We start from the raw sequence: 50,591 nt of genomic DNA, 5'->3' as shown, positions 1-50,591 counted from the left end.
GGGAATGGGAACGAGGCGGCCCCACCTGCGCCGGCAACCTCTCCGCCCTCTGCCGGGCCCACCACCAACTCCGACACCACTCCCCGTGGCGCATCCAACAACCCGAACCCGGCGTCATCGTCTGGACCAGCCCCCTCGGGTTCGAATACGCCACGAAGCCACCCCCGCAGACCGCGCATACGGCAGCGCACGCCCCGGACCCACCGAACCCGTACATACCCGAGTGGGAATACTCGCCCGTCACACAAGCAGACCTCGACGACAACTGGCTATGGGAGTACGAGAACGGCCTCACCGACCAACCCCCACCGGGATGGCACCCCGACCCCGGACCCACCGCTGACGCCGAGCCTGCCTCGGCTTCACGCGGACGCGAGTGAGCTCGCAGCCCTGCCGGCGGGTCGGACCCTCCCGCGCGAGCGACTGACTCGAAGAGGCCGGAGACGACCGCTCCGGGTCAGTCGCGCTCCGGGTCAGTCGCGCTCCGGCTCAGTCGGCGAGGTCGAAGCGATCTCGTGCCGCCTCGATCTCGGAGAGATGCGCGTCGGCCCACGCGACGAGCACGTCCACCGGATGACGAAGCGTCTTCCCGAGGGGCGTGATCCGGTACTCGGCGGTGAGCGGCCTGGTGCGGATGATCACCCGCTCGACGATGCCGTTGCGTTCCAGCCGGCGCAGCGTCGCCGTGAGCGACTTCTGTGTGACGGGAGGGATCGCGCGGCGGAGCGCATTGAACCGTGCCGGCCCCTCGCAGAGCTCGTTGAGGACGGCGAGCGACCACTTGTCGAGCACCTGGTCGAGCAGCTCCCGATGCGGCGCGGCGATCTGCACATCGACCGCGTGCACGGCGGGTGCGGAAGCGGTATCGGGCATGGAACCTGGTCTCGTTGAAGTGTCCGGAAACTCCTAGGTATACAGAGGATACCTACCCGCCGACACGAGGAGATCCTCATGACCGTCACCTGCCTCACCCCCGAGGACATGACCCAGAACGTCCCCTATGCGCATGTCGCCGTCGGCACGGGGACCCGGCACGTCCACGTCGCCGGGCAGGTGGCGCGCACACGCGACGGGGCGCCCGTGGCTCCGGGCGATCTGGCCGGCCAGGTCGCCCACGCGCTGCGCAACACGCATCGGGGGCTCCGCAGTGCCGGGGCCGAGTTCCGCGACGTCGTCCGCCTCACGTTCTACGTCACCGGCTGGGCCCCGGAGAAGATGGGCGACGTCATGGCTGGCCTGGCGCAGGTCTCGGAGGAGATCGGCCTCACTCTGCCGCTGCCGCCGGCGTCGCTCATCGGCGTGGACTATCTCTTCGAGCCGGATGTCCTCGTCGAGGTGGAAGCAACGGCCGTGCTCGACTGACGTCCAGCTCCGCGAGCCGCTCCCCGGAACGACGAAACCCCCTCGCAAGGAGGGGGTTTCTCTGGCGGTGACGGTGGGATTTGAACCCACGGTAGGGGGTTACCCTACACAACTTTTCGAGAGTTGCACCTTCGGCCGCTCGGACACGTCACCGCCGACAAGCTTAGGACAACTCCGCCGCCAGCGCGAATCGGGCGGTCACCGGCGCGGCACCCGGGCGAGTCGCAGCGCGTGCGCCTCGTCGGCCGACGAGACCCCCGACTGCGCCATGGCCGCCCGCAGCTCCCCCGCGAGGCCGTCGAGCAGCGCGCCGACCCCCTCTGCACCGCCCGCGGCGAGCGCCCACCACACCGGCCTTCCGACGAACACGGCACGCGCGCCGAGCGCGAGCGCGGCGAGCGCGTGCCGTCCGTCGCGGATGCCCCCGTCGACGTACACCTCGGCATCGGCCCCGACCGCCTCGACCACCTCGCCGAGCGCGTCGGGAACGAGCACCGACCCCGCCATCCGCCTGTGCCCGTGCGTCGACACGAGAACACCCGCCGCCCCCGCATCCACCGCTCGGCGCGCATCGTCGCCCCGCAGCACGCCCTTCACGACGACGGGCAGGCCCGTCGCCTCGCGCAGCCGCCCGATCTCGTCCAGCCCCGGGGCCGTCGTCGGGCGGCCCTCGATGCGGGCACGCTCATCCGCCGTGAGGTTCGCGAGCCGCGCACGCGCCCTCCCCTCCGGCCAGTTCACCGGCTCGACGTGCGGCGGAACGCGCAGAGCCGTGAGCTCGACGGTCAGCAGGATGGCCGACGCGCCCGCCGAGGCCGCTCGTTCGGCGAGCACGTACGTCAGCTGCCGCTCGGCGAGCACATACGTCTGGAACCACCACGGCGCCCCCTGCTCCGCGATGCGCGCGAACGGGATGGCCGTGTTCGTCGAGACGCCGAGGAGCGACCCCGATGCCGCGACCGCGCGCCCGGTGGCCGCCTCGCCATCCGGATGCGCCGCCACCTGCTGTGCCATGGGCGCGACGAGCAGAGGATGGTCGACGGGAGCCCCGAGCACCGTCGTCGCGAGCGCCGGGCCCGTCGCGCCCCGCAGCGCCGTCGGCCGCAGCTCGACGGCGTCCCAGCGGTCGGCCTCGGCCTCCGCGACGCCGTCGGCCGTCGCGGCCACGTAGTCGGCCACGTGCGGGGGGAGCCGCCGCGCCGCACGGCGCCGCAGCATGTCGATCTCGGCGCGGCTCATGCGGCGAGCGTACGCGGGCGGCGCCTCACTGCGCCTCCACCTCGAGCACGAGCGCCGACGCCGGCGCGAGCAGCGGCGTGCGCACCCCGACGGTCTCGAGCAGAGCACCCGGCAGCGTCACCTCGCCGTCGGCGACCCACGGCACCGGCACGACGTCGAGGAACCGCGCGGCCGTCAGCTCCCGCACGACGCGCACGCGGTACGTCAGCGAGGGGTCGAGCCCCGGCAGCCGTAGCGCGGGCGGCACCGCCCACTCCCCCGTCCGCTCGCGCGTGAGACGGTAGAGCCCGTGCCGTCGGTCATCCGAGACGGCGCCCGTGAGCACCGTGCCCTCGTCGGCCGTCGCCCGATGCAGCAGCCGCCCGGAGTGCATGAGCGGCCGCAGCCGCTTGTACGCCGCGATCCACGCGGCCAGCTCGCACCGCTCGTCCGCGCCGAACCGCGTGATGTCGGTCTCGATCCCCGCAGAGGCGAACAGGGTCGCGGCCATCCGGAACCGCAGCTCCGTGACGCGATCTGTCGTGTGCGCCCGAGCAGGGCCGACATGGCTCCCGATCAGCTCGGGCGGAAGCAGCGCCTCCGTCCACCGCTGGATGCGCGTCCGCTCGAGCGGGTCGTTCGTGTCGGACGCCCACACGCGGTCGGTGCGCGCGAGGATCCCGAGGTCGACCCTCGCCCCGCCCGACGAGCACGACTCGATCTCGACGGCCGGATGGCGACGGCGCAGCTCGTCGAGGAGGGCGTAGACCGCGCGTGTCTGCGCGTCGACCCCCGCCCGCCCCGCATGCACCGCCTCGAGCAGATCGCGGTTGTGATCCCACTTGAGGTACTCGATCGGGTACTCCGTCAGCAGGGCGTCGAGCCGGTCGAGCACCCACGCCGACGCCTCCGGCCGCGCGAGGTCCAGCACGTGCTGCTGGCGCCAGGTGCGCGTCGCGCGATCGGATGGCGTGAGCAGCCAGTCGGGATGCGCACGCGCCAGCTCGGAGTCGGGGCTCGCCATCTCGGGCTCCACCCACAGGCCGAACCCCATCCCGCGCTCCTGCACGTGCGCGACGAGGGCGTGCAGGCCGTCGGGCCACACGTCGGGGTCGACGGCCCAGTCTCCGAGGCCCGCGTCGTCGCTGCGTCGTCCGAGGAACCATCCGTCGTCGAGCACGAACCGCTCGACGCCGACCTCCGCCGCGGCGTCGGCGAGGCGCACGAGCGGTTCCAGGGTGTGGTCGAAGTAGACCGCCTCCCACGTGTTGAGCACGACGGGCCGCGGCGAGCGCGGATGACCCTCGCGCGCCCGGAGCGAGCGATGGAACCGATCGGAGACGCCGTCGAGCCCGGCGTCGCTCCACGCGAACCACGCCGTCGGCGCCGTGAACGAGTCGCCGGGGCCGAGCACGACCTCCCCCGTGCGCAGCAGCTCACCCGCGCCCAGCACGCTGCGCCCCTCCGGCAGCCGGTCGACGCGGAACACGGCGTCGCCGCTCCACGCGAGGTGCACGGCCCACAGCTCGCCCGACGCGTCGCCGAAACCCGGCGTCCCGAGCACGGTCAGCAGCGGCGCATCGTGCCCCGTCCGGCCGCGCCGCGACTCGCGCGCCGTCGACCCCATCACGGCGGCACGGCGCTGCGGTGCACGCTCGCGCGTCCACCTCCCGCCGAAGTCGAGCAGCTCGTCTGCCCGTGCCGGCACGGGCAGCGTCGCGTCGAGCGCCGCGAGAACCACGTCGCCGTCTCCCGCGTTCTCCACGCAGTGGTCGACGTGCAGGATGCCCGCGGCGTCGAACCGCAAGGAGCTCTCGAGCCGCAGCCCGCCGTCCTCCGCCGAGAGCGTGAAGCCGCGCTCGTCGTGCGAGACGGCGACGACACGCCATCCCGGCAGCAGCGGAGCGCCGTCGAGCGAGCCGGCGATCCCGGGCCGCCCCTCCCAGCCGTCGCGCTCGGTCGGGAGGATCGTGAGCGGCCACGGCACGTCCAGCGCGCTCGCCGACACCTGCCGCGCCGACGCGGCGTCGAGCGCCGCAAGGGCCTCGGCATCGACGGCACCGGGATCGGCACCCCAGTGGAGCACCTCGGGCAGCTCGTCGCCGCGGAACGCCACGACGAGCGCCGCCCCGCCCGCGCGGAAGAGCTCCGTGGTGCGCGGCGGTGCCGCCACGGCGGTGGGGATCAGGGTCATGCGGTCCTCCGTCTCGACGACATCGTCGAAGACAGATTCCCTCGCGGCGCCCTAGTTTGTCAACTTCTGAAACAAAGATCAGGCGAGGAGGGTGCGGATGGCGAGCCCCGCCCCCGCGCGCGCCCACTCCGAGAAATCCCACGTGCGCACGTCGAGATCGACCTCGGCGGCGTCCTTGTCGAGCCGCTCGGCGAGCGAGCGCCGCACGGCGTCGTCGGCGAACTCGAAGACGGCGATGCCGTCGCCCGTCACGACGACCTTCTGCGGATCGACGAGGTTGACGACGGTCGCGATGAGCACGCCGAGCGCGCGGCCGGCGTCCTCGAACGCCGCGAGCGCGATGGCGTCGCCCGCCCGCGCGGCCGCCACGACGTCGTCGTAGCCCGCGCCCGGCTGCCGGTACGCGTTCACGATCGATGCGTTCACGAGCATGCTCGACGCGCACCCGCGGTGCCGCAGGCCGCAGTGCGGCCCGGCCTCGTCGACGATGAGATGGCTGATCTGCCCCGAGCGGGCGTGCGCCCCCTCGAGCGGGCGGCCGTTGGCGACGAGGCCGCAGCCGATCCCGACGCCGACCGTGATGAGCGCCATGTCGTCGATGCCCGCGCCCGCGCCGAACCAGTGCTCGGTGGCCGTGAGCGCCTGCACGTCGTTCTCCACGGCGCACGGCAGGCCGGTCGCCTCGCGCACGAGCGCACCGAGCGGCACGTCGGTCCAGTCGAGGAACGCCGAGCGCTGCACGAGCGCGCCGTCGCGCGTCTGCATGACCTGGCCGGCGATCGCGATGCCCACGGAGACGAGCGAGGGATGCTCCGCGGCGAACATGCGGGCGACATCCGCGATCTCGGCGACGACGTCGGCGACCTCGCGCGACGGCAGCGCCCGCTCGAACGAGGCGACGGGCTGCGCGCGCAGGTCGGTCACGACGGCGTAGAGCGTGTCGCCCGTGAGCTTGACGCCGAGGAAGTGCCGCGCGGACGCGCGCAGCTGCAGCATCTCGGACGGGCGGCCCGTCTGGGCCATGAGCCGCGTCTCGCCCTCCGCGAGGAGGCCCTCGTCGACGAGGGAGCGCGTGATGCGCGTGAGGCTCGCTCGCGACAGGTGCAGGCGGCGGGCGATCTCGGCGCGCGGCAGCTCCCCGTGGATGAGCACCTCGAGGAGGGCCGCGCGCATGGCGGGCGAGAGCTCGTCGATCGCGATGTTTGTCACTCTCCTGAACATAGTCTCTTGTGCCCGCTCGCGAGCGCTGAGAGGATCACCATATCTTTCCGCGATCAGCGAGGATCCCACCCCATGACGACCGTCAGCTGGCGCGCCCCGCGCGTCGCCCTCACCCTGTCCGCCCCGGCCGACGGCCCCGTCTCGGTGCTGTCGCTCCGCCCTGCCGACGCCGCCGAGCCGGAGCCGCTCGTGCCGGAGGCCCACGGCGAGCAGCCGCTCGTCGAGCTCACGGCATTCGGCCACGGCCGGTTCCCCGGCAGCTTCCGCCACGTCGACACGATCATCGGCCGCGCCCTGCGCTACGTGTCGCACGAGGAGCTGCCCGGCGAGCTGCGCGTCGTGCAGGAGGACGCGAGCAGGGGCCTGCGCGTGGTGAGCGTCTTCCAGGCCGCGGACGCCCCGGCCATCCGCACCTGGACGGAGGTGACGGCCGCGGACGAGCTCGTCCTCGACGCCGTCTCGACGTTCGCGACGGGGTCGTTCCTCGCCGACGCGGGCCTCGGCTCGGTCGACGGGCTCGTCGTCGCGCACGCCGACAACGACTGGATCGCGGAGAGCCGCTGGCGCGTGGAGCCGCTGCGCACCGCGGGCCTCGTCGACGTGCACCGCGCGGCCCACCACCACCAGCCGCCTCGCACGCGCCTCGTGCTCGGCAACCGGGGCTCGTGGTCGAGCGGCGAGAAGGCGCCCACGGCGGCCCTCGCGGCCGTGCACGGCCGCTACGCCCTCGCGTGGCAGGTCGAGCACAACGGGCCATGGCTCGCCGAGCTCGGCGAGAACGGGCGCGGCGCGTACTTGCTCCTGAGCGGGCCGACCGATCAGGAGCACCAGTGGAGCGTCCGCCTGCGCGGCGGGGAGACGTTCCGCACCGTGCCCGCGTCGCTCGCGGTCGCCACGGGCGGAGTCGAAGAGGCGCTGCAGGCGCTCACGGAGCAGCGCCGCGCCGTCCGGCTGCCGCGCGAAGCCGACGACGCGCTGCCGATCGTCTTCAACGACTACATGAACACGCTCATGGGCGACCCCACGACCGAGAAGCTCCGGCCGCTCGTCGACGCGGCGGCGGACGCCGGCGCCGACGCGTTCTGCATCGACGCCGGATGGTACGCCGACGGCCACTGGTGGGACGGCGTGGGCGCATGGGAGCCGTCGGAGCGGCGCTTCCCCGGCGGCCTCGCCGAGGCGACGGGGTACATCCGCTCACGCGGGATGACCCCGGGGCTCTGGCTCGAGCCGGAGGTCGTCGGCGTGCGGTCGCCGCTCGCGCGGACCCTCCCCGACGAGGCGTTCTTCTCGCGCGGCGGCGTGCGGATCGCCGAGCACGGGCGCCATCTGCTCGACCTCCGCCATCCCGCCGCCCGCGCCCATCTCGACGCCGTCGTCGACCGCCTCGTCTCCGAGTACGGCGTGGGCTTCTTCAAGATGGACGAGAACACGATGACGGGTCCGGGAAGCGACCGCGACGGCCTCGCGCCGGGGCAGGGCCTGCTCGAGCACGCCAGGGCCCTCCTCGACTGGATCGACGGCGTGCAGGAGCGCCATCCGCACCTCCTCGTCGAGAACTGCGCGTCCGGCGCCATGCGCATGGACTACGCCATGCTCTCGCGCCTGCACCTGCAGTCCACCTCCGATCAGCAGGATCCCGTCCGCTCCGCCACGATCGCGGCCGCCGCTCCCGCGTCGATCCTCCCCGAGCAGGCCGGAAACTGGGCGTACCCGCAGGCGGGCATGAGCGACGAGCTGCGCACGTTCTGCCTCGTGAACGGCGTGCTCGGCCGCCTCTACCTCTCCGGCTACCTCAATCGGATGGCCGCGCACGAGGTCGACGCCGTGCGCGCGGCGCTCGACGCGCACCGCACCGTGCTCCGCGACATCCGCGACCGCCTGCCGATCTGGCCGCTCGGCCTCCCCGCCTGGGAGGACGAGTGGACCTCCCTCGGCCTGCGGACGGGCGACCACGCCTACGTCTCCGTCTGGCGGCGCGGTGGCGCGGGCTGCGCGCGCCAGTCGCTCGCGTGGGCGCGCGGACGCGCGCTCGACATCCGCCCGTTCTTCCCCGCGACCGCCGGCGGATGGGCGTGGTCATGGGACGCGGACGCCGGCGAGCTCGAGATCACGGCGCCGGCGGACGAGCCGTCTGCGCGCGTACTGGAGCTGCGGGCGGGGTGACGCCGGGGCGCCCGGGCATCCGGGCGCCCCGCATCCTCAGGCCGCCGCGGCGGCCTTCGCGCCCTCCCACTCGCCCGTGAAGTGGTTGAAGCACACCGTGTTGTCGAGCGTGGCGCGGTCGGGCGGCGCCTCGCCGCTCACGACCTTGCCGATGCGCTCGGGATCGGGCGCCGCCATCGCGAGCAGCCGCGTGTAGTCGTGATGCGGATCGAGGATGACGGCGTCGGAGGGCCCCCGCTCGACGACGCGCCCCTTGTAGAGCACGAGGATCTCGTCGGAGAAGTGGCGCGCCGTGGCGAGGTCGTGCGTGATGTAGAGCACGGCGAGGTCGTCCTCGCGCTGCAGCCTGCCCAGCAGGTTCAGCACGCCGAGCCGGATGGAGACGTCGAGCATCGACACCGGCTCGTCGGCCAGCACGACCTGCGCGCCCGGCGCGAGCGCCCGCGCGATCGCGACGCGCTGCCGCTGCCCGCCCGACAGCTCGTGCGGGCGGCGCGACGCGAAGGACGCGTCGAGGTTCACGCGCTCGAGCATCTCGACGACGCGCTCGTGCGTCTCGTCGGCGCCGCGCGTGCGCTTGTGGATGCGCAGCGGACGGGCGATGTGGTGCTCGATGGAGTGGAACGGGTTGAGCGACGCGAACGGATCCTGGAAGACCATCTGCACGTGGCGGCGGTACTCCGCCGGCGGTACGGGGCGCCCGTTGTCGTGCGTCACCTCGATGACGCCCGACGTCGGCGTCTCGAGCTTCGAGAGGATGCGCGCGATCGTCGACTTGCCCGACCCCGACTCGCCGACGAGCGCGACGGTGCGGCCCGGCACGAGGTCGAACGACACCCCGCCCACGGCGCGGAAGCGGCTGCGGCGCAGGCCGTCGCGCACGCTGAACTCCTTGACGAGATCCTTCACGCGGACGCTGGTCATGCCCGCACCTCCTCGTGGTCGATGCCGGATCGGATGAACGCGCCGCGGGAGCCGCTGAGGCTCGGGAACGAGCCGAGCAGCTTGCGCGTGTACTCATGGTGCGGGTCGCGGTACATGTCGTCGGCCCCGCGCAGCTCGACGATCTCGCCGCGCAGCATGACGGCGATCCGATCGCTGATCTCGAGCAGCAGCGGCAGGTCGTGCGTGATGAAGATCACGGCGAAGCCGAGTTCGTCGCGCAAGCGCACGATCTCGCGCAGGATGTCGCGCTGCACGACGACGTCGAGCGCCGTCGTGGGCTCGTCCATGATCATGACCTGCGGCTCGAGGATCATCGCCATCGCGATCATGACGCGCTGGCGCATGCCGCCCGACAGCTCGTGCGGGTACGACGCGAGCCTCGACGGGTCGACGCCGACGCGGCGCAGCACGTCGGCGGCGCGCTCGCGCCGCTCGGCCTTCGCCATCTTCGGCCGGTGAGCCTGCAGCACGTCCTCGAGTTGCGCGCGCACGGTCAGCACGGGGTTCAGGGCGTTCATGGCGCCCTGGAACACCATCGAGAGCTTCGACCAGCGGAACGCGCGCAGGCGCTCGTCGCCGAGCGAGAGCAGGTCGACGTCGTCGCCGTCGCGATCGTGGAACACGATGCGTCCGCTCGCGATGCGCGCCGGCGGCTTGTGCAGGCGGTTCACGGCGTAGGCGAGGGTCGTCTTGCCGCACCCCGACTCGCCGGCGAGGCCGAGGATCTCGCCCGCGCCGAGCGTGAACGTCGCCCCCTTCACGGCCGTGACGGGCTGCTCGACCTCGTAGACGACCGAGAGGTCGTCGACGGTGAGCACGGGGCGTTTCGTCGCGCTCATGCGGCGCGCTCCTTCCTGCGCGCCTCGCGGCGCGCACGGCGCTCGCGGCGCGCGTGCAGGCGCACGTTCTTGAGCTTGGGGTTGATGATCTCGTCGATGGAGAAGTTCACGAGCGAGAGGCCCATCCCGAACAGCGCGATGATGAGCCCGGGCGGCACGAACCACCACCACGCGCCGAGCGACAGCGCGAAGCCGTTCTGCGCGTAGAAGAGCATCGTGCCGAGGGTCGACGAGTTCGACGCCCCGAGGCCGAGGAACGACAGCCCCGCCTCCCCGAGGATCGCGGCGATGACGGCGAAGACGAACTGCGAGGCGAGGACGGGCAGGAGGTTCGGGAGGATCTCGACGGCGATGACGCGCCAGGCGCGCTCGCCCGCGACCTTCGACGCCGAGACGTAGTCGCGGCTGCGGATGGACAGCGTCTGCGCGCGCAGCACGCGCGCCGAACCCGCCCAGCTCGTGATCGCGAGGACCACCGCGATGGTCCAGAGCCCGCGCGCCTCTGCGGGCACGAACCCCGAGATGACGATGACGAGCGGGAGGCCCGGGATGACGAGGAACACGTTCGAGAACAGCGAGAACGCCTCGTCCGCGAACCCGCCGATGTAGGCGCCGAGGATGCCGAAGAAGGCCGACAGCACGGTCGCGAGCACGCCGACGATGAGGCCGATCTCGAGCGACCCGCGCGTCGCGAAGGCGAGCTGGGCGAAGACGTCCTGGCCCGTCTGCGTCGTGCCGAGGAGGAACTCGGCGCTCGGCGGGGTGAGCCCGATGCTGCGGATGGCCGCGGGATCGCTCACGAAGAGCGGCCCGAGCAGGCCGAAGAGGGTGATGCCGCCGATGAGCGCGAGGCCGAGCGCGAGCCACGGCGTCATGGTCGGCAGCATCTGCCGGATCGCCGAGCGCGAGCGCTGCGCGCGGGCGGCGCGCTGCTCGCGCGCCGTGCGCGTCACGATGGTCTCGGTGGCGTCGGCGACCGACGGCTCCGTGGTGGGGGCGATGTTGGTCATGGCGATCAGCTCCGTGCCCGCGTGCGGGGGTCGATGAGGCCGTAGAACAGGTCGACGACGAGGTTGGCCCCCAGCACGGCGAGGGTGATGAAGAGGAACAGCCCCTGCATGAGCGCGTAGTCGTTGTTCGTCACGGCAGACAGCAGCTTCGATCCGATGCCGGGGTACGAGAACACCTGCTCGGTGACGACGGAGCCCGACACGACGAAGCCGAGCGAGATCGCGAAGCCCGCGATGGACGGCAGAACGGCGTTGCGCGCCGCGTAGCCGCGCAGGATGCGGCCGTTCGAGAGCCCCTTCGCGTGCGCCGTCAGGATGTAGTCCTCCGAGAGCGTCGACACCATCATGTTGCGCATGCCGAGCAGCCATCCGCCGAGCGAGGCGATGACGATCGTGAGCGCCGGCAGGAAGCCGTAGTAGAGCGCCGAGCCGATGAACTCGGCGTTCCAGCCCGGGTTCAGGACGACGTCGTACCCGCCCTGCGAGGGGAACAGCCCCAGGATGGTCGCGAACAGGTAGACGAGGATGAGCGCGAGCCAGAAGTACGGCACGGCGGCGAGCAGCGTCGTCGCCGGCACGAGCGAGTCGAGCCACGTGCCCGGCTTCCATCCGACGATCGCGCCGAGCCCGACGCCGATGATGAAGGACAGCACCGTGGCGATCCCGATGAGGGCGATCGTCCAGGGCAGCGACGTGCCGATCACCTCCGTCACCGGCGCCGGAAAGTAGGTGACCGACACGCCCAGGTCTCCGCGCAGCACGTTCAGCAGGTAGCTGCCGTACTGCACGATGAGCGGATCGGACGTGTTGCCGCCGAGGAGGAGCTCGTAGGCCGCCCGGGTCTCGGCGTTCACCGTGCCGCCGCGCTGCTGGAGCTTGGCGAGCAGGATGTCGACCGGGTTGCCCGGCAGCAGCCGGGGGATCAGGAAGTTGAGCGTCAGCGCCGCCCACAGGGCGACGAGGTAGAAGCCCAGCTTCCGCAGGTAGTAGTTCACGCTGTCGATCCCTTCACGCGCTCCTCCTCGGCCACGCTCACTCGCCCGTCGGCTCGAGCGCCTTGAACACCTGGGCGTTGTCGGGCGAGGCCCAGATCGCCGGGAAGGCGTACAGGTCGTCCTCCGTCGGCCAGCCGGTGAACTTCTCGGCGTTGAACTCGCTCGTCGTCCCTCCCGTGAGGATCGGGATGTACGGCATGTCCTCGACGATCGCCGCCTGGATGATGTCGAACTGCTCCTGACGGGTGGCGGTGTCCTCGGGGTTCGTCGCCTTCAGCACGGCGAGCGCCTCGTCGACGGCGGGATCGCTGAACCGCGACACGTTGACGGGGGCGGCCTCGCCCACGGGAGCGGTGTTCGCAGAGGAGAAGAAGTTGTTGTACAGGTAGTACGGGTCGGATGCCGCACCCTGGCCGAGCGAGTCGATCGCGAGCTGGTACGTGCCCTTGCTCTTCTTGTCGGTCCACTCGTTCCACGACGACTGCGACGCCGTCACGCCGATCCCGACGGCCTTCAACTGCTGCGACATGGTGTCGATCGCCGTGATGTAGTCGGTCCAGCCGGTGACGACCTCGATCGTGAGGTTCAGCGCGACGCCGTCCTTGGCGTAGATGCCGTCGGCGCCCTTCTCATAGCCGGCGCCCGTGAGGATCTCGTCGACCTTCGCCGCATCAGCCGTCTCCGGCACGACGGTCTCGTCGATGGCGTCCGAGATGAACTGCTCCTGCGCGGGCAGCAGCGCGAACGTCGGCGACATCTCGCTCGCCGTGTTCTGGAACGCGAGCGAGTTCACCTGCTCGCGGTCGAGCGCGTAGTAGATCGCCTGCCGAACGGCGGGGTCGGTCTGCGGCCCCTCGCACCCGAGATCGGCGTTCGAGCAGGTGAGGAGCGCCATCTGGTTCTGGCCGATCGTGATGGCGTCGTAGCCGGGGTAGTTCTCCGACACGTTCTGGATGTCGGGCACGGGGCCGGTCTGCCAGTCGATCGTCCCGGCGGCGAGCGCGTCGGCGCCCGCGGTGTTGCCGGAGAGCGAGAGGTAGCGCACGTTCTCGACGGCGGGGGCGCCGTCCCAGTAGTCCTCGTTGGCCGTGAGGGTGAACGCCTGCGGCTTGAAGTCGGCCAGCAGGTAGGGGCCGGTGCCGACGGGCTCCGCCATGACCTCGGCCGTGGGGTCGATGCCGTTCCAGATGTGCTCGGGCACGATGAAGGTCTTGCCGAGGAGCTCGGGGCCGGTCACGAACGCGGGCTCGTCGAACGTGAGCGTCACGTGCGTGGCGTCGACCTTCGTCGGCGTGCCGGCGAAGCCGCCCGTGTTGAGGGCCGGGTTGTCGAGGAGCATCTGGAAGGTGAAGACGACGTCGTCGGCGTCGAACGCCTCCCCGTCCGACCACGTGACGCCCTCGCGGAGGGTGATGTCGAGCTGCGTGCCGTCCTCGTTCCACGCGTACTCCGTGGCGAGCAGAGGCACGTACGGGTCGGTGTTGACGTTCGTCACGAAGAAGAGCGATTCGTAGATCGTGCCGAGCCCGCCGATCTTCGTAGGCGAGTAGGGGTTGAAGTTGATCTGGTAGTCGCCCGACTGGCCCGTGTAGGCGACGAGCGTGGTGGCGTCGCTCGCGCCCGACGAGGCGCTCGAGCCGCCGCCCGCGGGAGCGCAGGCGGTGAGGGCGAGGCCGAGAGCGGCAACGCCTGCGGAGATGGCGACGGAGGCGCGTCGTCCGCGTGCTGTGCGAAGAAACATCGTTGTCCTTTCCTCACGCCGGGGGAAGACCGTCGGCGTTGACGAACCCGGAGGGGGCTGCTGCCATTGTTACGCACTGAAACGAACTCGGTCAAGCAGTTTCCGCGTCCGCGGAACAAAGTCGTGGGAGCGCTGCCATGACGACGCGCGCAACGCCCCGGCCGGGGACGGCCGGGGCGCTGCGGCGGGAGCCCTTGCGGCTCAGCTCCGCAGGTCTCCTGCGTGCCGGAGCACGAGCGCATCCGCGAACACGTCGGGGGCGACCTCGTCGGGAACCCCCGAGACCGTGAAGACATGCTCCTCGCCCGGCAGCAGCGTCACGAGGCCCGAGTCGACGACGGCAGTGGGATGACCGCGGTCGGCGAGCAGGAAGACGTCGCGCGCATAGGAGCGCGCCCGCACGCGGACGCGCACCGCGCCTTCCGCCCGCTCGGCCTCGACCTCGAACGGCCGCGTGTCGAGCGGCTGATCGACGACCTCGGCGAAGTCGTGCACGGCGCGCGCGAAGCCGGGCGCCTCGACGACGAGCACCTCGTCGTCGCCGCCGGAGGCGACCTCCTCGGGCAGCGCGACGGTCGTCGCGCCGCGCGCTGCGACCTCCGCGGCGAGCCGCACCTGGGCGCGCACCTCGCCCGCCAGCGACAGCCGGCGCACGACGAGATCACCCGACCACGGCTCATCCACGTCGTCGAGGAGCACGGCCGCGAGGGCGCCGTCGCGCGGCTGGACCGTCACGAGCCGCGGCTCGTAGACCGCCCTGAGGGCGTACCAGAGGGGCTTCCTCCGCTCCGCGAAGTCGACGGCGGCCCAGGAGATGACGGGCCAGTCGTCGTTGAGCTGCCACACGATCGTGCCGGTGTTGTACGGCGCGAGCGAGCGGAAGTGGGCGATCCCGAAGCGCACGGCCGCCGCCTGGTTCAGCTGCGTCGCCCAGTGCCAGTCGTCGATCGTCGCGGGGGCCGGCAGGTGCGGGCCGTAGCCGCGCTCGAGCTTGGCGTTGCCCTCGTGCGCCTTCTGGTGCACGAGCATCTCGTGGCCGTACGGCTCGAGGGGCGCGTCGTGCACCGCCTCGGTGAGCGTCGTCCACGCGGGCGGCCCCTGGAATCCGAACTCCGCGACGAAGCGCGGCGTCCACTCCCGGTAGGCGGCGTAGTCCTTCGTATTCCAGACGTCCCAGATGTGGACGGTGCCGTACGTGTCGAGGTTGGGGCTGAGGAACCGCGAGAACGAGTACGGACTCCCCGGCGAGTAGAACCGCGTGCCGTCGAGCTCGGCCACGAGCCTCGGGAAGAGGCGGAAGTAGTACCCCTCGCCCCACGTGCGACCCTCGAGGCGGTGGCGCCATCCCCAGTCGGCGTAGCCGACGATGTTCTCGTTGTTGCCGTTCCAGATGACGAGCGACGGATGCGGCGAGAGCCGCGTGATGGCCTCCCGCGCCTCCGCCTCGATCTCGCGGGCGAGCCACTCCTCCTCGGCGTAGGCGGCGCAGGCCAGCAGGAAGTCCTGCCAGACGAGCACCCCCTGCTCGTCGCACAGGTCGTAGAAGTCGTCCGACTCGTAGATGCCGCCGCCCCACACCCGCAGCAGGTTCATGTTCGCCTCGGTGGCGTCTGCGATGCGCCGTGCGTAGCGGTCGCGGCCGACCTCCGTCGTGAAGGCGTGATCGGGGATCCAGTTCGCGCCGCGGATCTGGATGAGACGGCCGTTCACGTGGACGGCGAACGGACTGCCCTGCTCGTCGGGGGCGATGTCGACGTGCACCGTGCGGAAGCCGACGCGGCCGCGCCATTCGTCGAGGCCCGGCAGGCGGACGGCGACGTCGTAGAGCGGCTGCGCACCGTGACCGCGCGGCCACCAGAGCTCCGCGTCGGCGACGTCGACCCGCACGCGCGCGGCGGTCTCGCCGACGGCCACCTCGACGTCGGCCGTCGTCCCCGCGATCTCGACCTCGACGCGCAGCGCGGCGGTCTCCACGCCGTCCGCGCGCTCGATCTCGACGTGCGCGTCGAGCACGCCCGTGGTCCCGTCGACGTCGACCAGGGGCCGCACGGATGCGATGCGCGCGGTCGACCACGACTCGACGCGGATGGGCTTCCAGATGCCGGCGCCCGCGACGTCGATGCCCCAGTCCCAGCCGAAGCTCGACGCCATCTTGCGCAGCGCGTTGTACGGATGGTGGTTGACGTGCGGGCGCGCGCCGTGCTCCTCCGAGCGCGCGTGCGCCGCGGGGACGGGAGCGGCGACGTCGATGCGCAGCGCGTTCTCGCCGTCGACGAGGGCGGCGCCGATGTCGAAGCGGTACGAGCGGTGCTGGTTCTCGGTCCGGCCGATCTCGACGCCGTTGAGCACCACGGTCGCGAGCGTGTCGAGCCCCTCGGCCACGAGCTGCTGACGCTCGGAGCCGTCGGGCGTCCAGCGGAACGTCGTCTCGAAGCGCCAGTCGACGTCGCCGATCCACTGCTGCGCGTCTTCGTTCGCACCGTCGAAGGGTTCGTCGATGAGCCCGGCGCGCAGCAGGTCCAGGTGCACCGTTCCGGGGACGACCGCGGGGATGCCCTGTCCCCTCACCCCCTCGGGGGCGGGCCCGGCGATCGCCGTGACGGTCCAGTCGTCGGTGAGAGGGATGACGGTCATGCGGCTCCTTCGCCTCGATGTACTTAGTTACATCTTGGTACAAAGTGTCGCGGAGGGGAAGAGGGTGCTCACCGCTCCCAGCGGAACCGGCCGCCGAGGGCGGCGAACTCCTCCGAGACCGCGTCGCGAAGTCGCGCGTCGGCGAGGTAGTCGATCGCCGCCGACCCGAGCGCCGCCGCGGCGTCGGCCATCGCGGCGAACGCCGCCGGGCGCACGGTCGCGTCCGCGAACGCCGCGTTGTGGGGCTGCACGCCCGCGGGCGCTCCGAGGCCGATGGACGGGTGGATCGACGGGACGTAGCGCGAGACGTTGCCCATGTCGGTCGACGGTCCACCCTGGGCCGGCACGAGGGGCGGCGGCGGCACGGCGCGGCCGCGCGAGCGGATGCTCGCGGCCCACCGCTTCGTGAGCGACACGTTCGCCTCGAGCGGGAGGTACGGGGGAACGGGGTCGACCTCGATCTCGGCGGTCACCCCCGTCGAGACGGCTGCGCCCTCGAGCACCGCGACCACGCGGTCGGTGAGCGCGCGGAGCGTGTCGACCTCACCCGAGCGCACGTAGAACAGCGCCGACGCGCGCTCGGGGACGATGTTCGGCGCGGCACCGCCGTCGGTGATGATGCCGTGCACGCGGTCGATCGGCAGGATGTGCTGCCGCAGCTGCGCCACGCCCTGGTACGCCGTCACCACGGCGTCGAGGGCATTGAGACCCAGCCAGGGCGTCCCTGCCGCATGCGCGGCACGCCCGCGGTACGTCACCGCGACGCGGCGGACGCCCGTCGTGCGCTGCCCGACGATCGACGAGACCTCGTCACCGCCTGCCGGATGGACCATCCCCGCCGCGTCGACGTCGTCGAACCCGCCCGCGCGGATGATGTGCTCCTTGCCGCCGCCGTTCTCCTCCGCCGGCGTGCCGATGAGCGACAGACGTCCGCCCCGCCGGGCGACGACCGGTGCGGCCGCGAGGAACGCCCCTGCGCCGATGCCGGCGATGATGTTGTGGCCGCAGGCCTGGCCGATGCCGGGGAGGGCGTCGTACTCGGCGATGACGGCGAAATGGGGCCCATCGCCCTCCCCCACTGTGGCGCGCAGGGCGGTGTCGAGCCCGAACGCGCCGACCTCGGCCTCCACGCCGTGCGCGGCGAGCAGGTCAGCGATGCGGCGCACCGATCGGTGCTCGTCGAAGCCCGTCTCCGGATCGTCGTGGAGCGCGACGGCGAGCGCCTCCAGTTCGGGTCGCAGGTCGTCGACCGCCGCGCCGACGGCGGCACGGTCGGCGTCTCCTGCGCCCTCGAACGGCGACGACTCGTCGACGGTCGCAGGCGTCCGCCCCGCCGCTTCCTGCCACGCGAGGTACGCGTCGATGTGGTCGGCCATGGTTCTCCCTCCCGCCGCGCGGCGATCGCTACAGGACGACGACCTCGCCATCGGCCCGCCGCAGCGTGAGGCGGAAGCCGGCGGGTGCGCCCTCGACGACGTCGGCGCCGTGCCCCAGCGCTGTCAGCACCGCGCGCAGCGGCTCGGGGTCGGGCTCGACCCGCTCGAACGAGAGCAGTTCGATGGCGGGGATGTCGCTCAGGCCCGGCTGCTCGGTGGTGCCCCAGTCGATGAGGAACGGCACGTCGAGGCGACGGCCCTCTCCGCGCGTCAGCCGCCACTCCAGCAGAGTGCCGTCGGGCTTGCGGCGCGACAGGTCGTGCACGTCGCCCGGGTCGTAGCCGCGCGCACGGGCCGCCGCGACCGTCTCGTCGATGTCGGCGGGATGGACGGCGTATGCCTGGATGCTCGGCGCCGTGAGCCCGTCGATGCCGAAGGTCGTCGGCACCTCGGGCGCCGTGCGCGCGGGATCGGGCCCGATGAGCTCGACGTACTGGGGGCCGCGCTCGCCGTCGACCGTGAGGGCGACGAGGGCGTTGGCGGTGCCGGTGGGATGCGCGCCGCCGGGCGCCGCGACGACGCCCGTGAGCTCGGCGAACCAGCGCACGACGGCGTCGAGGTCGGGCCCGGCGATGACGATGTGGTCGAGGTGCGCGGGGATGCTCATGCGGATTCCTTCCGGCGGCGGGCGGGCACCTCGGGCTCCCCGAGGGAGAGCATGAGGCGGTTGGCCCAGTTGAAGAAGGCCGCGCCGTTGATGACGTCGACGATCTCCTCGTCTTCGAGGCCCGCATCGCGCAGGCGCTGCACGTCGGCCTCGCCGAAGGCGAGCGGCGTCTCGGCGAGGGCCACCGAGGACGCGGCGATCGCGTTCCATGCCGTATCGCCGAGGTCGGCGCCGACCCCTTCGTCGAGGAGGCGCTGCACATCCGCCTCGCGGCCCGACTCGCGCGTCGCCGCGGCGGCGTGCACATGGGCGCAGAAGACGCAGCCGTTGTACCGGGAGGTGGCGGCCGCCGCCAGCTCCCGCTCGGCGCGGCCGACGCCGTCCGTGACGTTGAAGAAGATGTCGAGGTCGGTGAGCGTGCGCGCGCGGAGCGCCTCGGGGTCGCGCGCGAGCAGCCGGAAGTAGGGCATCTTCGCGCGGGCGGGCTCGATGAGCGCCGAGCGCTGGGGCTCGGTGAGGTCGTCCTCCGCCACGGGGAGCAGCCACGGCACCCAGCCGAGGCCCTGCTGGGTGAACGCGTCCGGACGGTCGAGGTCGGGGTACGCGGTGACGAGCTCGCTCATGCGCGGCTCCCTTCGGTCGAGGAGGTCGGGGCGGCGGAGGCCAGCACGCGCAGCCCCCACGCGGTGCGCAGCTGGAACGACAGGAACGCGACGAGCTGCGACAGCGACACGATGTCGTCGGCGCTCCATCCGGCGTCGACGAGAGCCTGCAGCGCCTCCGGCCGCGACTCGCGCGGGCGGAACACGAGCAGGTGCGTGTGGGTGAAGGCGGCGGCGAGGCGCTCGCCGAGGGCCGCGGCGTCGGCCTTCCACACGAGCCCGGGGGTGCTCTCCGCCGCGAGGCCCGGCTCCCGGTAGGCGCCGTAGGGCCCCTGCGTCCTGCCCGAGAGCGCCGCTTCGTCGACGAGGGCGACGAGGCCCGGTGCCTCGTCGCCGAGCAGGTCGGCGTAGAAGTCCGTCGCGGCGCCGAAGCCGTGCAGGCGCGCGACGAAGGCCGCGACGGCATAGCGCTCGGCGAGCGGGAACGTCCCGGGGTCCGCGGGCTCGAGCAGCGCCTCGAAGCTGCGCTGCGCGTTCTCCCGCGCCTGCGCCCGGTTGCCGCGGATGGCCGCGAGGCGGCTGCCCGGGGCGATGCCCGCGAGCAGGTCGATGATGTCGGCGTTGTCGGAACTCATGAGACTCCTTCTGCGGGGGCTTCCGCGAGGACGGCGCGGGCGGAGGGGACGGATGGGCCGGTGTGGGCGGAGCGCAGCGACGCGGCGGCGGCGTGCCCCGTCTCGTATCCGAGGCGCGGTGCGACCTCGGCGGCGAGCAGCTCGAGCGACCGCAGCGTCAGGTCGTGCGTCGCGGCGATCGAGTGGACCTGGAACGAGACGTCGGTCGCGGCGGGGATGGCCGCATCCTCCGAGAGCGAGGCGACCACCTCGTCGACGGTGCCGACGTGCGTGTCGGTGAGGCGCGCGACGTCCTCGATCCCGAGCCCCGACACATCCCGCCCGAACATCGTCTGCGCGAGGCGGCGCAGCCCGTCCTCCGCGAGCTCCAGCGCACGGGTGCGGTGCTCCGGGTCGACGACGAGCGCCGTGCGGGAGGCGAGGATGCGCGGGGCGGCGCCGTCGGGAAGCGCGGCGCGGTACGCCTCGATGATGGGGAGCTGGATGGCGTGGAGCGGGGCGTCGGGGTCGGCCTCGGTGCGCGGCTGCGTGCGCGAGAGCAGCAGGCCGTCACCGCGGAGCCCGGCCCGGCGTCCGCCGTCGACGGAGAACGTCGCCTGCCAGATGCGGTCGGCGAGATCGCCCGCCGGCGGATAGATGCGCGACGGCGTGCCGCGCACGCCGCGGCCGGAGAGCGCATCGACGAACACGCCGAAGTGGTCGTCGAAGATCTCGCGCCGACGCGACGGATCCTGCCCGAACGCCGCGAACGACGAGGGCGTCCCGCCCGATGCGACGCCGAGCTGCACGCGCCCGCCGCTGAGCTGATCGAGCACGGCCGCGTCCTCGGCGGCGCGCACGGGGTCGTCGATCGGGAGCGTGAGCACGGCGGTGCCGAGGCCGATGCGCTCGGTCCGCTCGGCCGCGGCGGCCAGGAGCACGAACGGCGAGGGGAGGCCTCCCTCGTGCTCGCCGAAGTGATGCTGCGCGATCCACGCCGACGCGAAGCCCGAGGCCTCGGCCTGCGCGATCTGCTCGAGCGCGAACCGGTAGCGGTCGGCGGCGGGAGCCTCCTCGAGCAGGCGCGTGAAGAAGCCGAGCCGGGTCATGCGCCGCCTCGGAACGCCGCCCCGGGGATGGCCGCGAGCAGCTGTCGCGTGTACTCGTGCTGCGGGTCGTCGAACACCTGCGCCGCGGTGCCGAGCTCGACCTGGCGCCCGCGCTGGAGCACCGAGACCGTGTCGGCGATCTGCCGGACGACGGCGAGGTCGTGCGAGATGAACACGTAGGTCAGCCCGAGCTCCTCCTGCAGTCGCGCGAGCAGGCGGAGGATCTGCGCCTGCACGGTGACGTCGAGGGCCGAGACCGCCTCGTCGAGGACGACGAGCTCCGGCTCGAGGATGAGCGCACGCGCGATCGCGACGCGCTGGCGCTGGCCGCCCGACAGCTCCCGCGGGCGGCGGTTCGCGAGCTGCGGCGCGAGCGAGACGAGCTCGAGGTGGTGCGCGACGCGCTCGGCCCGCTCCGCCGACGTGCCGATGCCGAAGTTCGCGAGCGGCTCGGCGAGCACCTGCCCGATCGACTGCCGCGGATCGAGCGAGCCGTACGGGTTCTGGTAGACGAGCTGCGTCGTGCGCCGGAACGCGCGGGCGGACCGGAGCGCCGTCACGTCGACGTCGCCCACGCGGATGGCACCGGACGTCGGGCGGTTGAAGCCCGCGATGCTGCGTCCGGTGGTCGTCTTGCCGGATCCCGACTCTCCCACGAGCGCGTGCGTCGTGCCGCGCGGCACCGTGAACGAGACGTCGTCGACGGCGACGAGCGGGGCCCGCCCGCCGCCGCGCGCGAACTCCTGGCGCAGCGCCGTCACCTCGACGAGGGGGCGCTCGCCGCCTGCGACGACGGGCGCCACGCGTTCGACGACCTGCGCCAGCGACGGGGCGTCGGCGAGGAGCGTGCGCGTGTACTCCGCGTCGGGTGCGGCGAGCACGGTGGCCGAGGGGCCGGCCTCCTGCACCTCTCCCCCGCGCATGACGACGATCGAGTCCGAGCGGTCGGCGGCGACGGCGAGGTCGTGCGTGATGAAGAGGATGCCCGTCCCCGTCTCCGTGCGCAGGCGGTCGAGGAGGTCGAGCACGGTGCGCTGCACCGTGACGTCGAGGGCGCTCGTCGGCTCGTCGGCGATGATGAGCTCGGGTTCGAGGGCGAGCGCGGCGGCGATGAGCACGCGCTGTCGCATGCCGCCCGAGAGCTCGTGCGGATACTGCCGCGCGCGCGTCTCCGGGTCGTCGATGTCGACGCGCTCGAGCAGCTCGAGCACGCGGGAGCGGACCTTCCTCTGGTCGCGCCATCCGTGGATGCGCAGCGCCTCGCCGACGCTCGACCCGATCGTCGTGACGGGGTTGAGCGAGTTGCCGGGGTCCTGCGGGATGAGCGCGATGCAGCGACCGCGCAGCGACCGCCAGCGACGCTCGGAGAGTCCGACGAGCTCGGTGACGCCCTCGCGCCGCTCGTTCAGGCTGATGCTCCCGCCTGCGACGCGGCCGTTGGAGGCCAGCAGGCCGATGACCGACTGGGCGACGGTCGACTTGCCGGAGCCCGACTCGCCGACGAGCGCCGTCACCTCGCCCGCCGCGACGTCGAACGAGACGCCTCGCACGGCGTCGACGGGTCCGTGCGCCGTGCGGTACTGCACCGCGAGGTCGCGGATGGACAGCAGCGGTTCGCCGGTCATGCGGACTCCCCTCCCCGGATGGCCTGGCTGAGCCGGTTCGTCGCGAGCACGACGACCACGACGACGGCACCGGGCAGGACGGTCAGCCACCAGGCCGTGGCGACGTAGTTGCGCCCCTCCGCGATGAGGAGCCCCCACTCGGGCGTGGGCGGCGGGGCGCCGTACCCGAGGAAGCCGAGGGTCGAGATCTGCAGGATGGCCGAGCCCAGCTGCAGCGCCGCGAGCGCGATGACGGGCGTGAGCGAGTTCGGCAGGATGTGCCGCCACAGCACGCCGAAGAAGGTGCCGCCGGAGCCGTACGCGGCCTCGACGAACTCGCTCACGCGCACGCCGACGACCTGCGAGCGGGCGAGCCGCGCGAACGTCGCGATCGACGTCACGCCCACGGCGATGGCCGCGTTGGTCGTGCCGAACCCGAGCAGGATGACGACGCTGAGCGAGAGGAGGAGGGCGGGGATGGCCAGCAGCACGTCGACGACGCGCATGAGCACCTCGTCGAGCCAGCCGCCGACGGCGCCCGCCGCGACGCCGATGGCGGTTCCGACGACGAGACCCACGAGCACGGCCACGAGAGCGCCCGTGATCGACTGGGACGCCCCGAAGACGACGCGGGCGTACACGTCGCGCCCCGTGGCATCCGTGCCGAACCAGTGCGCGGCGCTCGGCGCCTGCAGCGACGGGGCGACCGTCTCGGTCGGGCTCGCGCCGGTGAAGAGGCCGGGCGCGATGGCCGCGAGCACGGCGACGACGAGGACGAGACCGGGGACGATGACGCCGGGTCGCACGAGGGGGCGCCACCATCCGATACGGGGGCGCGAGGCGGCGAGCACGCTCATCGGACGGCTCCCTTCCGGGCCGGGGCCTGCGTCCGGCGCAGGCGGGCGTCGAGCACCGGGTAGAGCAGGTCGACGACGAGGTTGATGACGACGAACGTGACCGTCGTGATGAGGACGACCGCGAGCAGCACGGGGGTGTCGCGGTTCGCGACGGCCTGGGCCGTGATCTGCCCGATGCCGTTGCGGGCGAACACGGCCTCCGTGACGACGGCGCCTCCGACCAGCTCGCCGAAGAGGAGGCCGGCCATCGTGAGCGTCGGCAGGAGGGCGTTGCGGGCGACGTTGCGCCACAGCAGCCACGAGGTGCTCGCCCCGCGCGCGCGCACGACGGTGACGAACGGCTGGTCGCGCACCTCGTCGATGCTGCGCATGAGCACCTGCGCGAGCGGCGCGGCGATGGGGATGGCGAGGGTCGCGACCGGGAGGATGAGCGACTGCAGCTCCGACGCGCCGATCGTGGGAACGAGACGGAGCTGGAAGGAGAAGATCTGGATGAGGATGATGCCGATCCAGAACACCGGCAGCGACACGAAGAACGGCGGGATGGTGCGGAACAGGCGGCGCAGCCACGTGCCCTTGCCGTAGGTCGCGGTGAACGCGATGACGACGGCGAGGAAGATCGCCACGGCGAGGCCCGAGACGGCGAGAACGAGCGTGTCGGGCAGGTTCGCGGCGATGAGGTCGGACACCGCCGCGCCGCTCTGCACGGAGTAGCCGAAGTCGCCGCGCAGGAACGCGGCCGCGGAGTCGAGGTACCGCACGATGAGCGGCTGGTCGGCGCCGTAGGCGACGCGGATGGCCTCCAGCTGCTCGGGCGTGAGGCCGAGATCGGGGTTGCCGTAGCGCGCGAGGACGGCGTCTCCCGGGAGAGCGGCGAGCAGCACGTACGCCGCCGTGTAGGCGAGCACGAGCACGAGCACCGCCTGCCCGGCGCGTCGCAGGACGTAGAGCATGTTCACCTTCCGAGGTTCCCGTTCACCGAAACCAGCCTCTGTCGTCGAGACCAGCGCGCGGAGCGCCGGTCTCGACGACAGAGGCTGGTCTCGACGCTACTGGGCGAGCCAGGTGTCGTAGAACGACGGACGGCCGACCGACTCCGTGCGGAAGCCCTGAACGGCGTCGATGTAGCCGAACACCTGCGGCTCCTCGAAGATCGGCAGGATGTACGCCTGCTCGGCGAGACGCTCCTGAGCGGCGGCCGACGCCTCGGCGCGGCCGTCCTCGGTGGGAGACGATGCGATCTGCTGGAGGAGGTCGTCGAGCTCCTGGTCGCCCACCGTGCCGTCGGGGTAGCCGTTCAGCAGGGTGTTGCGGTTCTTCGAGAAGTACTGCGACTTCAGGACGTCGTAGTCGGCACGGCCGACCATGGAGTGGTACACCTGCAGCGCGCCGACCTCGATGCGGGCCGCGTCCTGCGCCGCCTGGTCGCCCGGCAGCAGCTCGACGTCGATGCCGAGCTCGGCGAGCTGCTCCTGGATGAGGGTCACGACCTCCCTCGAGCGCGGCTGCGGCAGCGCCTCGTTGAAGGTCAGGGCGAGGGTCTGGCCATCCTTCTCGCGCAGTCCGTCGGCATTCAGCTCCCAGCCGGCCTCGTCGAGCAGGTCGGCGGCCCGCTCGGGGTCGTAGGCGTAGTACGACGACGTGTCGGTGTACCCGAGCGCCGTCGATGCGAGCGCTCCCGTCGCGAGCGGGTAGCTGTCGGTGAAGAGCGTCTCGACGATCTGCTCGCGGTCGATGCCCGCGATGAGCGCCTGGCGCACGCGGACGTCCTCGAGGAGCGGGTCGCGGAAGCGGAAGCTCAGGCCGTTGTTGACGCCGTTCGTCGACGCCGCGAGGAGCGAGAGCCCGTCGGCGGAGAACTGCGCCTCGTCGGGCGCCTCGATCTGGCGTGCGATCTGCGCCTGCTGCGAGACGACGTTGCCGACGCGCACGCTGTCCTCGCCGACGACGAGGTAGTCGATGGCGTCGAGGTATGCGCGGCCGTCGTGCTCGAACGACTCGGGCGCCCAGTCGTAGTCCTCGCGGACGGCGAGGCTGATCTCGGTGCCGATCTCCTCGCTTGCGATCGTGAACGGGCCGGAGCCGACGATCTCGGCGGCGTTCCCCGGGCCGAACTCCTCGCTGGTGCGGTCGAGCGTCTCGTTCGAGAGCAGACCGGAGTTGATGGTCGACACGGCCTGCGCGAAGCCGGGCGACGGCGCCGTGAAGAAGAACTTCACGGTGGTCGCGTCGACGGCCTCGCCGTGGTCGTAGTTGTTGATGGCCTCGGAGACCGTGAGGGCGCGATCGGTGTCGCCCAGGCCGTAGAGGTCGAAGTTCTTCACGACGTTCTCGGCGTCGATGGGCGTGCCGTCGGAGTAGGTGGCATCGTCGCGCAGCGTGAAGGTGTACTCCGTCGCGTCGTCGTTCACCTCCCAGCTCGTCGCGATCCAGGGCTCGAGCTCGAGGGTCTCGGGGTTCTGGTAGAGCAGCCGGTCGGTGATGTTGTTGACGATGCCGCCGTTGGGGTAGAAGCCGGCGGACGGCGGATAGAGGGTGTTCCACGTCTGCGGCTCGAGGTACGTGAGCGTGCCGCCTTCGACGGGGTCGCCCGATGCCGCGGAGTCGGACGGCGCGGATCCGCCGGCGCTGCAGCCGGCGAGCAGCGCGGCTGCCGTCACGGCGGATGCCGCGGCGAGCGCGATGCGGGGGATGCGGGACATGGATGTCTCCTCAGGACGGGGCAGGGGGAACCGGCGCTGCTGTGAACCGATGGGATCAAGTCCACCACAGCGTGCGGGTGGCCCGCCCCGAAACGGTCATGGATCGTAAAGTGCGACACGATCGCGCGCCCGCATGGCAGGATGACCGGCTCGCGCCCGGCGCGCGATGTCGGCGGCCCTGCCTACGCTGGGGGGATGGCCACCAAGCGCGCCCCCGCCCCCGCCTTCGTCTGCTCGGAGTGCGGGTGGACCTCGCCCAAGTGGGTCGGGCGGTGCGGCGAGTGCCAGCAGTGGAACACGGTCGTCGAGGCGGCGGCGCCCGATGCCGCCCGCCGCGTCGCCCCCATGATCCCGACATCGTCCGCACGCCCGATCACGAGCATCGACACGTCGGAGACGCCGCGCCGTGCGAGCGGCGTGGGCGAGTTCGACCGCGTGCTGGGAGGCGGGATCGTGCCGGGCGCGGCCATCCTGCTCTCGGGCGAGCCCGGTGTCGGCAAGTCCACGCTGCTCCTCGAGGTCGCCGCGCGCTCCGCCCGCGAGGGCAGGCGCGTGCTGTACGTGAGCGCCGAGGAGTCGCCGGGGCAGGTGCGGTTGCGCGCAGAGCGGACGGGTGCCCTCCACGACGAGCTCTTCCTCGCGAGCGAGACCGACCTCGCGAAGATCCTCGGCCACGTCGACGCCGTGAAGCCCTCGCTCGTCGTCGTCGACTCCGTGCAGACCGTGTCGTCGTCGCTCAACGACGGCGCGGCGGGGATGCCGGGCCAGGTGCGCGAGGTCGCCTCCACCCTCATCCGGGTCGCGAAGGAGCGCGACCTCCCCGTCATCCTCGTGGGTCATGTCACGAAGGACGGTCAGGTCGCCGGTCCCCGGCTGCTCGAGCACCTCGTCGACGTCGTCTGCCATTTCGAGGGCGACCGGCAGACGAGCCTCCGCTTCATCCGCGCGCTCAAGAACCGCTTCGGTGCCGCCGACGAGGTGGGATGCTTCGAGATGGCGGGCGACGGCATCGTCGAGGTGCCCGATCCCAGCGCGCTCTTCCTCTCCCACGGGACGCCCGAACCCGGCACCTGCATCGCGATCGCGCTCGAGGGGCGCCGCGCGCTGCCCGTGGAGGTCCAGGCGCTCGCGGTGCCGACGACGGCGGCGAACCCGCGCCGGGTGGTGAACGGGCTCGATCCGTCGCGCGTGGCGATGGTGCTCGCCGTCCTCGAGATGCGCGCGGGCGTCAAGACGAGCCAGCTCGACGTGTACGTGTCGACGGTCGGCGGTGTGCGGTTCACCGAGCCGGCGGCCGACCTCGCGATCGCGATCGCCGTGGCGGGCTTCGTGCGCGGGCACGCCGTCGCTCGGTCGGTCGCGGCCGTGGGAGAGCTCAGCCTCGCGGGCGAGGTGCGGCCCGTCACGCAGGGGGCGCAGCGGCGCGCCGAGGCCGGGCGCCTCGGCTACCGCAGCGTGGTCGACGACGGCGCGGGCAGCCTCAAGGCCGCGCTGGAGGAGATCCGCGCGCGGCACACCGCCTGACGCGCACCGCCTGACGCGAGAGGGCGACGCGTCAGGCGTCGAGCACGGCGAGCAGGTCGGCGGGCGCGGCCTGCATGGGGTGAGGACCCGCGATGTCGAGGAACACGGTCGTGATGGCGTCGCGGTGCTGCGTGAGGAACGTGCGGAGCCAGGCGGGCGAGTACACCCCGACCTGGGGCGGCAGGTTCTCGGGCTTGTGGCGCGCGTCGCTGAAGAGCAGGAGCGCCACGTCGCCGGTCGCGGCGTCGCGGTAGGTCCACACCTCTCCCCCGTCGAGCGGGTTGTCGCGCGGGCCGGGCGCGAGCAGGGGGACGACGGTGTTGCCGTTGCGGAGGGCGAGCGCGACCGCCGCCATGTCCTGTTTCTCGAGCGCACGCGCGAGTGCCTCCGACCGGAACGCCGACGGGTCGGCGGCGACGGACTTCCTGCGCTTCGAGCTGGCCATCCGACCAGCCTACGTCCCGGAAGAGGCCCCCCGCGCTCCGGATGACCGGAGCCACGAGGGGCCGACGCTCTCCGGAGCGAGATGGTCGAGGTGCTGGGGACACCGTTTTCGACAGGCCGCTGGGGACAGCCGTCACGAGCTCCGGAGGTACTTCGACAGTAGTCGAACGACCGGGATCCCGTCTGTCCCCCGTTCGGAGGACAGCACGGAAACATGCGGCATGACGGCCGTGCGGATATCGCCGCGAGGGCGACATACCGGGCCTGTTCGGCTAGCTTGAATCTCAGCTTGAAGATGTCATCCAAGCACCATCCGGCTGAGTCCCCAGCGAGGCCGGCTCCGGCCCCCGGCGGTGTCCCCAGCGCTGCCGGGGGCATCTTCGTGCCGTCAGTACAGCAGGAAGGTCGCCGGCTCCGCCGCGTCCACCCCGCCGATCGACACCGCGAGGTTGTAGGTCGCGCCGCCGCCGGCGGCCGCCGGACGCTCCTCGCTGTCGCAGGTCTCGGTGCTCGACCGCGTGCGGTCCCAGACGACGGGCTCTGCACTCTGCACCGTCTGCCCGGCCGCGAGGGTGACCTCCATGTCGCTCGGCTCGCTCTGGCAGTCCGTCGACTGCCACCACGTGTCGGCGCCGCTCGTCACGACGAACCGCTGGGTCGTGGTGCCGACGTTGAGCACGCAGTCGACGTCTCCCGTGTTCGCGAGCGAGATGGAGAACTGCGGCAGCTCGCCCGCGGCGTACTCGGTCTTGTCGGTCACGGCCGTCACCTCGAGCACGGCGGGATCGCACGCCTCGGCCGCGGGGGCCGCGGTCTCGCTCGCCGTCGGCTCGGGAGTGACGGACGGCGTCGGCTCGGACGTCGTCATGGTGGCGGTGGGCGTCGGCTCGGGAGTCGAGGTCGGCTCCGCGTCGCCGTCACCGGCGAACAGCGCTGACCACGGCTGGGCGACGACGAGCCACACGATGCCGCCGATCACGACGAGCGCGAGCAGCAGCACGGCGAGGCGCCGACGGCGGTAGACGGCGGGCGACGGGCGACGGCGCTTCGGCGTGCTCACGGGCTCTCCCTCAGAGGTGCTTGAGCATCCGGGTGTTGCCGAGGGTGTTCGGCTTCACATGGGCGAGGTCGAGGAACTCCGCCACGCCCTCGTCGGGGCTGCGGACGAGCTGCGAGTAGACGTCGGGCGACACGACCTGCTCGCCGATGGGCGAGAACCCGCGGCGGGTGAAGAAGTCGACCTCGAACGTGAGGCAGAACAGGCGGGTGAGCCCGAGCTCGCGCGCCTTGCCCTCGAGCGCCTCCACGATCGCGCGGCCGACGCCGCGATGCAGCCATTCGTCGGCCACGAGCAGGGTGCGCACCTCGCCGAGGTCCTCCCACATGACGTGCAGGGCGCCGCAGCCGATGACCCGGCCGGAATCGTCGACGGCGACGAGGAACTCCTGCGTCGCCTCGTACAGCACGACGAGGTCCTTGCCGAGCAGGATGCGTCGCATCACGAGCGGCTGGAGCATCCGATGGACCTGCTCCATGTCGGCCGCGCGGGCCGGGCGCACCGTGTAGTCGGTCATCCCCCCACCATAGGCGCGGACGCCTCGGCCTCTCCTGAGCGCAGCCGCGGCACACGGAAGGGCGGGGGCCGAAGCCCCCGCCCTTCCGCTCGTCCGGTCAGTCGCCGAGCGCCGCGAGGTCGGGCGTCGCGGAGATGTCGCCGCCCGAGTTGACGCCCACCGACACGCGCTCGCCGCGCGGTGCGCTGTCGAACCGGAACGCGCCGTCCGCGAAGTCGACCTTCACGTGGTGGCCCGAGTCGAGCTGGCCGTTGAGCAGCAGCTCCGACAGCCGGTCCTCGACCTCGCGCTGCATGGCGCGGCGCAGCGGGCGGGCGCCGAGGGCGGGGTCGAACCCGACCTCGATGAGGCGCTCCTTCGCCGCGTCCGACAGCTCGATCGTGATGTCGCGGTCGAGCAGCCGCTCGGCGAGGCGCTTCGTGAACAGGTCGACGATCTGGATGAGCTCGGTCTTCGACAGCTGCGGGAAGACGATGATGTCGTCCACGCGGTTGAGGAACTCGGGCTTGAAGTGCCGCTTCAGCTCCTCGTCGACCTTGCCCTTCATGCGCTCGTACGTCGTCTGCTGGTTGCCCTCGACCTGGAAGCCGACGGGGCCGCCCGCGATGGCAGACGAGCCGAGGTTCGTCGTCATGATGATGACCGTGTTCTTGAAGTCGACGACGCGGCCCTGGCCATCCGTCAGACGTCCCTCCTCCAGGATCTGGAGGAGCGAGTTGAAGATGTCGGGGTGCGCCTTCTCGATCTCGTCGAAGAGCACGACCGAGAACGGCTTGCGGCGCACCTTCTCGGTGAGCTGGCCGCCCTCCTCGAAGCCGACGAAGCCGGGAGGGGCTCCGAACAGGCGCGAGACGGTGTGCTTCTCGCCGAACTCCGACATGTCGAGGGAGATCAGCGCGCCCTCGTCGTCGAAGAGGAACTCCGCGAGGGCCTTCGCGAGCTCGGTCTTGCCCACGCCCGTGGGGCCGGCGAAGATGAACGAGCCCGAGGGGCGCTTCGGGTCCTTGAGGCCGGCGCGCTGACGGCGGATGGTCTTCGACAGCGCGGCGATCGCCTCCTCCTGGCCGATGACGCGCTCGTGCAGCGCCTTCTCCATGAAGACGAGGCGGCTCGTCTCCTCCTCCGTGAGCTTGAACACGGGGATGCCGGTGGCCTGCGCGAGGACCTCGGCGATCAGGCCCTCGTCGACGACGGCGTGCGACGCGATGTCGCCCGAGCGCCACTGCTTCTCGAGGCGCAGGCGCTCGCCCAGGAGCGCCTTCTCCTCGTCGCGCAGCGACGCGGCCTTCTCGAAGTCCTGCTCCTCGGAGGCGATCTCCTTGGCCTCGCGGACCTTGGCGATCTTCTCGTCGAACTCGCGCAGCTCCGGCGGCGACGACAGGATCGACAGGCGCAGGCGGGCGCCGGCCTCGTCGATCAGGTCGATGGCCTTGTCGGGGAGGAAGCGGTCGCTGATGTAGCGATCGGCGAGGTTCGCGGCCGCGACGATCGCGCCATCCGTGATCTGCACCTTGTGGTGCGCCTCGTAGCGGTCGCGCAGACCCTTGAGGATGTTGATGGCGTGCGGGAGCGAGGGCTCCTGCACCTGCACGGGCTGGAAGCGGCGCTCGAGGGCGGCGTCCTTCTCGAAGTGCTTGCGGTACTCGTCGAGCGTCGTCGCGCCGATCGTCTGCAGCTCGCCGCGGGCGAGGAGCGGCTTCAGGATCGAGGCGGCGTCGATCGCGCCCTCCGCGGCACCCGCACCCACGAGGGTGTGGATCTCGTCGATGAAGACGATGATGTCGCCGCGCGTGCGGATCTCCTTGGTGACCTTCTTGAGGCGCTCCTCGAAGTCTCCGCGGTAGCGCGAGCCGGCGATGAGCGAGCCGAGGTCGAGCGAGTACAGCTGCTTGTCCTTGAGCGTCTCGGGCACGTCGCCCTTGACGATCGCCTGGGCGAGGCCCTCGACGACGGCGGTCTTGCCGACGCCGGGCTCGCCGATGAGGACGGGGTTGTTCTTCGAGCGGCGCGAGAGGATCTGCATGACCCGCTCGGCCTCCTTCTCGCGGCCGATGACGGGGTCGAGCTTGTTCTCGCGCGCGGCCTGCGTGAGGTTGCGGCCGAACTGGTCGAGCACCTGCGAGCCGCCCTGCGCCGCCTGCTGCGACTCCTGGCCGCTGGGGGCGACACCCACGGGCTCCTTGCCCTGGTAGCCCGAGAGCAGCTGGATGACCTGCTGGCGCACCTTGTTGAGGTCGGCGCCGAGCTTCACGAGCACCTGGGCGGCGACGCCCTCGCCCTCGCGGATCAGCCCGAGGAGGATGTGCTCCGTGCCGATGTAGTTGTGGCCGAGCTGCAGCGCCTCGCGCAGCGACAGCTCCAGCACCTTCTTCGCACGCGGCGTGAAGGGGATGTGCCCCGTGGGCTGCTGCTGCCCCTGGCCGATGATGTCCTGCACCTGCTCGCGCACGGCGTCGAGCGAGATTCCGAGGGACTCGAGCGCCTTCGCGGCGACGCCCTCGCCCTCGTGGATGAGGCCGAGCAGGATGTGCTCCGTGCCGATGTAGTTGTGGTTGAGCATCTTCGCCTCTTCTTGGGCGAGGACGACGACCCGACGGGCGCGGTCGGTGAATCTCTCGAACATGTCACTCCTCTGGGCCGTGGGCCAAGGGACGCGTCGACGATGGACTGCGGCGCGCCGTGGTTCCACCGTAACGAGCCGCCGATGCGCCCGGCGCCGTGTTCGCCGTGGGCATAGTCGAGGCGTGGGCGGGCGGGCGCGGGGCGGCGCGGGCGCGGAGCGGCGCGGGCGCGGAGCGGCGCGGGCTGCGTGCGGGTTCGCGCCCGGGTGCGGGCGAGCGCCGTCGGTGCGGTTGAGCGCTGCCGGTGCCGTCGAGCGCCGCCGGTGGGGTTGAGCGCTGCCGGTGCGACTTCCGCACCGCAGTGCACGCCCTGCACGCCCGTGCGTGTGCCACATGCACCGCCGTGCAGAACGCGCACCGCCGTGCACCATCGGCACCGAGCCAGTCCGCATCCGGTGCGACGAGGGCACGACCGTCCCACAGGAAGCGGATGGCCGCCGGCGCGCACCGGACCGCCGCACGCCGGCCCCGCGTTTCCGGTGCGACTTTCGCACCGCGCTGCACGCCCTGCACACCAGTGCGTGTGCGACACGCACCCGCGTGCAGAACGCGCACCGCCGTGCACCTTCGGCACCGCAAAAGCCCCGCGCCACCGCCACTCACCCCGCGCCACCGCCGGCCCCGGTCGTCGAGCGAGCGAGTCGAGATGCCCGCGCCCGACCATGAACATCCTCTTGACGTAACGAATATCGTTGTTATCGTTTTTCGCAAACATCGATCGAGGGGGCCTCATGGATCAGAACTCACCGCTGACCGACGGCGATCGCCCGGATTCGCTCGCGACTCCGGCCATCCTCTTTCTGCTCGGTGCCGCACTGACGATCGCCGCGCGGCTGCAGCGCGACACGGAAGGGCTCGTGTGATGAACGCCGCTGGAGTCGACCTCATGTCCGCCCTCGGGAACGCCGCCCTCGCTCTCGGCATCGGGGCGGTGATCACGGCCATGCTCGCCTGGAACGCGAAGCGGCGGGGAAGTCGCTCGATCGCTCTCGACGTGGTTCTCACGCTCACGGCGTGGTTCGTCGTGGTGTCGCTGCTCAGCCTCGGCGTGAACCTGTTCAGCACGTTCACAAACGCGTGGATCGAGTTCTCGACGACCGCCATCGGAGCGACCCCGCAAGCGGGAACGTCCTGCGGCGCAGCTTTCGCGACTCCCGCGAGCACGCCGATGCTGACGTGCGTCGACACGGATCAGGCGCGCGTGACGATCGAGGCGCCCACCACGGCGATGCGCTGGGGACTGGCGGGCAGCCAGATGCTCTCGACGCTCGCGCTGGTCGCTCCGTTCTGCGCGGTCGCGGTCGTCGCCTTCCACGCGCTCGGCGGGCGCCCGTTCCACATTGCGACAACACACGCGCTCACCGTCGGCGCTGCGGTCGTCGTGATCGCCGGCTTCGGGGCGGATGCCCTCACGGCCGTCAGCGAGACGCTCACGCTGCGCGCGGTGCTCGACCCGGATGATGCCGCGTATCCGCCGGTGTTCCGCATCCAGTCGGATCTGCTTCCGCTGGCGGTGGCGCTCGTGATGCTCGCGCTGGCTGCGGTGTTCCGGCATGGCGCACGATTGCAGGGCGAGAACGCGCTGCTGCGGGATGAGACCGCCCGTCTGCAGCGCGACACCGAGGGGCTCGTGTGAGCCCGCCGGCCGACGACGAGTGGACCGGCGTCCACTGCCGGCTCGACGAGCTGCTCGTCGCGCGCGGCATGACGCTGACCCGGCTCAGCGAGCTCGTGGGCGTCAGCATCGTGAACCTGTCGATCCTCAAGAACGACCGGGCGAAGGCCATCCGCTTCTCGACGCTCGTCGCGATCTGCCGCGCGCTCGACTGCGAGATCGGAGAGCTCCTCGTCCGGGCGGATGGCCCGTCGGCACGCTGATCGGCACGGTCGAAGGGGACCGCCGCACATTCGACGTCCTGTCGACTGCCGACGCGATCGACCGGATCGGTGACGCCGGGGCGCTCTCGTCGTCGATCGCTTCCTGCTGCGGCGTCGTGAACCTCATCGCAGTCATGCGTACTTCCCCCCGACGGCACCGAACAGGTCGTTCGCGTTTCCCGTCGCTTCGAGCACCGCCTCGCGAACGGCCGGGTCGAGCATGTCGAGCACCCTGAGATCTCCCGACGATGCGGCGGTGCCCAGCGAATCGATGCGGTGGAACGCGTCGCCGTGACGCTCCGCGAACCTCGCCAGTCCCTGGAGCTTGATGATCGAGTCATCGAGATGCGTGCCGTGCGGATCCACGATCGACGGGCGGATCTCGCCGTTCACACGCGTGAAGACCAGGAAGTCGGGATGCAGCGTCCGCCAGTTGCCGGCGAGATCCCGGTAGGCGATACCGAGCGCGTCGGGCCGCGTGACCGACGGGTTCCGATACCAGCCGACGCAGTCCGGGCGGGCCGCCTCGGTACGCGCGACGGTCCGCTCCCACCCGTTCAAGCTCGTGAGCGGAAAGCGGCCGTCCGCGTCCGACATCAGGTGCTTGTCGAGCGTCTCCGCAGGACGCGTCCGTCCATCCGCCGACTCGGCGAAGTCCTCCATGCGGGACTTCGGCCGGGTGAGCTGCGTCAGCTGCGGCTCGACCGCCTGCGCGCGGATCTCCTCGTACGATTCGCGCCGCTCGTCCGCCAGTCCGCGGATCATCACGCGGTGCTCGTCGAACCACTCGGTGACGATCTCCTTCGCCGCGTCGTCGATCTTCTCCCGCACGCTCGGCACCGTCGCCAATGCTGCCGCCTTGATGTACGCGTCCCGAAGCGCCTCATCGCTATCGTCGACGTCGGGGTCGGCGAGGAAGTCGATGTACGACTGAGCGATATCGGCGCCGAATGCGCGCTTCGCTGCCTCGAACGCGACGCGGATCGCGCGCTCGTCCGCGTGCTCCGTGAAGTCGGTGTAGGAGAGCTTCTTGGTGCCGAAACGACCGGCGATCGTCATTCCCCTGACCGTGCGCACCTCGATCTCAGCGGTGCGCAGCTGCCCGTCGTAGCGCGACGCGAGCGATTCGAGCGTGTTGTGCAGCTGCCGTTTCACCGAGGCGACTGCCCGGGGCCGCAGGCCGTCGGCTGCGAGCGCCTGCGCGAGACTCACGAGCTGCGTGACGGGGCGAGCGCCGCGGCGAGGGATCGCCATCGTCGGCAGCCGGTCCCAGCACTCCCACACTTCGTCGGGGATCTGCGCGTTGGGGACGAGGTCGCGACCGTCGAGCAGCACCTTCTGCCCTGTCGAGGGCATCGCGTCGGTGAGGCCGGTCAGATACTTCGCGACATCGCCCGCAGTGGTGCGGTCGAAGTGCGGAAGAATGCAGTCCACCGCGTTGAGCCGATCCTCGCCGGGGATGCGCCGTGCGAGTGGAGTGCGCACCATGCGGCCGAGCAGCTGGGTGATGTGCGTGTGATCCCTCGCCGGTCGGAACGACACGAGCACCTCTGCACGCGGGCAGTCCCACCCCGTGGAGATGCCGTCCTTGGCGATGAGGATGCGCACGTCCGTCTCATCCTGCACCCGCTGCGGCTCGATCCACTCGACGTCCCACGCGCCGAAGGAATGGAGCCGATGCTCACCGAGAACATGTCGGACGTTCACGGACGTGATGTCACCGAGTTCCGCCTGGATCGTGTCCAGCCAGAGCCCGACCGCATCGGGGTCTTCGGTATTCGGGATCTGGAGAACCATGAGGGGCACGACCTTCTCGGTCGAGGTCTCTCCCGGCAGGCGCTTCTGTTCAGCCAGGTATCTTCCCCACCGTCGCGACGCGTCCTTCAGCTTGCGTGCAGCACGGGTCGTGAGCGCTGTCTCCAGGTTCCCGGTTTCGGCTGGAATGTCGAGGGCGATGGTGTCTTTGATGAGACCCGACTGCTGTACTCGGACGGGGTCGACCGTGACGGGCGGAAGCGCCGTCCGACCGTCACCCACGGCCGCCTCCTTCATCGCGTCCGTGAAGCGATCGACGGTCGCCGAGATGCCCCAGACGACGGGCATGGCGTAGCCGGTCATCTCCCCGCTGATGAGTCGACGGACGATCGTCGACTTGTCACGCGAGACCCGGGTGGTGAATCCTCGGTGTGCTTCGTCGAGGACGAGGTAGACGGTGAGCGCCTCGTCGTCGATGGTGCTGGCGAGCGTCTCCCAGATGTTCCATGTCAGATCGTCGGGCGGCGGGACAAGCGCACCGCCAGCCTCCTCGGCTTCCCGAGTGCGCTCGGCGCCTCGCGTCAGGAGCGACGTCTTCGACAGCCTCTGTGTGTTGAGGAAGTAGACGTGCTGACTCTCGAGCGTCGGGAGTGAGAACGGCGGCCTCACCGTGACCAGGCGGTCGTAGCCGAGCTTCTCGGAGGCCTGCACGAGGCGCCGCTTCGTCTGCTCGTTGAGATTGGGGTCATCCGAGAACCAGATGACGACCGCGCCGGGGTCGGCGTCGAAATCGAATTCGGTGTCGCCATAGAAGAGCGCTTCGATGGCTGCGGCCGCCATGACGGTCTTGCCCGCCCCGGTTGTCGCGGTCAGGGCGAACGACGTCTCCATCCCGTCCCGGTGGTACAGCGTGCGCGCGCGACGGAGGTTGTCGAGCGTCTGCACGACCGCGTCGTGCTGGTAGTCCTTGAGCGTGAATCTCATCGGGCCCCTCGCATCGCGTCGATCTCGAAGGTGCGCAGATACGAGTCGTAGAGGCGCACGGTCTCCACTGCCTCCGGCAGGGCATGAGCGATCGCCTCGAAGAAGCGATCTTCGTCGGTCACGATGAACGCGAGCCGCGCTTCGGGGTTCGCGGCCATCGCGTGAACGAAGACGTCCGACTTGTCGAGGTCGACGAGCACGCCGTAGGAATCGGCGACGCCCCACCCGTCGGACAGGTCTTCGATGCGACGACCCCGAGACCCGGCTCGCAGCCACAGCAGCGGTGAGATCCGTGCGAACTCCCGGTTCAACTGCACGCGCATCGGCGTCTCGTACGTGAGGGTGAAGAACTCGACGTTCTCGTCGAATCCGTCCGACATCGGGAACTCGTCGGTGAACTTGTAGTCGCCCTTGATCGGCTCGCCGTCGGGCGTCTTGCCGGTGATCGCGGCCTTCACCCTGGGCTTCGTGATGTAGTCGCAGATGCCCCACTTCTCCCAGTCCGCGTCGCCGGGGCGCAGGCCTTCGCGACGAAGACTCACCTGCTCCTCCGCGCTCACCTCGTTGTTCGTGATGCTGATCGAGCGACGGCGCCCGCCGTCCTGCTTGTTGAGGCGCATGACCGCGTGCGCGGTCGTGCCGGAGCCCGCGAAGAAGTCGAGCACGAGAGATTCCTTCTTCGAGGACAGGAAGAACCTGAGGGCGTCCTCTACGGCGAACAACGATTTCGGGTAGGGAAAGTGCCGCCGCCCGAGAAGGCTCGCGTTGAGGTTGCTTCCGTTACGAGATGCATCATGGGCGGGGATGTTCCACTGTGTCGTCGGAATGAACCGGGCCGACGCACCGGAGTCGTCGAGGATGGCGACGCCGTTCTCGTCCAGGCCTCGATATCCGTACTCGCCGGAATCGACCTTCTCGCGCTCTCCCTTCGACAGGAAGTAGACCGGCGTGGCACTTCCCTTGAAGCGCCCGCACTTCACGAATCCGCGTGCGACGAGTTCGCGCAACCGCGTCGGCGTCGTCGACCAGCGCCCCTCCGCGCCGTTCGGACGCTCCGGCGGCCAGACAGCGATCTCATCCGCCGTCGGCTCGGGACGGGGCTCATCGCCCACCAGCGCGTCACCGACCGACGTCACCCGCGCCCCCGAAGCCGTCCGCTCGATGTAGATCGGGTAGTAGCAACCGGGACTGTTTGCCCGGACACCATCCGCACCCCGTCTGTAGAGCTGGTTCCAGTGGACGGATCCTCTGCTGGACCGTCCCGACACGGTCCCCGCCCACTCGGACGAGAGCGCCAAGGGGACAGGGCCGACATCACCCAGCATGACGAAGTAGAGGAACTCGTCGGAACGCGCGAACGCCCCGCTCCGGGCCACTCCACCCGGCTTGATGACGGTGCTCACCATCTGGATCCGTGCCTCCGGGAACACCTGCTCGAGCAACAGGCCCAACCGCAGGTACTCCTTCTCGTCGATCGTGACGATGAGGACGGAGTCCTCGGGGTCGAGCAGTTCCTTCGCGAGCAGGAGCCGGCGTTCCATGAACGCGAGCCACTTCGAGTGGCGGTACATGTCATCGCCCTCGACGTAGTCGTTGTTGTACTTCCAGTCACGCGCGCCCGTGTTGTACGGCGGGTCGATGTAGATGGCGTCGACGGAAGCGCGATGCGTGAAGAGCAGCGCCTGGAGCGCGTGATAGTTCTCGGCATTGATGACCGCGTGGAATGGCTTGTCTCCGCCGCGCTCGACCTTTCCTGTCGATTCCAGCCCGGGGTAGATGGGCTCGCGGAACTCGGTGACCACGACGAGGTCGGCCACAAGGGCGGCGTTCCTCTCTGGATCGCCGGTCGGTGACGGAGCTTCGAGACGCGCAGTGCGGCGCTCTGCCGTGCCATCGAACGAGATCACCCTCCACAGACGCTCGTCTGCGGCCTTCGACGTCTCTCCGCGTGGCGGAAGCACCCTGACGGTGTCTCCCACCCGCAGGCGTCGACCAGGAAGCTCGACCGCCTCCGGCGTGTGGCGTTCGAAGTTCAGCCCGAACGCGCGCCGCTGCGACAGGGCTTCGACCTCTCGAGCGATCTCGGCGCCGAGTTCGGGGTGCGCGGCGCGCAACTGCTTGATCAGATCGTGGATGCGCGCCACTGCTGCCCCCTCAGCACACCGTCGCCCGAGCGAGAAGCGCTCGCCAGATCCCCGCCAACCCGTCGTCGTGCACACATCACATCGCGAGCATAAGGTACTCGTACCCGGTATTTATCACCCTGGTGCACGAGACCGGTGCCGACGACGCTTGATCGAGTGCCCCGCGTCCCGTCCCCAGCCGCCGCATACGTCGGCCAGAGGATCGCGGCCATCCGCACCCGTCAGACGATGACGCAGGACCAGCTCGCCGTGCGCAGCGATATCGACTCGTCGAACATCCGCAGCTACGAGAGCGGGCGGTCGATGATGAACGTGCAGTCGCTCGTGCGCATCGCGACGGCGCTCGGCGTCGAGCCGGGAGAGCTCGTCGACGGGCTCACTCCGGAGATGTTCGCGACGCCATCGTCGGACAAGCGGCGCAAGGCGGGCTGAGCCCGCCCGACGGGAACCGGGTGTACACACCGCAGGAGATCGCCGCCAGCCGGCTGCGACCAGCCGCGTGATCGCCGCGCTCTGGCCCCGAGACCGGGGCGGATCTCCTGCGGTGTGTCCGGGCTCAGGATCGCGAAACGGCGTCAGCCCCGCGTCGGTCCGGCGTCGCGCACCGGAGCGGTCGGGGGCCGCAGCGCGCCGCGCGCGTCGAGCGCGAGCTCCTCGGCGTCCATCGCGGTGATGAGCTCGCGCATGACCTCCTCGTTGAGCGCCCCCTTGTCGCGCTCCTCGAGGAGCACCCGCCTGCGCACCTCGAGCCATCCCTTCGACAGGTCGCGCATGCTCTCGTACGACGGGCGCTCACGGGCGGCGGGCGCGTCGTCGAGCTCGCGCTCGGCCTTGTCGGCGTCCTTCTCGACCCGCAGCAGCGACCGTGCGATCCTGTTGAACTTCGCGATCGACTCCTCCCCGTAGAGCTCCGTCCACTCCTCCTGCTTGCCGCGGAGGTACTCGCGTCCCGCCTCCGCCGTGCGCCGGCGCACGGCCTCGAGCTGGCGCTCGTCCGACGCGTGCTCGGCGTCGGCGTTCACGCCCAGCACCCGGATGAGCGGCGCGAGCGTGAGCCCCTGCAGCAGCAGCGTCCCGACCGTCACGACGAAGGCGCACACCACGATCACCTCGACGTTGCCGGTCGACATCGACCGCTCGGTGAGGTCGGGCAGGGCGGCCGCCATCGCGAGCGTCACCACCCCGCGCATACCCGCCCACGACACGACGGCGCGCTCGCGCACCGTCATGGGCGGCTCGATGATCCGCTGCCGGATGGCCCGCTCGTCGATCGCGCGGCCCTTCCGCTCGAGCTTCTCCCTGCGTCTGCGCACCGCGCGGGCACGGGGGCTGTCGGGGTTGCTGCGGTACTCCTCGGCGGCATGCTTCCACCGCATGATCCGGCCGCGCTGCCACAGCTGTCCCCACGCGTAGCTCGCGTAGACGAACACGGGCCGCACGAGCAGGACGACGGCGAACACCGCCAGCGCGAGGAGCAGCGTCCGCGTGCCCGACACGTCGCCGAGCTCGCTCAGCACGTCGGGCAGCTGCAGGCCGATGTACGCGAACACGAAGCTCTCCAGCAGGAAGTCCATCGACGACCACAGCGGGCCGTCCTGCTGGCGCGTCGCGTAGCTCGTCTTCGGAGCGTGGAACCCGACGTAGAGCCCCATCGCGACGACGGCGAGAACGCCCGACCCGTGCAGCTGCTCGGCGATGGCGTAGGCCCCGAACGGCACGAGCAGGCCGAAGGTCCCGGTCACGACGGGATCACTGATCCGCAGGCGCAGCTGGTGCAGCACGATGCCGAACACGAGTCCCACCGCGACGCCCACGACGACGGCGAGCACGAACTCGACGATGCCGTCCCAGACGGTGACGGTCGCGCCCGCGACGATGGCCGCGAAGACGCGCACGAGGGTGAGCGACGTGGCGTCGTTGATGAGGCTCTCGCCCGACATCACGGTCATGACGCGTCGCGGCAGCCCGAGCTTGCGGGCGACCGCCGCCGCCGACACGGCATCTGGCGGGCCGACGATGGCGCCGAGGAGCAGGGCGCCCGCGATGGTCAGCTCCGGCATGATCCAGAACGCCACGCAGCCGACGGCGGCGGCGGTGACCGCCACGAGGCCGATCCCGAGCCGGCGGATGTGCGGGAGCGACCGCTTGAAGCTCACGAACGACACCTCGAGCGACGCGGAGTACAGCAGGGGCGGCAGCGTGAGGTTCAGCAGCAGATGCCCGTCGAGCTCGATCGCGGGGACGAACGGCAGCAGCGACGCGGCGAGCGCGACGCCCGTCACGACGAGCGGCGCCGGCCACCCGCGCCATCGCGCGAAGGCCGCGACCGCGACGGAACAGACGAGAACCACGAACACCTCGACGCCCATGCCCGCCAGGCTATCGGGGCGCCCCCGCGGATGGCCGAGCCAGCACCCCGCCGGATGGCCGAGCCGTCCGTCTCGGAATAGCCCGCCCGCGCACGGGGTTGCACGGGGGGATGTCTGCCGCACCCGCACCCGCCCTCTCCGTCCTCGATCTCGTCTCGGTGCGCACGCGCCAGTCGAGCGCGCAGGCGATGACCGCCTCGCTCGCGCTCGCGCGGCGCGCCGACGAGCTGGGCTACCGGCGGTACTGGTTCGCCGAGCACCACAACATGCCGGCCGTCGCGTCGACGTCGCCGCCCGTGCTCATCGCGGCGGCCGCGGCGCGCACGCAGCGCATCCGCGTCGGCTCGGGCGGCGTCATGCTGCCGAACCACTCCCCGCTCGTCGTCGCCGAGCAGTTCGCCGCGCTCGAGGCGCTCGCACCCGGGCGCATCGATCTCGGCCTCGGCCGCGCGCCCGGCAGCGACCCCGTCATCACGCAGCTGCTGCGCCGCAGCGGCACGACGAGCGAGGCCGAGCGCTTCCCCGACAACGTCGCCGACATCCTGTCGATCATGAGCCCCGACGGCGCCACCGTGCGCTTCACCTCGGGCGGCGAGTACGGCGTGCACGCCACGCCCGCGGCGACGAGCACCCCCGACGTGTGGCTGCTCGGGTCGAGCGACTACTCCGCCCAGCTCGCGGCGAGCATGGGCCTCCCCTACGTCTTCGCGAACCACTTCGCGGGCGAGGGACTCGAGCGCGCCATGTCGCTCTACCGGGCGCAGTTCCAGCCCAGCGCCTGGCTGGATGCCCCGCGGTCGTTCATCACCGCGAACGTCGTCGTCGCGCCGACGCAGGACGAGGCCGAGCGCCGCGCCCTGCCCCAGCTGCGACAGTTCGCGCGGCTGCGCACCAACAAGCCGATGCGTCCCATCGAGACGGTCGACGAGGTGCTCGCGAATCCCTCCGATCCGCTCGAGGACTCGCTCGTGCAGCAGGGGCGCGCCCGCTGGTTCGTCGGCACGCCCGACGGCGTCGCCGACGACCTGCGCGCCTTCGCCGCGACGCACGGCGTGGACGAGGTCATGATCTCGCCCGCCGCAGGGAGCTACGACGCCGACCCGCTCGACGCGGCGCCCGGCCGCCTGGAGACGATCGAGCTGCTCGCCGCCGCCCTGCGCTGAACGGCGGTCGGGCTCGCGCTGCGCCGTGCGGTGCCGGTTCCTACGCCCCCGGCTCGCCGGCGACGAGCGCGCGTAGCCAGTCGCGCGCCTCGACGAACGCCTCGTCCCCGTAGCGGTGCGGGTAGTGCACGACCTGCCGGTCGGCGCGCGGGTACGAGCCGAGGAAGACGACGTTGGGGCTGAATCGCCGCACGCCCATGAGCGCATCGGCGACGCGCTCGTCGAACACATGGCCGTCGGCGTCGATGACGAACCGGTACCGTCCGAGCGCGTCGCCGATGGGCCGCGACTCGAGCAGGCTGAGGTTGATCCCGCGGGTGGAGAACTGCTCGAGCAGCTCGAGGAGCGCTCCGGGCTCGTCCTTCGGGAGCTCCGCGACGAGGGAGGTCTTGTCGGCGCCGGTGGGCGCGGCGGGCGCGACGGTTCCCGTCACGAGCACGAAGCGCGTGACGGCGTTCTGGTTGTCGCCGATGTTCTCGGCGAGCACCTCGACGTCGTAGTGCTCCGCCACCCCCGGCGCGACGATCGCGACCTGTGCGGGCAGCGAGCCGTCGAGCATCCCGAGGGCGCTCGCGACATTGCTCGACGCCACGACGTGCTCGTGGTGCGGGATGGTCTCCCCGAGCCACGTGAGGCACTGCGCGTACGCGACGGGATGGCCCGCGACCGCGACGAGGTCGCGGGCGACCACGTCGGCGAGGGTCTTGCCGCGCGGGGCCACGAGCGAGAACCGCACCGGCACGAGGTACTCCCCCACGATCCGGAGCCCCGGGATGGTCGACAGCGCGTCCTGCGCGCTCGACACCCCTCCTTCGACGGAGTTCTCGATCGCGATCATGGCGGCGTCGCTGCGTCCCGTCACGACGTCGTCGAGCGCCTGCCCGACGTTGCTCACGGCCTTCCAGATCTGGCCGCGCGCCTCGGGAACCTGCGCGAGCGCGGCCTCCGTGAAGGTGCCGGCCGGCCCCAGATAGCTGTACGTGCGGCGTTCCGGGGCATCCGTCGACATGCGCTTCAGCCTAGACCGTGGCGTCGACCGTGCACGATGCGCCGCAAGCAGGCAGACTGGGCACATGACGAGCCGAGCCGGTCTCCCCGCAGAAGCCTCCGACCTCATCGACGTCGACGAGCTGATCAACGCCTACTACGACCGCGTGCCCGATCCGGCCGTTCCGGCTCAGCAGGTCGCCTTCGGCACGAGCGGCCATCGCGGCTCCAGCCTGTCGACGAGCTTCAACGAGCACCACATCCTCGCGACGACGCAGGCCATCGTCGACTACCGCACCGCTCAGGGCATCGCGGGCCCCCTCTTCCTCGGCCGCGACACGCACGGCCTGTCGCTCCCCGCCGAGCGCAGCGCCATCGAGGTGCTCGTCGCCAACGGCGTCGACGTCCGCGTCGACTCGCGCGACGCCTGGGTGCCGACCCCCGCGCTCAGCCACGCCATCCTCGCGTACAACCGCGGACGCGACGAGTCCGATCCCGGCCGCGCCGACGGCATCGTCGTGACGCCGAGCCACAACCCGCCCGCCGACGGCGGCTTCAAGTACAACCCGCCGCACGGCGGGCCGGCCGACACCGACGCCACCGGCTGGATCGCCGATCGCGCCAATGAGCTCATCGCGGGCGGCCTCGAGGGCGTCAAGCGCGTGAAGCACGCCGACATCGACCTCGACGCGCTCGGCCAGCACGACTTCCGCGACGCCTACGTGCGCGACCTCTCGACGATCATCGACGTCGACGCCATCCGCGAGGCGGGTGTGCGCATCGGCGCCGATCCCCTGGGAGGCGCGTCGGTCGAGTACTGGGCCCTCATCGCCGAGGTGCACGGCCTCGACCTCACGGTCGTCAACCCCGACGTCGATCCGACGTGGCGCTTCATGACGCTCGACTGGGACGAGAAGATCCGCATGGACCCGTCGTCGCCATCGGCCATGGCCTCGCTCGTCGCGAAGCGCGCCGAGTACGACATCCTCACGGGCAACGACGCCGACGCCGACCGCCACGGCATCGTCACGCCGGATGCGGGGCTCATGAACCCGAACCACTACCTCGCCGTCGCGATCGACTACCTCTTCTCGCACCGGCCGGGATGGTCGGCGGACGCCGCCGTCGGCAAGACCCTCGTGTCGTCGATGATGATCGACAAGGTCACGGCGGCGCTCGGCCGAACGCTGCTGGAGGTCCCCGTCGGCTTCAAGTGGTTCGTGCCCGGTCTCCTCGACGGGACCGTCGCGTTCGGCGGCGAGGAGTCGGCCGGTGCGTCGTTCCTGCGCCGCGACGGCTCGGTCTGGACGACCGACAAGGACGGCATCCTGCTGTGCCTGCTCGCTGCGGAGATCCTCGCCGTCACGGGCAAGACGCCCTCGCAGCGGTACGCCGAGCTCGAGGCCGAATACGGCTCGTCGGCCTACCAGCGCGTCGACGCCGCCGCGACGCCGGAGCAGAAGGCCGCGCTCAAGGCGCTCTCGCCCGACGACGTCACCGCGTCCGAGCTCGCCGGCGAGGCCATCACGGCGAAGCTGTCGCACGCGCCGGGCAACGGCGCCGCGATCGGCGGGCTCAAGGTGCAGACCGAGCACGCGTGGTTCGCGGCGCGCCCGTCCGGCACGGAGGACGTCTACAAGCTGTACGCCGAGTCGCTCAAGGGCGAGGAGCACCTCCGCCGGGTGCAGGAGGAGGCGCGCGCCGTCGTCACGGCGGCCCTCGGCGGCTGACGCGGCCGCGAGATCGCGAGAGGGCCCCGGACGATCGTCCGGGGCCCTCTCACGATCCGTCTCACGCCTCGATCGCGCGGTTATTCCGGCGCGCCCAGCGGGCAGGCGTGTGCGGGCCGTCCCACACCTGCACGATGCCCCAGACGACGGCGGCGAACGGTGCGGCCAGGATGGCGCCGAGGATGCCGCCCAGCACGGTGCCGATGGTCAGGGCGATGAGGATGACGAGCGAGTGCAGCTTGAGCGCGCGCCCCATCAGGACGGGCTGCAGCAGGTTGCCCTCCAGCTGATTCACGAGCACGACGACGCCCACGACGATGATGGCGTTGACCGGTCCGTTCGCGACGAGCGCGACGAGCGCCGCGAGGATGCCTGCGACCGTCGCGCCGACGATGGGGATGAAGGCGAGCAGGAAGACGAGAAGCGTGAGCGGGAACCACAGCGGCACCCCGAGGATGACGAGCCCGATCCCGATGCCGATCGCGTCGACCGCCGCGACGGCTGCTGTCCCTCGAATGTAGGAGCCGAACGTCTCGACCGTCTTCGTGCCGGCGCGGCGGACCCGCCCGTACCACTCGCCCTCGAAGGGGCGCGTGAGGAACGCCCACAGCTGCGGGCCGTCCTTGAGGAAGAAGAACAGCACGACGACCATGAGCACGAGGCCCGTCACGAAGTTCGCGACCCAGCTGACGCCCGCGACGGCGCCGGAGCCGAACTGCGCGCTCGTGAGGAAGTCGGTGAGGGCGGCGACCCACTCGTCGATCTGCTCCTGGTCGGGGGCGAAGGGCAGGGTGTTCACCCACGCCAGCACCTGCTGGAAGCCCTCCTGCGCGCTCTCGTACAGCTCGTCCCACTGGCTGCGCACGGCCCACACCATGGCCCATCCGACGCCGCCGAGCACGACGACGATGCCGAGGAGGAGCAGCACCGTGCCGAGTGTGGCGTTGAGGTGCGCCCGCAGCCATCGCATGACGGGCTCGAAGGCGCACGCGATGATGAGCGCGAGCAGCACGGGGATGACGACGACCGTGAGCGACTGGTAGGCGAACACGAGCCCCGCCGCGAGCACGACCACCGCGATGATCTGGATGGACCGGGTCGCGAGCGTCCCGAGTCCGTCCGTCCACAGGGCGCGCGCCTTCGACGGCGGCGCCTCCCGCACGATCATCTCGACCCTGCGTCGTCCGAACATGCGCGTCTCCCCCGGTCGTCGGATCAGTCCCACCCATCCTGCCCGACCGACCGGGGCCATCCGCGAAGGTTGACGCCGTGGATCAGCTGTGCCAGTCGCTCCGTGCCGTGAGGGGCACGGCCGCCGGCCGCTCCGTGGTCGTCGTCAGCGCGACGCGGGCGCCCGTCTCCGCGGCGCGGAGCACGCCCGTCATGATGTCGAGCACGTGCAGCGCCATCGCGCCGCCCGCCCTCGCCTCGACGTCGGCGGGCGTCGCGACGAAGTCGACGAGCCCGACGCCGCGCGCGCCGTCGGCGTAGCCCGCCGACACCGCGAGCGTCTCGGCCGTCTCCCCCGTGCGATGCAGCACGACATCGCCGTCGAACCGGTTCGGGTCGGGCACGAGGAGCGTTCCCTCCGTGCCGTGCACCTCGAGGGGCGACGCCGTCGTGGCCGTGCCGTCGAAGCTGGTCACGATCGTCGAGATCGCGCCGCCCTCGTGCTCGAGGATGCCCGTGACGTGCGTGTCGACGGCGACGGGGATGGTCTCGCCCGCGCGCGGGCCCGAGCCGATGACGCGCGTGTCGCGGATGCGGGACGCCGCCCCGCTCACCGCCACGACGGGACCGAGCAGCGTCACGAGGGCCGAGACGTAGTACGGGCCCATGTCGAGCATGGGGCCGCCGCCCGGCTGGTAGTAGAAGTCGGGGTTCGGATGCCACCGTTCGTGCCCCGGGGTGATCATGGTCGCCGATGCGGCGAGGGGACGGCCGATGCGGCCGTCGTCGATCGCACGCCGGGCGGTCTGGATGCCCGTGCCCAGCACGGTGTCGGGGGCGGAGCCGATCGCGACGCCCGCGGCGCGCGCCGCCGCGACCATGGCCTCGCCCTCCGCGACCTCGAGTGCGAGGGGCTTCTCGCCGTAGACGGCCTTCCCGGCCGAGATCGCGGCATGCGCGATCTCGGCGTGCACGGCGGGGATGGTGAGGTTGAGGACCGTCTCCACGCCCGGATGCGCGACGAGCTCGTCGACGCCGACCGCGACCGCACCGGTCTGCGCGGCGACCTCGGCCGCGCGCTCCGCCGACAGGTCGGCGACGGCGACGATGCGGATACCGGGGTGGCCCTCGAGAGCCTCGAGGTACTGGCGCGAGATGTTCCCGAGCCCGACGATGCCTACGCCGTGCGGCTGGCCCACAGCAGCCCCCTCTCTACGATCGTGCGGACGTTCTCGTCCTGCAGCACCTCCGGACTGTGCCCGGGGGTCGCGACGAACACGCGCCCCTCTCCCCACAGCCGGGTCCAGACGACGGGCGAGGTGATCGGCCGGTGCCACGGGTGCCACGGTCGCACGGGGTGCGTCGTCGTGGCGAGCACGTCGATGAGGTCGTCGTGCAGCACCCAGTACTGCTCGGTCTCGAGCGCGAAGTCGTCGATGCCCGCCGTGATCTCGTGCGCGCGGCCGAGCTCGGTGATCTCCACCGTGTACGGCAGGTAGTTGTCGCTCGCGTCGCCGACGGCGAGCGACGGCTCCTTGCCCGGGTGGGTCGCGAACTGCCCTCCGACGAGCTGCAGGTAGTCGGAGGAGTTGCGGAACGAGTCGGCGATGCCGCCGTGCCATCCCGCGAACCCGGTGCCGGCGCGAACGGCCGCGATGAGCCCCTGCAGCTCGTCGCGCTCGATCGTCGACATCGTCACGCTCTGCAGGATGAGGTCGGTCGCGGCCATCTCGTCCGCGTCGGCGTAGACGTCCGTCGACTCCTCGACGCGCACGTCGAAGCCGTTCGCCTCGAGGAAGGGGAGGAAGAGGTCGGTCGCTTCGACGGGACGGTGGCCGTCCCATCCGCCGCGGACGACGAGGGCCCTGCTCATGCTGCTCCGTTCACGGGGGTGAGGATGGACGAGGCGCCGGCGCTGCGCTCGACGGCATCGAGCACGCGCTGCACACGCAGCGCCTCCTCGAAGGTCGGCGACGGATCGACGCCCGAGGCGATGGCCGCGACGAGGTCGGCCACCTGGTGGGTGAAGAGGTGCTCGTAGCCGAGCCCGTGACCCGTGGGCCACCAGTGGGCCGCGTAGGGATGGACGGGCTCGGTCACCTGGATGCGCCGGAAGCCTTGTGCGCCGTCCTCGTCGGACGCGTCGTAGAACTCGAGCTCGTTCATCCGCTCGAAGTCGAACGCGATCGAGCCGCGGCCGCCGTTGATCTCGATGCGGTTGGCGTTGCGGCGTCCGAGGGCGAAGCGCGTCGCCTCGAAGACGCCCAGCGCGCCGCCCGCGAACGAGGCCGTGAAGGCCACGGCGTCGTCGACCGTCACGGGGCCGCGCTCTGCGTCGGCGGCGGCCCTGCCGCCGAGGCCGCGCTGCTCCGACAGGATGGGCCGATCCGCGACGAAGGTGCGCAGCTGCGCCGAGACGGCGGCGATGTCGTCGCCGAGGAGCCACTGCGCCGTGTCGATGCTGTGCGCGCCGATGTCGCCGAGCGTGCCGGAGCCCGCGACGTCCTTGTCGAGGCGCCAGGTGAGCGGTGCCTCGGGGTCCGTCAGCCAGTCCTGCAGGTACTGCGCGCGCACATGGCGGATGGCGCCCAGGCGGCCGTCTGCGATGAGCTGCCTGGCGTAGGCGAGAGCGGGAGTGCGCCGGTAGCTGAACCCGCACATGGCGCGCGTGCCGGCGGGCGCCGTGCGGGCCGCCTCGGCCATCCGCTCGGCCTCGGCGACCGTCCGCGCGAGCGGCTTCTCGCACAGCACGTGCTTGCCCGCGGCGAGCGCGGCGATCGCCACCTCGGCGTGGACGTCGCCGGGCGCGCACACGTCGACGATGTCGATGTCGTCGCGCGCGATCACCTCGCGCCAGTCCGCCGACGACTCCGCGGCGCCGAGCTCGTGCGCCGCGGCGGCGGCGCGGGCGGGGTCGCGGCCCACGACCACCGCCAGCTCGGGGTCGCGGGGCAGGTCGAAGAACCGCGGCGCCGTGCGCCAGGCGTGCGCGTGGGCGCGGCCCATGAAGGCGTGGCCGACGAGGGCGACGCGCAGCGGTGCGGACGAGGTCGTCATGGTGTGCTCCTTTGCTCCCGTGTCATCGTGCCATAACGCGGGAGCATCAACAAATAAAGGGCGCGCCGATTCCGGTGAACGTCGACTCCGCACGCAGGGCACCCCTGATCGCGTCTTCGACTCCCCTGACGACGCGGTGCCGGCCCTCCTCGTCGTCCACGTCGCTCCAGTGCGCGGCATCGATCGGGCGGGGGTCCGGTGCGGCCATCACGCCGTCGACGAGGCGCATGAAGGCACCGCTCGCGGCGAGGGGGGACAGCAGGGGCGCCCCGGTCGCGCGAGCGTCGAGCAGGTTCTCGAGCAGGGGCCGGCGGCCGTGGAGCCGCGTGAAGGGCGCGTCGTCGCGCTCGACCTGGACGAGGTCGAGCGTGTAGTAGAGCCGGAGGCGGCCGCTCGTGCCCACGACCTCGACGTACGGCTCCTCGCGCACGGCTCCGCACAGGGTCACCGCCGTCGTGAGCGAGGGCGCGTCGCGCAGGGCGAACCGCGCGACCGAGGTGTCGTCGGCCTCGATGTCGTTGGCGTGCAGCAGCTCGAGCTCGAGGCCCGCGACGTCGTCCTCGCTCTGGCGCCCGGCGACCGCGAGCGCCGTGGCGGTGGCGTGGGCGAGGGGGTTCGTCAGCGCGCCGTCCGCGACGACGCGACCGGCCATCCGCCGCCTGCCCGCCCACGGCGACCGCGTGAAGTAGCGGTCGGTCCGCACCCAGATGCCCGTCGCGCCGTAGCGCCGCACCTCGCCCACCGCGCCCTCCGCGATGAGCGCGCGGACGGCGGGGACCGCGTCGGAGCCCAGGCTCTGGAACCCGACCTGCACGAGCGCTCCGCGGGCGTCGGCGCGCGACAGGAGGTCGCGGAACTCCTCGAGGGTCGCCGTGGGGGGCTTCTCGAGCAGGACGTCGCAGCCCGCGTCGACGGCGGCCCCGGCGATCACGGCGTGCGTGTGGATGGGCGTCGCGACGATGACGACGTCGAGGTCGCCCGCCGCGATCATCGCGTCCGCGTCGGCGTGGTGGACGGCGCCGGCCGGCAGCGAGCCGGGTTCGGGAGCGGCGGGATCCGCCGTCGCGGCGAGCACGACCCGCCCCCGCTCCTGCAGCGCGGCGACGCGACGCACATGCTGCGCCCCGTACCCGTGCACTCCGACGATCCCGATGCGCGGTGTCTTCACTGCGGTCCCTTCTTCATGGCTGCCCGGGCGCGCGCGACGCGGGCGTGCGCGACGCGGGTGTGCGCGGCGCGGGCGTGCGCGGCGCGGGTGTGGCGAACGGCCATCTGCGTGCCGAGCAGCCACCGGATTGCGAGCTTTCGGGTGTGCTTTCGTCCAACGGATATCCG

Annotated in this window: 41 protein-coding genes and 1 tRNA gene; 9 read left to right on the top strand and 33 right to left on the bottom strand. The window is 71.5% G+C overall.

Annotation, left to right across the window (positions count from 1 at the left end; all coding sequences use genetic code 11):
* Positions 1–489: 489 nt before the first annotated feature.
* Entirely contained in the window at positions 490–873 is a 384-nt protein-coding gene (locus ACWGPF_RS11705) for a winged helix-turn-helix transcriptional regulator (RefSeq protein WP_452332992.1), read from the bottom strand.
* 78 nt (positions 874–951) lie between these two features.
* Between ACWGPF_RS11705 and ACWGPF_RS11700 the strand changes: the two genes are divergently transcribed.
* On the top strand, positions 952–1,362 hold the full coding sequence (locus tag ACWGPF_RS11700; RefSeq protein ID WP_452332991.1) for a RidA family protein: 411 nt from the start codon (positions 952–954) through the stop codon (positions 1,360–1,362).
* A gap of 62 nt (positions 1,363–1,424) precedes the next feature.
* Here the strand turns inward: ACWGPF_RS11700 and ACWGPF_RS11695 are convergent.
* The 4 genes from ACWGPF_RS11695 to ACWGPF_RS11680 form a co-directional block, all read right to left on the bottom strand.
* Positions 1,425–1,515, bottom strand: a tRNA-Ser gene (locus ACWGPF_RS11695).
* Between the two features lie 45 nt (positions 1,516–1,560).
* Positions 1,561–2,601: an alpha-hydroxy acid oxidase gene (locus tag ACWGPF_RS11690; RefSeq protein ID WP_452332990.1), complete on the bottom strand. Its 1,041-nt coding sequence runs from the start codon at positions 2,599–2,601 to the stop codon at positions 1,561–1,563.
* Positions 2,602–2,626: 25 nt separating this feature from the next.
* On the bottom strand, positions 2,627–4,774 hold the full coding sequence (locus ACWGPF_RS11685; protein ID WP_452332989.1) for an alpha-galactosidase: 2,148 nt from the start codon (positions 4,772–4,774) through the stop codon (positions 2,627–2,629).
* Between the two features lie 78 nt (positions 4,775–4,852).
* Positions 4,853–5,983 carry an ROK family protein gene (locus ACWGPF_RS11680; protein WP_452332988.1) on the bottom strand — a complete coding sequence of 377 codons (1,131 nt, stop codon included), beginning with the start codon at positions 5,981–5,983 and terminating at the stop codon, positions 4,853–4,855.
* 84 nt (positions 5,984–6,067) lie between these two features.
* Between ACWGPF_RS11680 and ACWGPF_RS11675 the strand changes: the two genes are divergently transcribed.
* Complete coding sequence (locus ACWGPF_RS11675; protein ID WP_452332987.1) at positions 6,068–8,161, top strand: glycoside hydrolase family 36 protein; 2,094 nt, start codon at positions 6,068–6,070, stop codon at positions 8,159–8,161.
* A 36-nt stretch (positions 8,162–8,197) separates the two neighbouring features.
* Here ACWGPF_RS11675 and ACWGPF_RS11670 read toward each other — a convergent pair whose 3' ends face one another.
* The 15 genes from ACWGPF_RS11670 to ACWGPF_RS11600 form a co-directional block, all read right to left on the bottom strand.
* Positions 8,198–9,085 (bottom strand): ABC transporter ATP-binding protein, encoded by an 888-nt coding sequence (locus ACWGPF_RS11670; protein ID WP_452332986.1) that lies wholly within the window; start codon positions 9,083–9,085, stop codon positions 8,198–8,200.
* A complete protein-coding gene (locus tag ACWGPF_RS11665) occupies positions 9,082–9,945 on the bottom strand; it encodes an ABC transporter ATP-binding protein (protein ID WP_452332985.1) in 864 nt (287 codons plus the stop codon). The genes ACWGPF_RS11670 and ACWGPF_RS11665 overlap by 4 nt, the downstream gene beginning before the upstream one ends.
* Positions 9,942–10,955 carry an ABC transporter permease gene (locus tag ACWGPF_RS11660; protein WP_345438812.1) on the bottom strand — a complete coding sequence of 338 codons (1,014 nt, stop codon included), beginning with the start codon at positions 10,953–10,955 and terminating at the stop codon, positions 9,942–9,944. The genes ACWGPF_RS11665 and ACWGPF_RS11660 overlap by 4 nt, the downstream gene beginning before the upstream one ends.
* A gap of 5 nt (positions 10,956–10,960) precedes the next feature.
* Positions 10,961–11,950 (bottom strand): ABC transporter permease, encoded by a 990-nt coding sequence (locus ACWGPF_RS11655; RefSeq protein WP_452332984.1) that lies wholly within the window; start codon positions 11,948–11,950, stop codon positions 10,961–10,963.
* A 37-nt stretch (positions 11,951–11,987) separates the two neighbouring features.
* Positions 11,988–13,691: an ABC transporter substrate-binding protein gene (locus tag ACWGPF_RS11650; RefSeq protein WP_452332983.1), complete on the bottom strand. Its 1,704-nt coding sequence runs from the start codon at positions 13,689–13,691 to the stop codon at positions 11,988–11,990.
* Between the two features lie 201 nt (positions 13,692–13,892).
* On the bottom strand, positions 13,893–16,325 hold the full coding sequence (locus ACWGPF_RS11645; RefSeq protein ID WP_452332982.1) for a glycoside hydrolase family 2 protein: 2,433 nt from the start codon (positions 16,323–16,325) through the stop codon (positions 13,893–13,895).
* A 68-nt stretch (positions 16,326–16,393) separates the two neighbouring features.
* Positions 16,394–17,701 carry an amidohydrolase gene (locus ACWGPF_RS11640; RefSeq protein WP_452332981.1) on the bottom strand — a complete coding sequence of 436 codons (1,308 nt, stop codon included), beginning with the start codon at positions 17,699–17,701 and terminating at the stop codon, positions 16,394–16,396.
* Between the two features lie 28 nt (positions 17,702–17,729).
* Entirely contained in the window at positions 17,730–18,368 is a 639-nt protein-coding gene (locus tag ACWGPF_RS11635; RefSeq protein ID WP_452332980.1) for a VOC family protein, read from the bottom strand.
* Positions 18,365–18,991 carry an alkylhydroperoxidase domain protein gene (locus ACWGPF_RS11630; RefSeq protein ID WP_452332979.1) on the bottom strand — a complete coding sequence of 209 codons (627 nt, stop codon included), beginning with the start codon at positions 18,989–18,991 and terminating at the stop codon, positions 18,365–18,367. The genes ACWGPF_RS11635 and ACWGPF_RS11630 overlap by 4 nt, the downstream gene beginning before the upstream one ends.
* Positions 18,988–19,605, bottom strand: coding sequence for a CMD domain protein (locus ACWGPF_RS11625; protein WP_452332978.1), 618 nt, complete (start codon positions 19,603–19,605; stop codon positions 18,988–18,990). Before ACWGPF_RS11625 ends, ACWGPF_RS11630 begins: the two co-directional genes overlap by 4 nt.
* Complete coding sequence (locus ACWGPF_RS11620) at positions 19,602–20,693, bottom strand: putative FMN-dependent luciferase-like monooxygenase (protein WP_452332977.1); 1,092 nt, start codon at positions 20,691–20,693, stop codon at positions 19,602–19,604. The genes ACWGPF_RS11625 and ACWGPF_RS11620 overlap by 4 nt, the downstream gene beginning before the upstream one ends.
* Positions 20,690–22,318 carry a dipeptide ABC transporter ATP-binding protein gene (locus ACWGPF_RS11615; RefSeq protein ID WP_452332976.1) on the bottom strand — a complete coding sequence of 543 codons (1,629 nt, stop codon included), beginning with the start codon at positions 22,316–22,318 and terminating at the stop codon, positions 20,690–20,692. Before ACWGPF_RS11615 ends, ACWGPF_RS11620 begins: the two co-directional genes overlap by 4 nt.
* A complete protein-coding gene (locus ACWGPF_RS11610; RefSeq protein ID WP_452332975.1) occupies positions 22,315–23,154 on the bottom strand; it encodes an ABC transporter permease in 840 nt (279 codons plus the stop codon). The genes ACWGPF_RS11615 and ACWGPF_RS11610 overlap by 4 nt, the downstream gene beginning before the upstream one ends.
* The gene (locus ACWGPF_RS11605) at positions 23,151–24,107 is read right to left on the bottom strand and encodes an ABC transporter permease (RefSeq protein ID WP_452332993.1); all 957 of its coding nucleotides are present in this window, start codon (positions 24,105–24,107) and stop codon (positions 23,151–23,153) included. The genes ACWGPF_RS11610 and ACWGPF_RS11605 overlap by 4 nt, the downstream gene beginning before the upstream one ends.
* 96 nt (positions 24,108–24,203) lie before the next feature.
* The gene (locus tag ACWGPF_RS11600; RefSeq protein ID WP_452332974.1) at positions 24,204–25,856 is read right to left on the bottom strand and encodes a TIGR04028 family ABC transporter substrate-binding protein; all 1,653 of its coding nucleotides are present in this window, start codon (positions 25,854–25,856) and stop codon (positions 24,204–24,206) included.
* A 195-nt stretch (positions 25,857–26,051) separates the two neighbouring features.
* Here ACWGPF_RS11600 and radA point away from each other — a divergent pair, with 195 nt between their 5' ends.
* The gene (gene radA / locus ACWGPF_RS11595) at positions 26,052–27,380 is read left to right on the top strand and encodes a DNA repair protein RadA (RefSeq protein ID WP_452332973.1); all 1,329 of its coding nucleotides are present in this window, start codon (positions 26,052–26,054) and stop codon (positions 27,378–27,380) included.
* Positions 27,381–27,411: 31 nt separating this feature from the next.
* Here radA and ACWGPF_RS11590 read toward each other — a convergent pair whose 3' ends face one another.
* The 4 genes from ACWGPF_RS11590 to ACWGPF_RS11575 all read right to left on the bottom strand — a co-directional run bounded on the left by ACWGPF_RS11590 (position 27,412) and on the right by ACWGPF_RS11575 (position 32,021).
* The gene (locus tag ACWGPF_RS11590) at positions 27,412–27,825 is read right to left on the bottom strand and encodes a dehydrogenase (RefSeq protein WP_452332972.1); all 414 of its coding nucleotides are present in this window, start codon (positions 27,823–27,825) and stop codon (positions 27,412–27,414) included.
* A gap of 387 nt (positions 27,826–28,212) precedes the next feature.
* The gene (locus ACWGPF_RS11585; RefSeq protein ID WP_452332971.1) at positions 28,213–28,884 is read right to left on the bottom strand and encodes a hypothetical protein; all 672 of its coding nucleotides are present in this window, start codon (positions 28,882–28,884) and stop codon (positions 28,213–28,215) included.
* A gap of 10 nt (positions 28,885–28,894) precedes the next feature.
* The gene (locus ACWGPF_RS11580) at positions 28,895–29,398 is read right to left on the bottom strand and encodes an amino-acid N-acetyltransferase (RefSeq protein WP_345438783.1); all 504 of its coding nucleotides are present in this window, start codon (positions 29,396–29,398) and stop codon (positions 28,895–28,897) included.
* 97 nt (positions 29,399–29,495) lie between these two features.
* On the bottom strand, positions 29,496–32,021 hold the full coding sequence (locus ACWGPF_RS11575) for an ATP-dependent Clp protease ATP-binding subunit (protein WP_452332970.1): 2,526 nt from the start codon (positions 32,019–32,021) through the stop codon (positions 29,496–29,498).
* A gap of 729 nt (positions 32,022–32,750) precedes the next feature.
* Here ACWGPF_RS11575 and ACWGPF_RS11570 point away from each other — a divergent pair.
* The 3 genes from ACWGPF_RS11570 to ACWGPF_RS11560 are packed head-to-tail and all read left to right on the top strand — an operon-like array spanning position 32,751 to position 33,897.
* On the top strand, positions 32,751–32,882 hold the full coding sequence (locus ACWGPF_RS11570; protein WP_452332969.1) for a hypothetical protein: 132 nt from the start codon (positions 32,751–32,753) through the stop codon (positions 32,880–32,882).
* A complete protein-coding gene (locus ACWGPF_RS11565) occupies positions 32,882–33,655 on the top strand; it encodes a hypothetical protein (RefSeq protein ID WP_452332968.1) in 774 nt (257 codons plus the stop codon). Before ACWGPF_RS11570 ends, ACWGPF_RS11565 begins: the two co-directional genes overlap by 1 nt.
* The gene (locus ACWGPF_RS11560) at positions 33,652–33,897 is read left to right on the top strand and encodes a helix-turn-helix domain-containing protein (protein ID WP_452332967.1); all 246 of its coding nucleotides are present in this window, start codon (positions 33,652–33,654) and stop codon (positions 33,895–33,897) included. Before ACWGPF_RS11565 ends, ACWGPF_RS11560 begins: the two co-directional genes overlap by 4 nt.
* A gap of 132 nt (positions 33,898–34,029) precedes the next feature.
* On the opposite strand, the gene ACWGPF_RS11555 is transcribed toward ACWGPF_RS11560, so the two are convergent.
* On the bottom strand, positions 34,030–36,636 hold the full coding sequence (locus ACWGPF_RS11555) for a DEAD/DEAH box helicase (RefSeq protein WP_452332966.1): 2,607 nt from the start codon (positions 36,634–36,636) through the stop codon (positions 34,030–34,032).
* Positions 36,633–38,780 carry a site-specific DNA-methyltransferase gene (locus tag ACWGPF_RS11550; RefSeq protein ID WP_452332965.1) on the bottom strand — a complete coding sequence of 716 codons (2,148 nt, stop codon included), beginning with the start codon at positions 38,778–38,780 and terminating at the stop codon, positions 36,633–36,635. Before ACWGPF_RS11550 ends, ACWGPF_RS11555 begins: the two co-directional genes overlap by 4 nt.
* 156 nt (positions 38,781–38,936) lie before the next feature.
* Between ACWGPF_RS11550 and ACWGPF_RS11545 the strand changes: the two genes are divergently transcribed.
* Positions 38,937–39,212, top strand: a complete 276-nt coding sequence (locus ACWGPF_RS11545; protein WP_452332964.1) for a helix-turn-helix domain-containing protein — start codon at positions 38,937–38,939, stop codon at positions 39,210–39,212.
* Positions 39,213–39,355: 143 nt separating this feature from the next.
* On the opposite strand, the gene ACWGPF_RS11540 is transcribed toward ACWGPF_RS11545, so the two are convergent.
* Positions 39,356–41,149 carry a cation:proton antiporter gene (locus tag ACWGPF_RS11540; protein ID WP_452332963.1) on the bottom strand — a complete coding sequence of 598 codons (1,794 nt, stop codon included), beginning with the start codon at positions 41,147–41,149 and terminating at the stop codon, positions 39,356–39,358.
* A 110-nt stretch (positions 41,150–41,259) separates the two neighbouring features.
* Here ACWGPF_RS11540 and ACWGPF_RS11535 point away from each other — a divergent pair, with 110 nt between their 5' ends.
* A complete protein-coding gene (locus ACWGPF_RS11535) occupies positions 41,260–42,312 on the top strand; it encodes an LLM class flavin-dependent oxidoreductase (RefSeq protein ID WP_452332962.1) in 1,053 nt (350 codons plus the stop codon).
* Between the two features lie 40 nt (positions 42,313–42,352).
* Here ACWGPF_RS11535 and pheA read toward each other — a convergent pair whose 3' ends face one another.
* Positions 42,353–43,321 (bottom strand): prephenate dehydratase, encoded by a 969-nt coding sequence (pheA, locus tag ACWGPF_RS11530; RefSeq protein WP_452332961.1) that lies wholly within the window; start codon positions 43,319–43,321, stop codon positions 42,353–42,355.
* A gap of 64 nt (positions 43,322–43,385) precedes the next feature.
* Here pheA and pgm point away from each other — a divergent pair, with 64 nt between their 5' ends.
* Entirely contained in the window at positions 43,386–45,029 is a 1,644-nt protein-coding gene (gene pgm, locus ACWGPF_RS11525) for a phosphoglucomutase (alpha-D-glucose-1,6-bisphosphate-dependent) (protein WP_452332960.1), read from the top strand.
* Between the two features lie 61 nt (positions 45,030–45,090).
* On the opposite strand, the gene ACWGPF_RS11520 is transcribed toward pgm, so the two are convergent.
* From ACWGPF_RS11520 to ACWGPF_RS11500, 5 genes are all read right to left on the bottom strand, one after another.
* Positions 45,091–46,221 (bottom strand): AI-2E family transporter, encoded by a 1,131-nt coding sequence (locus ACWGPF_RS11520; protein WP_452332959.1) that lies wholly within the window; start codon positions 46,219–46,221, stop codon positions 45,091–45,093.
* 82 nt (positions 46,222–46,303) lie between these two features.
* A complete protein-coding gene (locus ACWGPF_RS11515) occupies positions 46,304–47,398 on the bottom strand; it encodes a Gfo/Idh/MocA family protein (RefSeq protein WP_452332958.1) in 1,095 nt (364 codons plus the stop codon).
* On the bottom strand, positions 47,377–48,072 hold the full coding sequence (locus ACWGPF_RS11510; protein WP_452332957.1) for a ThuA domain-containing protein: 696 nt from the start codon (positions 48,070–48,072) through the stop codon (positions 47,377–47,379). Before ACWGPF_RS11510 ends, ACWGPF_RS11515 begins: the two co-directional genes overlap by 22 nt.
* Complete coding sequence (locus ACWGPF_RS11505; protein WP_452332956.1) at positions 48,069–49,256, bottom strand: Gfo/Idh/MocA family protein; 1,188 nt, start codon at positions 49,254–49,256, stop codon at positions 48,069–48,071. Before ACWGPF_RS11505 ends, ACWGPF_RS11510 begins: the two co-directional genes overlap by 4 nt.
* Positions 49,257–49,302: 46 nt before the next feature.
* Positions 49,303–50,424 carry a Gfo/Idh/MocA family protein gene (locus ACWGPF_RS11500; RefSeq protein WP_452332955.1) on the bottom strand — a complete coding sequence of 374 codons (1,122 nt, stop codon included), beginning with the start codon at positions 50,422–50,424 and terminating at the stop codon, positions 49,303–49,305.
* Between the last annotated feature and the right edge of the window lie 167 nt (positions 50,425–50,591).

The organism is Microbacterium sp. NPDC055683 (assembly GCF_053617895.1).
The sequence above is the reverse complement of the archived record's forward strand: the minus strand, read 5'-3'. Positions and strand labels throughout refer to the sequence as shown.

Bases quoted from the DNA above. Each gene is read 5' to 3' on its own strand.
- ACWGPF_RS11565 (WP_452332968.1), top strand. From the start codon at position 32,882: ATGAACGCCGCTGGAGTCGACCTCATGTCCGCCCTCGGGAACGCCGCC.
- pgm (WP_452332960.1), top strand. From the start codon at position 43,386: ATGACGAGCCGAGCCGGTCTCCCCGCAGAAGCCTCCGACCTCATCGAC.
- ACWGPF_RS11620 (WP_452332977.1), bottom strand. From the start codon at position 20,693: ATGACCCGGCTCGGCTTCTTCACGCGCCTGCTCGAGGAGGCTCCCGCC.
- ACWGPF_RS11640 (WP_452332981.1), bottom strand. From the start codon at position 17,701: ATGGCCGACCACATCGACGCGTACCTCGCGTGGCAGGAAGCGGCGGGG.
- ACWGPF_RS11510 (WP_452332957.1), bottom strand. From the start codon at position 48,072: ATGAGCAGGGCCCTCGTCGTCCGCGGCGGATGGGACGGCCACCGTCCC.
- ACWGPF_RS11555 (WP_452332966.1), bottom strand. From the start codon at position 36,636: ATGAGATTCACGCTCAAGGACTACCAGCACGACGCGGTCGTGCAGACG.
- radA (WP_452332973.1), top strand. From the start codon at position 26,052: ATGGCCACCAAGCGCGCCCCCGCCCCCGCCTTCGTCTGCTCGGAGTGC.
- ACWGPF_RS11630 (WP_452332979.1), bottom strand. From the start codon at position 18,991: ATGAGCGAGCTCGTCACCGCGTACCCCGACCTCGACCGTCCGGACGCG.
- ACWGPF_RS11570 (WP_452332969.1), top strand. From the start codon at position 32,751: ATGGATCAGAACTCACCGCTGACCGACGGCGATCGCCCGGATTCGCTC.
- ACWGPF_RS11610 (WP_452332975.1), bottom strand. From the start codon at position 23,154: ATGAGCGTGCTCGCCGCCTCGCGCCCCCGTATCGGATGGTGGCGCCCC.
- ACWGPF_RS11540 (WP_452332963.1), bottom strand. From the start codon at position 41,149: ATGGGCGTCGAGGTGTTCGTGGTTCTCGTCTGTTCCGTCGCGGTCGCG.
- ACWGPF_RS11670 (WP_452332986.1), bottom strand. From the start codon at position 9,085: ATGACCAGCGTCCGCGTGAAGGATCTCGTCAAGGAGTTCAGCGTGCGC.
- ACWGPF_RS11685 (WP_452332989.1), bottom strand. From the start codon at position 4,774: ATGACCCTGATCCCCACCGCCGTGGCGGCACCGCCGCGCACCACGGAG.
- ACWGPF_RS11615 (WP_452332976.1), bottom strand. From the start codon at position 22,318: ATGACCGGCGAACCGCTGCTGTCCATCCGCGACCTCGCGGTGCAGTAC.
- ACWGPF_RS11700 (WP_452332991.1), top strand. From the start codon at position 952: ATGACCGTCACCTGCCTCACCCCCGAGGACATGACCCAGAACGTCCCC.
- ACWGPF_RS11505 (WP_452332956.1), bottom strand. From the start codon at position 49,256: ATGACGACCTCGTCCGCACCGCTGCGCGTCGCCCTCGTCGGCCACGCC.
- ACWGPF_RS11605 (WP_452332993.1), bottom strand. From the start codon at position 24,107: ATGCTCTACGTCCTGCGACGCGCCGGGCAGGCGGTGCTCGTGCTCGTG.
- ACWGPF_RS11675 (WP_452332987.1), top strand. From the start codon at position 6,068: ATGACGACCGTCAGCTGGCGCGCCCCGCGCGTCGCCCTCACCCTGTCC.
- ACWGPF_RS11705 (WP_452332992.1), bottom strand. From the start codon at position 873: ATGCCCGATACCGCTTCCGCACCCGCCGTGCACGCGGTCGATGTGCAG.
- ACWGPF_RS11600 (WP_452332974.1), bottom strand. From the start codon at position 25,856: ATGTCCCGCATCCCCCGCATCGCGCTCGCCGCGGCATCCGCCGTGACG.
- ACWGPF_RS11520 (WP_452332959.1), bottom strand. From the start codon at position 46,221: ATGTTCGGACGACGCAGGGTCGAGATGATCGTGCGGGAGGCGCCGCCG.
- ACWGPF_RS11665 (WP_452332985.1), bottom strand. From the start codon at position 9,945: ATGAGCGCGACGAAACGCCCCGTGCTCACCGTCGACGACCTCTCGGTC.
- ACWGPF_RS11590 (WP_452332972.1), bottom strand. From the start codon at position 27,825: ATGGCCAGCTCGAAGCGCAGGAAGTCCGTCGCCGCCGACCCGTCGGCG.
- ACWGPF_RS11650 (WP_452332983.1), bottom strand. From the start codon at position 13,691: ATGTTTCTTCGCACAGCACGCGGACGACGCGCCTCCGTCGCCATCTCC.
- ACWGPF_RS11575 (WP_452332970.1), bottom strand. From the start codon at position 32,021: ATGTTCGAGAGATTCACCGACCGCGCCCGTCGGGTCGTCGTCCTCGCC.
- ACWGPF_RS11535 (WP_452332962.1), top strand. From the start codon at position 41,260: ATGTCTGCCGCACCCGCACCCGCCCTCTCCGTCCTCGATCTCGTCTCG.
- ACWGPF_RS11635 (WP_452332980.1), bottom strand. From the start codon at position 18,368: ATGAGCATCCCCGCGCACCTCGACCACATCGTCATCGCCGGGCCCGAC.
- ACWGPF_RS11660 (WP_345438812.1), bottom strand. From the start codon at position 10,955: ATGACCAACATCGCCCCCACCACGGAGCCGTCGGTCGCCGACGCCACC.
- ACWGPF_RS11580 (WP_345438783.1), bottom strand. From the start codon at position 29,398: ATGACCGACTACACGGTGCGCCCGGCCCGCGCGGCCGACATGGAGCAG.
- ACWGPF_RS11645 (WP_452332982.1), bottom strand. From the start codon at position 16,325: ATGACCGTCATCCCTCTCACCGACGACTGGACCGTCACGGCGATCGCC.
- ACWGPF_RS11625 (WP_452332978.1), bottom strand. From the start codon at position 19,605: ATGAGTTCCGACAACGCCGACATCATCGACCTGCTCGCGGGCATCGCC.
- ACWGPF_RS11690 (WP_452332990.1), bottom strand. From the start codon at position 2,601: ATGAGCCGCGCCGAGATCGACATGCTGCGGCGCCGTGCGGCGCGGCGG.
- pheA (WP_452332961.1), bottom strand. From the start codon at position 43,321: ATGTCGACGGATGCCCCGGAACGCCGCACGTACAGCTATCTGGGGCCG.